This window comes from Paenibacillus phytorum (genome assembly GCF_013141715.1).
In the GTDB taxonomy this organism is placed as follows: Bacteria; Bacillota; Bacilli; order Paenibacillales; family NBRC-103111; genus Paenibacillus_E; species Paenibacillus_E phytorum.
This window is the reverse complement of the sequence record NZ_WHOA01000147.1, coordinates 1-57,671: the sequence shown is the minus strand read 5'-3', so window position 1 is coordinate 57,671 and position 57,671 is coordinate 1. Positions and strand designations below refer to the sequence as shown.

48 protein-coding genes and 1 riboswitch (1 of these 49 running past the window's edge) are annotated in these 57,671 nt (G+C 47.4%); of the genes, 2 read left to right on the top strand and 46 right to left on the bottom strand.

The window, feature by feature from the left end; all coding sequences use genetic code 11:
• The 23 genes from GC098_RS21980 to GC098_RS21870 form a co-directional block, all read right to left on the bottom strand.
• A protein-coding gene (locus GC098_RS21980) for a CehA/McbA family metallohydrolase (protein ID WP_171645362.1) crosses the window boundary here: on the bottom strand, window positions 1-407 show its 5' end (the start). It extends 874 nt beyond the left edge of the window; the window shows 407 of its 1,281 coding nt (coding positions 1-407); its start codon is at window positions 405-407; its stop codon lies off the left edge, out of view.
• A gap of 27 nt (window positions 408-434) precedes the next feature.
• Window positions 435-1,214, bottom strand: coding sequence for an endonuclease/exonuclease/phosphatase family protein (locus GC098_RS21975; RefSeq protein WP_246358806.1), 780 nt, complete (start codon window positions 1,212-1,214; stop codon window positions 435-437).
• A gap of 36 nt (window positions 1,215-1,250) precedes the next feature.
• The gene (locus tag GC098_RS21970; RefSeq protein WP_171645433.1) at window positions 1,251-2,135 is read right to left on the bottom strand and encodes a carbohydrate ABC transporter permease; all 885 of its coding nucleotides are present in this window, start codon (window positions 2,133-2,135) and stop codon (window positions 1,251-1,253) included.
• An 18-nt stretch (window positions 2,136-2,153) separates the two neighbouring features.
• Window positions 2,154-3,044, bottom strand: a complete 891-nt coding sequence (locus GC098_RS21965; protein WP_171645360.1) for an ABC transporter permease — start codon at window positions 3,042-3,044, stop codon at window positions 2,154-2,156.
• A gap of 91 nt (window positions 3,045-3,135) precedes the next feature.
• The gene (locus GC098_RS21960; RefSeq protein ID WP_171645359.1) at window positions 3,136-4,782 is read right to left on the bottom strand and encodes an extracellular solute-binding protein; all 1,647 of its coding nucleotides are present in this window, start codon (window positions 4,780-4,782) and stop codon (window positions 3,136-3,138) included.
• Window positions 4,783-4,968: 186 nt separating this feature from the next.
• On the bottom strand, window positions 4,969-5,754 hold the full coding sequence (locus GC098_RS21955) for a response regulator transcription factor (RefSeq protein ID WP_171645357.1): 786 nt from the start codon (window positions 5,752-5,754) through the stop codon (window positions 4,969-4,971).
• Complete coding sequence (locus GC098_RS21950; protein WP_171645355.1) at window positions 5,751-7,487, bottom strand: sensor histidine kinase; 1,737 nt, start codon at window positions 7,485-7,487, stop codon at window positions 5,751-5,753. The genes GC098_RS21955 and GC098_RS21950 overlap by 4 nt, the downstream gene beginning before the upstream one ends.
• Window positions 7,488-7,648: 161 nt before the next feature.
• Complete coding sequence (gene purD / locus GC098_RS21945) at window positions 7,649-8,908, bottom strand: phosphoribosylamine--glycine ligase (RefSeq protein WP_171645354.1); 1,260 nt, start codon at window positions 8,906-8,908, stop codon at window positions 7,649-7,651.
• Window positions 8,909-8,974: 66 nt separating this feature from the next.
• Complete coding sequence (gene purH / locus GC098_RS21940) at window positions 8,975-10,522, bottom strand: bifunctional phosphoribosylaminoimidazolecarboxamide formyltransferase/IMP cyclohydrolase (RefSeq protein ID WP_029198293.1); 1,548 nt, start codon at window positions 10,520-10,522, stop codon at window positions 8,975-8,977.
• Window positions 10,523-10,938: 416 nt separating this feature from the next.
• Entirely contained in the window at window positions 10,939-11,550 is a 612-nt protein-coding gene (purN, locus tag GC098_RS21935; protein ID WP_171645353.1) for a phosphoribosylglycinamide formyltransferase, read from the bottom strand.
• Window positions 11,550-12,590 carry a phosphoribosylformylglycinamidine cyclo-ligase gene (gene purM / locus GC098_RS21930; protein WP_171645352.1) on the bottom strand — a complete coding sequence of 347 codons (1,041 nt, stop codon included), beginning with the start codon at window positions 12,588-12,590 and terminating at the stop codon, window positions 11,550-11,552. The genes purN and purM overlap by 1 nt, the downstream gene beginning before the upstream one ends.
• A 107-nt stretch (window positions 12,591-12,697) precedes the next feature.
• Window positions 12,698-14,230, bottom strand: coding sequence for an amidophosphoribosyltransferase (gene purF, locus GC098_RS21925; RefSeq protein ID WP_171645351.1), 1,533 nt, complete (start codon window positions 14,228-14,230; stop codon window positions 12,698-12,700).
• Window positions 14,215-16,458: a phosphoribosylformylglycinamidine synthase subunit PurL gene (gene purL / locus GC098_RS21920; protein WP_171645350.1), complete on the bottom strand. Its 2,244-nt coding sequence runs from the start codon at window positions 16,456-16,458 to the stop codon at window positions 14,215-14,217. Before purL ends, purF begins: the two co-directional genes overlap by 16 nt.
• Window positions 16,436-17,131, bottom strand: coding sequence for a phosphoribosylformylglycinamidine synthase subunit PurQ (gene purQ, locus GC098_RS21915; protein ID WP_171645349.1), 696 nt, complete (start codon window positions 17,129-17,131; stop codon window positions 16,436-16,438). The genes purL and purQ overlap by 23 nt, the downstream gene beginning before the upstream one ends.
• A 26-nt stretch (window positions 17,132-17,157) precedes the next feature.
• Complete coding sequence (gene purS / locus GC098_RS21910) at window positions 17,158-17,397, bottom strand: phosphoribosylformylglycinamidine synthase subunit PurS (RefSeq protein ID WP_171645348.1); 240 nt, start codon at window positions 17,395-17,397, stop codon at window positions 17,158-17,160.
• Window positions 17,398-17,704: 307 nt separating this feature from the next.
• Window positions 17,705-18,562 carry a phosphoribosylaminoimidazolesuccinocarboxamide synthase gene (locus GC098_RS21905; protein WP_171645432.1) on the bottom strand — a complete coding sequence of 286 codons (858 nt, stop codon included), beginning with the start codon at window positions 18,560-18,562 and terminating at the stop codon, window positions 17,705-17,707.
• 68 nt (window positions 18,563-18,630) lie between these two features.
• The gene (gene purB / locus GC098_RS21900; protein ID WP_171645347.1) at window positions 18,631-19,926 is read right to left on the bottom strand and encodes an adenylosuccinate lyase; all 1,296 of its coding nucleotides are present in this window, start codon (window positions 19,924-19,926) and stop codon (window positions 18,631-18,633) included.
• Window positions 19,927-19,952: 26 nt separating this feature from the next.
• Entirely contained in the window at window positions 19,953-21,134 is a 1,182-nt protein-coding gene (gene purK / locus GC098_RS21895) for a 5-(carboxyamino)imidazole ribonucleotide synthase (protein ID WP_171645346.1), read from the bottom strand.
• A complete protein-coding gene (purE, locus tag GC098_RS21890; RefSeq protein ID WP_029198283.1) occupies window positions 21,131-21,616 on the bottom strand; it encodes a 5-(carboxyamino)imidazole ribonucleotide mutase in 486 nt (161 codons plus the stop codon). The genes purK and purE overlap by 4 nt, the downstream gene beginning before the upstream one ends.
• Window positions 21,617-21,778: 162 nt before the next feature.
• Window positions 21,779-21,880, bottom strand: a riboswitch (purine riboswitch).
• Between the two features lie 634 nt (window positions 21,881-22,514).
• Window positions 22,515-23,810 carry a dicarboxylate/amino acid:cation symporter gene (locus GC098_RS21885; RefSeq protein WP_376773923.1) on the bottom strand — a complete coding sequence of 432 codons (1,296 nt, stop codon included), beginning with the start codon at window positions 23,808-23,810 and terminating at the stop codon, window positions 22,515-22,517.
• A gap of 28 nt (window positions 23,811-23,838) precedes the next feature.
• A complete protein-coding gene (locus tag GC098_RS21880) occupies window positions 23,839-25,263 on the bottom strand; it encodes an NAD-dependent malic enzyme (protein ID WP_171645430.1) in 1,425 nt (474 codons plus the stop codon).
• 130 nt (window positions 25,264-25,393) lie between these two features.
• Complete coding sequence (locus GC098_RS21875; protein ID WP_171645345.1) at window positions 25,394-26,110, bottom strand: response regulator; 717 nt, start codon at window positions 26,108-26,110, stop codon at window positions 25,394-25,396.
• On the bottom strand, window positions 26,088-27,686 hold the full coding sequence (locus tag GC098_RS21870) for an ATP-binding protein (protein ID WP_281367106.1): 1,599 nt from the start codon (window positions 27,684-27,686) through the stop codon (window positions 26,088-26,090). Before GC098_RS21870 ends, GC098_RS21875 begins: the two co-directional genes overlap by 23 nt.
• 114 nt (window positions 27,687-27,800) lie before the next feature.
• On the opposite strand from GC098_RS21870, the gene GC098_RS21865 reads away from it, so the two are divergent.
• Window positions 27,801-28,877 (top strand): DctP family TRAP transporter solute-binding subunit, encoded by a 1,077-nt coding sequence (locus tag GC098_RS21865; protein WP_171645343.1) that lies wholly within the window; start codon window positions 27,801-27,803, stop codon window positions 28,875-28,877.
• Between the two features lie 68 nt (window positions 28,878-28,945).
• On the opposite strand, the gene GC098_RS21860 is transcribed toward GC098_RS21865, so the two are convergent.
• The 5 genes from GC098_RS21860 to GC098_RS21840 form a co-directional block, all read right to left on the bottom strand.
• Entirely contained in the window at window positions 28,946-29,218 is a 273-nt protein-coding gene (locus GC098_RS21860) for a Fur family transcriptional regulator (RefSeq protein WP_171645342.1), read from the bottom strand.
• Between the two features lie 56 nt (window positions 29,219-29,274).
• A complete protein-coding gene (locus tag GC098_RS21855) occupies window positions 29,275-30,738 on the bottom strand; it encodes a catalase (protein ID WP_171645341.1) in 1,464 nt (487 codons plus the stop codon).
• 258 nt (window positions 30,739-30,996) lie between these two features.
• Window positions 30,997-31,917, bottom strand: a complete 921-nt coding sequence (locus GC098_RS21850) for a polyprenyl synthetase family protein (RefSeq protein ID WP_171645340.1) — start codon at window positions 31,915-31,917, stop codon at window positions 30,997-30,999.
• 11 nt (window positions 31,918-31,928) lie between these two features.
• Window positions 31,929-32,567: a response regulator transcription factor gene (locus GC098_RS21845; protein ID WP_171645339.1), complete on the bottom strand. Its 639-nt coding sequence runs from the start codon at window positions 32,565-32,567 to the stop codon at window positions 31,929-31,931.
• Entirely contained in the window at window positions 32,564-34,882 is a 2,319-nt protein-coding gene (locus GC098_RS21840; protein WP_171645338.1) for an ATP-binding protein, read from the bottom strand. Before GC098_RS21840 ends, GC098_RS21845 begins: the two co-directional genes overlap by 4 nt.
• Before the next feature lie 514 nt (window positions 34,883-35,396).
• On the opposite strand from GC098_RS21840, the gene GC098_RS21835 reads away from it, so the two are divergent.
• Window positions 35,397-35,834, top strand: a complete 438-nt coding sequence (locus tag GC098_RS21835) for a hypothetical protein (protein WP_171645337.1) — start codon at window positions 35,397-35,399, stop codon at window positions 35,832-35,834.
• Between the two features lie 68 nt (window positions 35,835-35,902).
• On the opposite strand, the gene GC098_RS21830 is transcribed toward GC098_RS21835, so the two are convergent.
• The 18 genes from GC098_RS21830 to chrB all read right to left on the bottom strand — a co-directional run bounded on the left by GC098_RS21830 (window position 35,903) and on the right by chrB (window position 57,156).
• Window positions 35,903-36,880, bottom strand: a complete 978-nt coding sequence (locus tag GC098_RS21830; RefSeq protein WP_171645336.1) for a Rieske 2Fe-2S domain-containing protein — start codon at window positions 36,878-36,880, stop codon at window positions 35,903-35,905.
• 21 nt (window positions 36,881-36,901) lie between these two features.
• Window positions 36,902-38,050 carry a BMP family ABC transporter substrate-binding protein gene (locus tag GC098_RS21825; RefSeq protein WP_171645335.1) on the bottom strand — a complete coding sequence of 383 codons (1,149 nt, stop codon included), beginning with the start codon at window positions 38,048-38,050 and terminating at the stop codon, window positions 36,902-36,904.
• Between the two features lie 8 nt (window positions 38,051-38,058).
• Window positions 38,059-38,544, bottom strand: coding sequence for a (2Fe-2S)-binding protein (locus tag GC098_RS21820; RefSeq protein WP_057301944.1), 486 nt, complete (start codon window positions 38,542-38,544; stop codon window positions 38,059-38,061).
• On the bottom strand, window positions 38,537-40,921 hold the full coding sequence (gene pucD / locus GC098_RS21815) for a xanthine dehydrogenase subunit D (RefSeq protein WP_171645334.1): 2,385 nt from the start codon (window positions 40,919-40,921) through the stop codon (window positions 38,537-38,539). Before pucD ends, GC098_RS21820 begins: the two co-directional genes overlap by 8 nt.
• Window positions 40,905-41,819, bottom strand: a complete 915-nt coding sequence (locus GC098_RS21810) for an FAD binding domain-containing protein (protein WP_171645333.1) — start codon at window positions 41,817-41,819, stop codon at window positions 40,905-40,907. Before GC098_RS21810 ends, pucD begins: the two co-directional genes overlap by 17 nt.
• A gap of 588 nt (window positions 41,820-42,407) precedes the next feature.
• Window positions 42,408-43,043: a nucleotidyltransferase family protein gene (locus GC098_RS21805; protein WP_171645332.1), complete on the bottom strand. Its 636-nt coding sequence runs from the start codon at window positions 43,041-43,043 to the stop codon at window positions 42,408-42,410.
• A gap of 5 nt (window positions 43,044-43,048) precedes the next feature.
• Window positions 43,049-44,038: an XdhC family protein gene (locus GC098_RS21800; RefSeq protein ID WP_171645331.1), complete on the bottom strand. Its 990-nt coding sequence runs from the start codon at window positions 44,036-44,038 to the stop codon at window positions 43,049-43,051.
• Between the two features lie 34 nt (window positions 44,039-44,072).
• Entirely contained in the window at window positions 44,073-45,668 is a 1,596-nt protein-coding gene (gene ggt / locus GC098_RS21795; RefSeq protein ID WP_171645330.1) for a gamma-glutamyltransferase, read from the bottom strand.
• Complete coding sequence (locus GC098_RS21790; RefSeq protein ID WP_171645329.1) at window positions 45,662-46,906, bottom strand: (S)-ureidoglycine--glyoxylate transaminase; 1,245 nt, start codon at window positions 46,904-46,906, stop codon at window positions 45,662-45,664. Before GC098_RS21790 ends, ggt begins: the two co-directional genes overlap by 7 nt.
• Window positions 46,893-48,173 (bottom strand): M20 family metallo-hydrolase, encoded by a 1,281-nt coding sequence (locus tag GC098_RS21785; RefSeq protein WP_171645429.1) that lies wholly within the window; start codon window positions 48,171-48,173, stop codon window positions 46,893-46,895. Before GC098_RS21785 ends, GC098_RS21790 begins: the two co-directional genes overlap by 14 nt.
• Window position 48,174: 1 nt before the next feature.
• Window positions 48,175-49,569: an allantoinase gene (locus GC098_RS21780; RefSeq protein WP_171645328.1), complete on the bottom strand. Its 1,395-nt coding sequence runs from the start codon at window positions 49,567-49,569 to the stop codon at window positions 48,175-48,177.
• 48 nt (window positions 49,570-49,617) lie between these two features.
• Entirely contained in the window at window positions 49,618-49,974 is a 357-nt protein-coding gene (gene uraH / locus GC098_RS21775; protein WP_171645327.1) for a hydroxyisourate hydrolase, read from the bottom strand.
• Window positions 49,971-51,440: a factor-independent urate hydroxylase gene (gene pucL / locus GC098_RS21770; protein WP_171645326.1), complete on the bottom strand. Its 1,470-nt coding sequence runs from the start codon at window positions 51,438-51,440 to the stop codon at window positions 49,971-49,973. Before pucL ends, uraH begins: the two co-directional genes overlap by 4 nt.
• 606 nt (window positions 51,441-52,046) lie before the next feature.
• Window positions 52,047-52,976: an ABC transporter permease gene (locus GC098_RS21765; RefSeq protein WP_171645325.1), complete on the bottom strand. Its 930-nt coding sequence runs from the start codon at window positions 52,974-52,976 to the stop codon at window positions 52,047-52,049.
• Between the two features lie 58 nt (window positions 52,977-53,034).
• The gene (locus GC098_RS21760; protein WP_216625380.1) at window positions 53,035-54,111 is read right to left on the bottom strand and encodes an ABC transporter permease; all 1,077 of its coding nucleotides are present in this window, start codon (window positions 54,109-54,111) and stop codon (window positions 53,035-53,037) included.
• A 41-nt stretch (window positions 54,112-54,152) separates the two neighbouring features.
• Window positions 54,153-55,658 carry an ABC transporter ATP-binding protein gene (locus tag GC098_RS21755; RefSeq protein WP_171645428.1) on the bottom strand — a complete coding sequence of 502 codons (1,506 nt, stop codon included), beginning with the start codon at window positions 55,656-55,658 and terminating at the stop codon, window positions 54,153-54,155.
• 374 nt (window positions 55,659-56,032) lie between these two features.
• Window positions 56,033-56,566, bottom strand: a complete 534-nt coding sequence (gene chrA, locus GC098_RS21750; protein WP_171645323.1) for a chromate efflux transporter ChrA — start codon at window positions 56,564-56,566, stop codon at window positions 56,033-56,035.
• Window positions 56,563-57,156, bottom strand: coding sequence for a chromate efflux transporter ChrB (chrB, locus tag GC098_RS21745; protein WP_512699019.1), 594 nt, complete (start codon window positions 57,154-57,156; stop codon window positions 56,563-56,565). Before chrB ends, chrA begins: the two co-directional genes overlap by 4 nt.
• Window positions 57,157-57,671: the final 515 nt, after the last annotated feature.

The window sequence follows — 57,671 nt, the reverse complement described above, 5'->3', positions numbered from 1 at the left end:
ACGCTGTGCGTATGTAGATCGCCTTTCAGCCAGCGAGGTATCTTATAAAGAAATTCGATAGTCACGGTTACGGAACAACCTTCGCTCGGAACTTTGTAGGCGTTATGCAGAACCGCCCAGTTTCCCGGTGTTAAATCACCCGATAAATAGCCGGGAGTTGATTGTTCCTGTCCGAGTCGAAATGCTTTGCGCGCTCCTCCGCTCCAGCCTCTTACTCTGGCGGTGTCCCTCAGGCCCAAGTCGATCACGGCCTTCTGTTCACCGTGTGATTCGATCACGTAATTGACTACAATTTCCTCAGCATGCTTGGGCATTTCAAAAGGTACTTCGATATAAGTGCTTTGCTCCGAATGAGCAATTCTTCTCGTAATTGTTGTAACTGAACGTATTCTTTCCACATGTTTCATCTGTCGCTCTCCTTGATCTGCTCCGTTTTAAGACAAACGCAAAGAAGCAATAATCGGATAATGATCCGATGGGTAGCCCCCTTCAACCTGCCTTCTATCGACAATCGTTTCCAGCAGTTCCACCTCGGGAGATACGAAAATATAATCAATTGGCGCCTCGTCTGCTCCACCTTTGAAGTCGTGTGCAGTTCGGCCCACATTTCCTTCTATAACGGTATAAGCGTCTTTTAGCCACCCTTTCGGACCTTCGTCCCCGTATTCCCCCCTCAAATAACGGATAGGCGGATAGCTCGGATGACTGTTCATGTCCCCCATTAAAATAACGGGTAAAGAAAGCTCGGACTTATGCGAACGAATATAATCCCAAATCACTTTAACGCCAGTTTCTCTAGCTTCTTGACTGTGATGATCCAAATGGGTGTTATACACGATAAATGCTTTCTGAGTGTGTTTGTCCAAGAATCGAACCCACGTGCACATTCTAGGGAACATGCTGTCCCAGCTTTTGGATGCCGTTACTTCAGGTGTTTCCGAAAGCCAGAAATGACCTCCCTCCAGCACCTCAAGCTCAGCCTTCTTATAAAAAATAGCGCAATGCTCATTTTCGTGTTCACCAAATCGGCCCATGCCGATCCAATTGTACGCATCCAGCTCCCCGTGAAGCTCGGTTAGCATATCATAATAGCCTTCCTGCGTGCCAACTAGAATAGGGTCGTGCTCTTGGATTGTACGGGAAACGCGCCTCACACGATGGGGCCATGCGTTGTCCCCATCCTTCGGCTCATTGTAACGTAAATTGAAAGTCATGACCTTCCACTCCATCGGATATGCACCTCTTTTTATCTATTCTTTTACCGAACCAAGCATAATGCCATGTATAAAATACTTTTGCAGAAACGGATAAACGATAAGAATCGGCACCATTGAAACCACGATTTTGGCAGCGTTGAGTGTCTTATCCGATACTTTCATCAGTAACTCAAGCTTAGTCGAATCAAGTTCCAACACGTTCTGGTTGACGACGAGCTGCTGAATATACGTTTGCAGCGGATAATTTTCCGCACTGCGCATAAAGATCATACCGTCAAAGAACGAATTCCAGTGACCGACAATACTGAATAAAGTGACCGTAGCCATCGCTGGCAGCGAAAGCGGCAAATAGACTTTGACCATCATATACCAAGGTCCCGCACCGTCCATGTAACCCGCATCGCTTAGCTCCTTCGGCAGGTTCCGGAAGAAGTTCATTAACAAAATAACGTTAAAAACCGGCACCGCACCCGGCAGTACCAGCGCCCAGATGGAGTTAAACATCCCTAATGATTTGACGGTCAAATATAACGGAATAATCCCGCCACTGAACAGCATCGTAAACAGCATGAACCACATATACACGTTCCGGTATGGGAATTCCTTGCTGCTTCTCGACAACGGGTACGCCATCATAACGGTCAATACGAAATTGATTCCCCCGCCCAGCAAAACCCGTTTGACGGAAACTAAGAACGCATTGAAAAAATGCGGTTCTTCCAAAATTTTACGATACGATTCCAAAGAAAAGCCAACCGGCCAAAACTTAACGAATCCCCCAGCCGCTGCCGCGTTGTCGCTAAACGAGACGGAGAACACGTGCACAACAGGCGCGAGCGACATGGCTGAAATGACTAGCATCACTAGGATTAGAGCTGCTTCGGTTATACGAGCCGAAATCGTCTTATTACGTACCACTGGCATTCACCTGCTTCATTAGAAAATTCTGTAATTCGCGTACGTATAGGCAACTCTGTAAGAAATAAAGATGAGAATGAATCCGATTGCTGACTTCAACAAACCGACGGCTGTAGCTAAGCCATATTGAGCCTGTACAAGTCCTACCCGGTACACATACGTATCGATAATATCTCCTGACTCGTAGACAAGGGGATTATACAAATTGAAAATTTGATCAAAACCTGCATTCAAAATATTGCCTATGCTCAAAGTAGCCAGCAAAACGACAGTAGGAACCAAGCTCGGCAGCGTAATATAATACAACTGTTTCAATCTATTAGCTCCGTCCATTTCGGCCGCTTCATAGAGGGACGGGTTAATGCCAGCTAGTGCAGCTAAATAAATAATGGCAGCAAATCCGAACTCTTTCCAAATGTCTGTACTAACGACAATGCCTGGAAACAAGCTGTTTTTGGCCATAAACATAATCGGCTCGAAACCTAACGCTTTCAACATATGGTTGATAATACCGTCTAACGACAACATATCCATCACAACACCAGCCAAGATAACCCATGAAATAAAATGAGGCAGGTACACAACCGTCTGCACCCATCTTTTGAAGATCCTGAATCTAATTTCATTGAGCAAAATGGCAAATGTAAGCGGAATGATAAGGTGCGCGATAATTTTACACACGGCAATAAATACCGTATTAAAGAAAATCACTTTACTGTCTCTCAGTTGAAACATGTACGTAAAATTTTCGAAGCCGATCCAGGGGGAGTCCCATATTCCCAATCCGATCTTGAAATCTTGGAACGCAATCGCGATTCCAAACATCGGTACGAGATGAAAAATAATGAGAAGCACGATACCCGGCAGGAGCATCAAATGGTAGTGCTTATAAAACGATTTTATGTTCATAAGTGATACACCTCTGTTCAAACTTATCCATTTTTATGGTAGAAAAAGCGCACCACCATTCGGTTAGGTGATGCGCTCTTTTCATTACACGTTACTTTTTGGACTTGCTGATTTCATCCGTTACTTCTTTCGTGATTTCGTCGCCGCCTTGTGCTTTCCAATCGGTAACGAACTTATCAAACGAATCAAGGGGTTTCTCACCCATTACGATGCCGAAGAAAGTTTCATTCTCTAACTTTTGCAGATTAACCCATTTTCTTTCCATCGTTTTCGTATTCGCCGTAAATTCGCTGTACACCTTATTCATATTTTGCTTCAGCAAATCTGCTGGAACGGTGTATCCGAAATACCCTGACCAATCTTTCAGATCTGCTTTCGGATTGGCTTTGTCGCGTGTTGCCTTCGCAAACATTTCTTTCATTTCCGGATTCAGCTCTTCAGGCTTGATCTGTCCGCCCATCGCCTTTTTCAATGTATCGGACTTTCTCTCCACAGCATCCGCATAATCGTAGGTGGAATTTCCGATCGGCCAGTACTCTGCGCTTACCGTGAAGTCTAGGTTCAGAGCGTCTGGATCTACTTTACGCTGAGCATTGATAAACGTGTTCGCGTAAATCATAGCCGCTTCAGGATTTTTCATCCCTTTCTTCACCACAATAAACTGTGTGCTTACCGGCACCATCATCGTGTTCACAGTCCCTTTGGCATCAGGGATCAAATAAGGCACGAAATCAGCCTTCGGATTGAGCTTCATAGCATCAGCAGCCAACCCGCCGGACCACCAGGGTCCAAAGAACATACCCGCTTTGCCGGATACGATGTTCTCGTTCGGATCTTTGCGCAAAGCAAATTCCTTATCAATGGCACCTGCTGCATACATGTCGCGCAGCTTGCCGAGTGCTTGCTTCGTTTCAGGAAGTATCGAAGCGTAAACGACCTTGCCGGAGCTATCCTTGATCCAGTTGGAAGGATAAGCGCCGAACGCTTGGAAAATACCTTTGAAGTCACCACGTTGCGCTTTACCGCTTACCGTTAATGCTTTCTCGAAACCGGCAATTCCAATTGTATCCGCTTTGCCACTACCGTCTGGATCTTTCTCTACGAAAGCTTTGGCGATTGCAGCAACATCGTCAATCGACTTAGGCGGCTGCAGTCCCAATTTATCCATCCAGTCCTTGCGTACCCACGCCATACTTGCAGCATCCGCTTGTACGCTAATATTTGGAATACCCATCAATTTACCTTTATAGGTTGCTTTCTCAATCGCTTTGTTGTTCGTTGATGCATACAATTCCTTTGCTAATGGGGAAGCATATTTCTCATACACTTTGCTTAAATCCTCAATTTGTCCGGCTTCGGCGAGGGAAAGAAAGATTTGCTCGTTTACAAGCATAACGTCAGGTAGATCGTTGCTCGCGATGGCCAGTTTCATCTTTTGCTCATAGTCCTGTGAAGCTGCATACCATAAAATTTTAAAGTTGATATTCGTTTTTTGTGAGATATATTTCATGTATTGGTTGCTTTCAACTGTATCACCAGCAGGTAATTTTGCGCCTGGGCTTAAGCTTTTGAAGGTGGTCACTTCAATCGGATTCGGCATCTTAAACGGGTCCACCTTAACGTTCGGACTAGCTGCTTGCCCGCCGCCATCCTTGCTGGTCCCTACGTTATTGCTTGAACATGCCGTCATCAGAACAACCAATGCAATCATAGAAATTAGCGTTGTTTTCTTTTTCATATTGCCCCTCCTCATTAATAACCCTGCACTTACATTTTAAAGAAAATGAAAGACATTCGGGTCAGTTAATGTCTTACGTTTAGGAGCAAATCGTCTCCTAATTTGGCATTCCGGGAACGTTTTAGGAGACAAAAGTGCACTTCTTTGGAGACGATTTGTGTACTGTCGCTAAGTGAAAGCCCGAATTTAAGTCTGGCTCTTGCGAAACTCACCGGGCAGCATCCCCGTCAACTCACGGAACACTTTGCCAAAATATTTTTCATTCGGATACCCAGCCTGTGTGGCAATCCAACTAATCGTTTTCCCTTTTTGACAAAGCAATACTTTCGCGTGATTCACCCGCACTTCCCGGATATAATCGTTAAACGTTTTCCCGGCAATATCTCGAAAACAGCGGCTGAAATAGCTGCGGCTCATGTTCACCCTTTTTGCGATGTCCGGCAGAAGAAGTTCATTTTGAAACTCTTGATGAATAATGTCTACTGCCTTCCAAATACTCGCTTTCACTTCCGGCGAATACGGTCCTTCATCCTCTTCGGCAAACGTAGGAGTTCCCTGGATCTCTGCTTTCGTTTCCCTTGTTCGTACATTCTGCTCCTGCATTTTACCTACAATTCTTCTTAATATTTCGTCCATCTGCTCATGTTCAAGCTCAACCTTGGTCATATAATCCAGTGCCCCTAGGCGGAGCGCTTCCTGAATCAGTTCAAAATCCTGATGAAACGTCAATACGACCATACTAATATCCCGATAACGTTCTTTCACACACCTCATCAAATCTATACCTGACATGACAGGCATCGCTAAATCGGTAATGAGCAAGTCCACCTGATTATTCTCCAGAAACTCCAAAGCTTTTTTACCGTTACCGGCTTCTCCTACGACCTCTAGGTTATGCTCACGCCAAGGCATCATCGCGATGAAGCCTTTACGCACCAAGTGATCATCATCCACAACCATAACTTTTATCATTCGAGTACACCTCCTATTGGAAGACGAAGTATGATCGTCGTCCCTGAGCCGATTGTGCTTTTAATATGAAAACTCGCGGCCGCTCCGAATTGGAACTTCACCATACGGTTTACATATTGCAGCCCGATTCCCATACCTACCTTCTTTTTCTCTAATGTATTCTCGCTCATTAATTGATCAATCTCTTCCTCTGTCATCCCGTCTCCATTGTCTCTAACTTCAATAATGACATGCGATTCACCGTCTTCTATGACACTGACTTCGATAATGCCTTTATCCTCCAAGCCGTGATATAACGCATTTTCAACAAGCGGCTGTAGAATGAACCGTGGAACCGGCAGCTCAAGCGCCTCGGAATCGGCGTGGATTTTCACATCAAATTGAAAGTTATAACGGATCCCCTGCAGCTCGACATAATTTTTTAAAGCCTCAATCTCATCTTTAATTCTGGCGGGTCCGCCTTTACCGAGATTATAATAGAGCACTTTGTTTAGCGTCGAAACCAAGCGGTCTATATCCTTCTGCCCATTGGCACGAGCCAGCCAGCGGATGGTATCGAGCGTATTGTGAATGAAATGAGGATTGATTTGCGTCATTAATTTCTCGACTTCGAGAAATGCTTTGCCTTGTTCCTTCTGCTCTACCTCACCAATTAATTCGAAGATACGGCTTCTCATTTCGGCAAACTCTTTATAAATAACAGCAAACTCCAAGATCTGAGATTGTCTTCTCGGGAAAACCTCGTTGTTGCTTTTTACATTGCGAATATCCGTACTCAGCAGCTTGAGCGGACGGTATACCGTTCGCCAAATCAGCCAAGCAATGAAGAAACTTGCTATAAGCGTTAAGATGGCAAAAAAGGCGAACTGCTTTATCCACCTATTTACTTCGAGGTTGTATACCGATTTGGGGACAGCGGCCAATACCTTCCAAGATTGATTGCTGGTCTCCTCAAACATCATATATTTGCCCGAAGTGTCTTTATTCGATTGGTTATTGGCATTATGCAGCATGCCGACAGGAAAATCAGTTGAATTCTCGCTATAAACAATTTGGCCATGATTATCGACGATAAGATGTACCAAGTTGCCGCCGAATTGATCGTTGTCTTTGAGTATGCTTTCGGCCAATTTAAAATTAGTTTCAATATAGACATATACATCGTCACGATCCGGCAGCTCGACTTTGCGCAGGATGGACAGCACTTCATTGCCGTCGATGGGGTTTAAAGAAAGATGCGGTCCCATATAAGTAAGTTTATCGAATTTGATAAGGACAGGTAACTGCTTAAGGTCATAATCGTCACGAACGTTAAAATTCTCAAATAATACCTGCTTGTCTTTCTCAAAGTAATAAAACATTAATCCAAGGGTCGGGTTCGTAAAATGAATCAAGCCTAACTCGCTTCTGATCTCGTCATTCAATCTTTTCTTTTCATATAAATCAGCTGATAAATAGTTCTCTAGGCTTTTGCCAACCCTCCCGTCAAAGGCGAGCTGTTGAGAAGTGTGATTTAACTGACCGAGCGTATCTTCAAGCAAAAGCCTTACCTGGTGCAAATTGCTTTGGACTCCGCCCTCTGCTTTATTTTGTAAAATCGCATACATGGAGAAATAGGAAATGCTCCCAATGATAATTAAGGGTGCGAGTGAGCTGATAAACAGGATCAGGATTAGACGATATTTCAACGAATGCGGCTTCGGATGTAACCCCGCAATTTTAAGTATTGTCATGATTCAGCCTCGCTTTGCTACTTACCTAATACTGCCTAGTATACAAAACATAAAAAACGCTTACAACGGTCAATTAATTACATATTTTTTACAAACGGACTGAGAAAAATGAAAAAGCACAACCCTTTGATGAACAAAAGGCTGTGCTTTATAGGCTTACGCTATTTCAATGCTTTCATCGCAATATCCGTACGGTAATGCTTTCCGTCAAAATGGATCCGATCCGCATCCGCATAAGCTTTCTGACGAGCTTCAATGATATCCTTGCCTAGGCCTGTGATTCCGAGAACGCGTCCGCCATTGGTGACGATTTGGCCGTCTTCGATGGCTGTCCCCGCGTGGAACACTAGCGAGTCTTGCACTTGATCCAGTCCAGTAATAGGCAGCCCCTTCGGGTAAGGACCTGGGTAGCCCGGTGAAGCTACAATGACACAAACTGCCGCTTCCTCGCTCCACTCGATCGGCTGGTCAGCCAACGTTCCGTTGTTGATGGCAAGGAAAATATCGAGCAGATCAGTTTTGAGGCGAGGCAAAATGACCTGCGTCTCTGGATCGCCGAAACGAGCGTTAAACTCAATAGTTTTCACGCCATTCGGGGTCAAAATCAAACCGGCGTAAAGCACGCCTTTGAATGGACGGCCCTCTTTTACCATCGCATCAGCTGTAGGCTGAACGATGTTCACAAGCGCTTCCTGTACAATCGACTCAGGGATATGCGGCAGCGGTGAATATGTACCCATTCCGCCCGTATTTGGCCCTTTATCGTTATCAAAAACAGGCTTATGATCCTGTGATGGCACCATGAGGCGAACCGTGGACCCATCCACAAAGGCTAGCAGGGACATCTCTTGTCCCGTTAGGAATTCCTCAATAACTACGCTCGCGCCGGATTTGCCAAACACCTGATCCACCATAATATCGCGAAGCGCTGCTTCCGCTTCCTCCATTGTTTGGGCAACTGTAACCCCTTTGCCTGCAGCCAAGCCATCTGCTTTAATCACGATTGGAGCCGATTGACTGCGTAAGTAAGCAAGCGCTGGCTCATAAGCGTCGAAAGACTCGTAAGCAGCCGTAGGGATGCTATATTTCTTCAAAAGCTCCTTCATAAACACCTTGCTGCCCTCAATGATCGCCGCGTTAGCGCGAGGTCCGAAAGCCTCGATACCTTTGGACTCCAAATGGTCAACCAAACCTGCTGCTAATGGATCATCAGGTGCTACCATCACGAGGTCAATCGCCTGCTCCTTCGCAAATGTACTGATCTCCTCGAATTGCAGTTCCGTAATCGGCACACATTCCGCCAATCCAGCAATCCCGCCGTTCCCCGGTGCACAGAACAATTTGCTGATCTTCGGGCTTTTGCTGAGTGCCCATACTATCGCGTGCTCACGCCCGCCTCGTCCAATAACTAATACACGCATCTAGGAAACCCCTCTCATGGGGAATGCCCACGGTCCTGTTAATGATCGTGAGCATTCTCAATTGTTTTAGTGTTTAAAGTGACGAACGCCTGTCATGACCATGGCAATGCCATTTTCGTTCGCTACGCGGATGGATTCTTCGTCTTTAATGGAGCCGCCTGGTTGAATCACCGCTGTGATTCCCGCTTTTGCTGCCATTTCGAGCGTGTCGCCCATTGGGAAGAAAGCATCGGAAGAAAGGACGGAGCCTTTTGCCTTGTCGCCAGCTTGCTCAATGGCAATTTTGGCTGCGCCAACGCGGTTCATTTGACCTGCGCCAACGCCAACCGTCATGTCGTCTGCAACGAGTACGATTGCGTTAGATTTAACGTGCTTAACAACTTTCCATGCGAAAAGCAATTGTTTCATCTCTTCAGCCGTCGGTTGACGCTCCGAAACGACTTTCAAGTCAGCTTCGGTCAGCTGGTAAGCATCGCTAGCTTGTACGAGCATGCCACCTTCAACCGTTGTAATCACTGGCTCCGCTTTACGGCCAGCTACTGTATCTAAGCCGCTTACTTTGAGTAGGCGAATGTTTTTCTTTTTAGAAAGGATATCGAGCGCTTCCGGTGTAAAATCAGGCGCAATGACGATTTCTAGGAAAATCTCATGCAGCAATTGAGCTGTCGCTTCGTCAACCGCACGGTTCGCAGCTACGATACCACCAAAGATGGACGTTGGGTCTGCATTGTACGCTTTCGTGTAAGCTTCAAGCACATTTGTACCGATACCTACGCCGCAAGGATTCATGTGCTTAACGGCTACAACCGCAGGCTCGCTGAATTCTTTAACAATCTGAAGAGCAGTATTAGCGTCGTTAATATTATTGTACGATAATTCTTTACCGTGCAACTGTTCAGCTGTTGTAATGTTGCCAGCAGCCGCATTCGGCTTACGATAGAAAGCCGCGCTTTGATGCGGGTTCTCTCCGTAACGAAGCTCCTGCATTTTCTCATAAGTCACTGTATAGCGCTCTGGGTAAGGCTCGCCTTGCAGGCCAGTCAAGTAGTCACCAATCAAAGCATCGTAAGCTCCAGTATGACGGAACACTTTGGCTGCTAGACGTTTGCGCGTTTCCAGCGTTGTGTCGCCAGTCTCTTGCACTTCTTCCAGCACCTTCGCATAGTCGGTTGTATCCACGATAACGGAAACAAACGCATGGTTCTTAGCTGCGGAACGAAGCATCGTCGGCCCACCGATATCGATGTTCTCAATCGCATCTTCGTAAGTCACATCAGGCTTCGCAATCGTTTCAGCAAAAGGATACAAATTCACGACAACCAGATCAATATACTCCAAACCGAGCTTCTTCATGCTCTCTTGGTGCTCCACGTTGTCACGAACAGCCAGTAGTCCGCCGTGAACATTCGGATGAAGCGTTTTAACGCGGCCATCCATGATCTCCGGAAACCCTGTAACCTCGGAAATACCGATAACCGGCACCCCTTTATCCTTCAACAAACTAAGCGTACCGCCCGTAGAAATGATCTCAACGCCCAGCTTCGACAGCTCGCTCGCGAATTCAACAATTCCCGTCTTATCGAAAACGCTGATCAGTGCTCTTTTGATTGCCACTATGCTTCCTCCCAGAAAATTATATTTGTAACTTCTCCCGCTCATCCCAACATAGCGATGAAAAACATCCTTAACTTCGATCAAGCTCACTCATATAGGGTAATACCGTCGCGGTAACGATGTAAAACATCCTTAAAGTAGCTATTTCCTCCGCTCAGCCCAACTTAGCGATGAAAAACATCCTTAACATCGACCAAACTCACTCATATAGGGTAAATCCACCGCGGTAACGCTGAAAAACATCCTTACAGTAGCTATTTCTACCGCTCAGCCCAGCTTAGCGATGAAAAACATCTTTAACTTCGGCCAAACTCACGCAATTGGCGTAAAACAGCTACTTTAAGTGATATAAAACAGCATCGCGCACAGCCGAGTTATCCACAGGGGACCTTAATCTCAGGAGTTACGGCACCAACCTACGACCGCACGCTAACCCTGCGGCCATCCAAGCTCACGCGGTCCTCGCGCAGCCAGCGAATCACCTGCGGCAGCAGCACGTGCTCAGCCGCATGGATGCGCTCGGCCAGCGAGTCCGCAGTCTCGTGCTCGTGGATCTCCACGGCCCGCTGCGCGATGATCGGCCCGGAGTCCAGCCCGCCGTCCACGAAGTGAACGGTCACGCCGGTTTGCTTTACGCCGTACTCGACGGCCTGCTCGATCGCACGCACGCCGGGAAATGACGGCAGCAGCGATGGATGAATGTTGATCATGCGCCCGAAATACGGCTCAACCAGCACATTCGTAATAATCCGCATGTAGCCGGCCATAACGATGAGGTCAACCTGACGATCGTTCAGCTCCTTAAGGATAAGAGCCTCGTAAGCCTCACGACTCTCGTATTCCTTCGGAACAAACGTGAATACAGGTACCTTCGCCTCTATAGCACGCTCCACCACATACGCTTGCGGGCGGTCACAGACAAGAAGCTCGATGCTGACATCAAGCTTCCCCTTCTGTACCTGATCTACGATGGCCTGGAAATTCGAGCCGCTGCCCGAAGCAAAAATCGCAATTCGGTAAGGCTGCATTAAACCTCAGCTCCTTGGAACGTCACTACACGCTCGCCTTCAGTAACAACGCCTAAACGGTAGGCTTTTTCGCCTTGTGCTTCAGCTGCGGCAATAGCTTTCTCCGCATCGTCTGCGCCAACGATAACAACCATCCCGATGCCCATGTTGAACGTGCGGAACATATCGTTGTTCGAAATGCCGCCCTCACGCTGCATCAACTCAAAAATCGGAAGAATCGGCCACGATCCATATTGGATTTCGACGTTCACGCCTTCAGGCAGAACGCGCGGAATATTTTCGATAAAGCCACCGCCTGTAATGTGTGCCATCCCTTTGATCGCAACATCTTCAAGCATCGCAAGAACTGGCTTCACATAAAGCTTCGTTGGCTCAAGCAGCACGTTACCAAGCTTATCACCTAGTTCTTCAACATGACCTTGAAGCGTATAACCGCCATCTTCCAGCAAAAGCTTGCGCACAAGAGAGAACCCGTTACTGTGCACACCGCTCGATGCCAGACCTAGAACCACGTCTCCAGGACGGATCGTTGTACCATCGATGATCTTTTTCTTGTCGACGATTCCAACCGTAAACCCGGCAATGTCATACTCCCCTGACGCATACATGCCCGGCATTTCCGCCGTTTCGCCACCGATGAGTGAGCAGCCAGACTGCGCACAACCGTCAGCGATCCCTTTAACGATAGCTTCAATTTTCTCTGGAATTACTTTGTCACAAGCGAGATAGTCGAGGAAAAAAAGCGGCTCCGCGCCTTGAACGATAATATCATTCACGCACATCGCAACAGCGTCGATCCCAATCGTATCATGTTTATCCATTGCAAAAGCGATCTTCAGCTTCGTGCCCACGCCGTCCGTACCAGATACGAGAACAGGCTCCTCGTACTTGTCTTTGTTCAAGCTGAACAGCCCGCCGAAGCCACCGAGGTCAGTTAACACTTCAGGACGGAAAGTCCGTTTGACGTGCTTTTTCATCCGTTCTACTGCTTCGTTCCCTGCCGCGATATCGACTCCAGCCTTTTTGTAAGCATCCGACACTTCGCTTCCACTCCTTAGTTTGTCTATGTATCGGGTGGTCCTCCGCCTAAGCGAGACCCGCCCGTTGTGTCTATTCCATTTTTTTGCATTCCCAATCTATTAACCAATTAATCGCAAGCACAACCAACCTTAGTAACATCCACAATTTCTGTTGGATAAGTATTATCGAAGCAAGCCGTACAGTAGCCGCTTTCCGCCCCTGCCGAACCTTGACCGATCGAATCCAGCAAACCTTCTTTTGTCAAAAAATGCAGGGAATCCGCGTTGATCGCTTTACGAATCTCTTCAATAGAATTCATCGCAGCGATCAGCTCTTTCCGATCCGGTGTATCAATCCCGTAGTAGCATGGGTTCATAAAAGGTGGCGAAGAGATACGCACGTGCACTTCTGTTGCTCCAGCTTCTCTAAGTAAATTGACGATTCGGAGTGACGTTGTCCCGCGAACGATGGAGTCATCAATCATGACAACACGCTTGCCTTCGACGACTTTGCGAACGGCACTCAGCTTCATTTTAACACCTTGCTCACGAAGTTCTTGGCTTGGAATGATGAATGTCCGGCCTGTGTAGCGGTTCTTGATCAGACCCAGCTCATAAGGGATACCCGTTTGTTCCGCATAACCAATTGCAGCCGAAATACTCGAATCCGGCACCCCTGTTACAATATCAGCGTCAACGAAAGCTTCCATCGCCAGTTTCTTACCCATCCGCTTACGTGCGGAGTGAATATTCACCGTATCAATGTCACTATCTGGACGAGCAAAGTAGATATACTCCATCGCACAAATCGCGCGTCGGCCGCTTTCCGTGAAACGCTCCGACCGGAAGCCGTCGCGGTCAATCACGATGATTTCCCCCGGCTGCACATCACGGAAATACGTAGCTCCCACCGCATCGAAGGCGCAGGACTCGGAAGCGAACAAGTACGCATCTCCCAGACGGCCGATCATGAAGGGACGAAGTCCGTTCGGATCGAGCGCAGCGATCAATTTGTCCTTGGTGACGATCAGGAAGGCAAAGCCGCCGATAACTTGATTCATCGCATCTTTAACCGCATCCACAATATCGTCGTGCTCCGAACGGGCAATCAAATGCGCCATAACCTCGGTGTCGCTTGTTGTTTGGAAAATCGAACCCTTCCGCTCAAGCTCCCGTTTAATAATGTTTGCATTATCGAGGTTACCATTCGTCGCAATCGCAAGATCGCCCTCACGGTATTTGAAAACAAGCGGTTGTGCATTCGCTAGCTTGCTCTCGCCTGCTGTGGAATAACGCACATGCGCAATCGCTGTGGAACCTGTCAGAGGCGACAAATTCTCGTTAGTGAACACCTCTTTGGCCAGTCCCATGCCGCGATAATAGTTAAACTTACCGTCTTCCACTGTGCATATGCCGGCACTTTCCTGTCCACGATGCTGCAATGCATGCAGCCCGTAATAGCACAGAGAGGAAGCGTCGGGATGACCATACACCCCGAACACCCCACACTCCTCATTCAGCTTATCAAACAATCCGCCTTGGCCGCCTACACCTTCGTTGAAATACTCTCCTGTCCAAAGCTCATGCTGCCCGTCGCCCACTTGGACAACAGGAGCAGCAGGAAGCTTTAGGGCCTCGGATTGTTTTATGCCATTAGACATGGAATCGCATCCTTCCAGACTTTCGCCAGCTCGCTTACCGGAGACTGGAGACGCTGTTCGTTGTTGATTTTAACGGTCAGATCTGCACCTGTAACTGTTCCAATTTCTTGATAGGGTACGCCTTGTGAAGCAATCCAGTGTTTCAAAGCGTCCGCTTTATCAGGGGAAGCACTCAGCAAAATACGGGATTGTGTTTCACTGAATAGCGTGAAGTCAGGACGAAGGTCAGACGCCACATTAACAGCTGCGCCCAATTTACCGCCGATACAGCTTTCAGCCAAAGCAACAGCCAAGCCACCTTCGGATAAGTCATGCGCAGAAGCAACAAGACCTTCTTGAATTGCTTTTAGTACAGCATTTTGCAGGCGTTTCTCTGTAGCCAAGTCCAATTCAGGAGGACGGCCTTCGGTTACACCGTGAATCACATATTGGAATTCGCTGCCGCCGAGCTCATCTTTCGTCTCGCCGAGCAGGATGATGATGTCGCCTTCTTTTTTGAAGCTTTGCGTCGTGATGTGGTCTATGTCATGAACAAGACCAACCATCCCGATAACCGGAGTTGGGTAGATTGCACCTTTAGCGTTCTCGTTGTAAAGCGAGACGTTACCGCCGATAACCGGTGTATCCAAGAAGCGGCAAGCTTCTGCCATACCATCTGTGGATTTCTCCAGCTGCCAGAAAATTTCTGGCTTGTCTGGGCTACCGAAGTTCAGGTTATCCGTAACCGCGAGCGGCTCAGCGCCTGAGCAGACAACGTTACGCGCTGCTTCAGAAACCGCGATCCGTCCGCCTACTTCCGGATCCAGGTACACGTAGCGTCCGTTGCAGTCGGTTGTCATCGCGAGGCCCTTACGGGTTCCGCGAATCGTCACAACCGCTGCGTCCGAACCCGGACGCACTGCCGTATCTGTACGAACCATGTGGTCATACTGGTTGTACACCCACTCTTTGCTCGCTACCGTCGGAGACGCGAGCACTGATTTCAGCGCATCCGTCAATTTCGTTACCTCGGGGTAACGAGTCGTGTCGATCGATGCGCTAGCTTCGTAATAAGCCGGCACTTTGCTCGGCTTATTGTAAACCGGGCACTCGTCGACGAGTGCGCCGACAGGCATGTTCCCCACGACTTCACCGTGGTGGATCAACTTCAGGTAACCGTCATCGGTTACCTTGCCGACTTTCGCGCAGTGCAAGCCCCAGCGCTCAAAAATGCCCTTAGCTTGCGCCTCATGCTTCGGCTCAACAACGAAAAGCATACGCTCCTGAGACTCAGACAGCATCATTTCATATGCTGTCATGCCTTCTTCGCGTTGCGGAACTTCATCGAGGTAAAGCTCCATGCCGTTGCCCGCTTTACTAGCCATCTCTGCGCTGGAGCAAGTAAGCCCCGCAGCGCCCATATCTTGAATTCCGAGCACGATGCCGGAATTAATTAACTCTAAGCACGCTTCCAGCACGAGCTTCTCCATGAACGGATCGCCCACTTGTACCGCTGGGCGCTTCGCTTCGGACTCAGCCGTAAGCTCCTCGGATGCGAATGTCGCACCGTGGATACCGTCGCGGCCCGTAGCCGGTCCAACGTAGAACACTGGGTTGCCAACACCTTTGGCAACACCGCGTTGAATCATGTTGTGGTCGATAAGACCCACACACATTGCATTAACGAGCGGGTTCCCCTCGTAGCTCTCGTCGAACATCACTTCGCCGCCGACTGTCGGAATCCCGATACAGTTCCCGTATCCAGCGATTCCTGATACAACGTGCTCGAACAAGTACTTCACGCGGTCGTTTTCCAGCTTGCCGAAACGCAAGGAATTCAGAAGCGCTACCGGACGCGCGCCCATGGAGAAAATATCACGAATAATACCGCCCACACCTGTCGCCGCGCCTTGATAAGGCTCAATAGCGGAAGGGTGGTTGTGACTTTCTATTTTGAAAACAACCGCTTGGTTGTCTCCGATATCTACAATCCCTGCGCCTTCGCCAGGTCCCATCAGAACGCGAGGTCCTGTAACTGGGAATTTACGAAGAACAGGTTTGGAATTTTTGTATGAACAGTGCTCGGACCACATAACGCTGAATACACCGATCTCAACATAGTTCGGATTGCGTCCAAGAAAGCCGCAAATTTTGGCAAACTCTTCGTCCGTTACGCCCATTTGCTTGTAAATTTTCTGCTCCGCGATTTGCTCGGCTGTTGGTTCATTAACGGATAGCTGCTGCGTCATGTTTTTCCCTCCAAGCGCTTAGAATTGATGTAAAGATTTTCTTACCATCTGCGGAGCCAAGAATCTCATGAACGGCACGCTCCGGATGAGGCATCATACCAACGACATTACCTGCTTTATTGCTGATTCCTGCGATATCATCTAGTGATCCGTTCGGGTTGTTGCCCGCTTCATAACGGAAAACGATTTGATTGTTTTCTTGTAATTCTTTTAGCGTAGCTTCGTCACAATAATAGTTACCTTCGCCGTGAGCGATTGGAATTTCAATCAGCTCGCCCTCCGCGTAATCACGCGTGAAAGCCGTCGTGTTGTTCTCCACTTTAAGGATCGTTTGGTGGCAGCGGAATTTCATTCCGTTGTTGCGCAGCAAAGCGCCTGGCAGTAATCTTGCTTCCGTTAACACTTGGAATCCGTTACAAATACCTAGAATGTACTTGCCTTCTTCCGCAGCCTTAACTACAGCTTTCATTACGTTCGTAAATTGTGCAATCGCTCCGCAACGCAGGTAATCCCCATAAGAGAATCCACCCGGCACGAGGATGCAGTCGTATTTGGACAAGTCGCCATCTGTATGCCAAACATAATCAACCGGCTGACCAATGGTATCTTCGATTGCCTTGTACATATCGATGTCGCAGTTCGATCCCGGAAATACAAGAACCGCAAAATTCATGACGTTTTCCTCCTTCTTCTGGTTTATTACGCCAACTCGTAGCGGTAGTCTTCGATAACCGTGTTCGCAAGCAGCTTCTCGCACATTGCTTTTACGCGCGCTTCTGCTTCTGCTTTATCCGCCACATCCAGTTCTAACTCCAAGTATTTCCCGATGCGCACCTTGCCAACTTCGTCAAAACCCATGGAATGAAGCGCTCCTTGCACCGCAGTTCCTTGAACATCCAATACGTTCTGCTTGATCGTTACGTAGACCGTTGCTTTCATCTCAAATCTCTCCTTAGCGTTATTCGCCAGAGCAGCTGGCATGGACTGGAGCCCATTTAGAAGTCCCTAAAGGCTCTTATTTCTCATTTTTCTTACTATATCCGGGAAATAGCAGCTTCTAGAGACTCTTATTTCCCCAAAATGCAACTTTTTTATTGATAATCATGGAAATAAGAGGCTTTAAAGACTCTTATCCGCAATTTTTTGCTCTTTTCTTAGAAATAGGAGCCTCTAGAGACTCTTATTCTCAACCTGGGCAGGAATTGGAGGAAGGTAATCGCCGCCAACCCCGCCCTTTATCTCTGCACTAATCCACCAAACGGTGTAAAATTTCTTTATAACGGTTCGAAGTTTCTTCCACAACGGAAGCTGGAAGCTCATCCGGCTCACTATTTTTATCCCAGCCCGATCCCGCTAGATAGGTACGTACGGGCTCTTTGTCCATCGAATCAATCTCGATATCCAGGGCGTATTTATCTTCTGACCAGTAACGCGAGGAATCCGGCGTGAAAATTTCATCAATAATAATAAGTTCACCCGCATAAAAGCCGAATTCAAACTTCGTATCTGCTAAAATAATGCCCTTTTGCTCACAAATCGCATGAGCCAACGTGTAAAGCATGATGCTTCGCTCTTGCAGCTCATAAGTCAGCTTCTCGCCGACTAATTCAATCATTTGTTCCACGGAAATGTCTTCGTCATGACCGACATCATTTTTAGCCGCAGGTGTGAAAATAGGATCTTGCAAGCGCTCGTTTTTACGCAGGCCTTCAGGCAGTTTGCGGCCATTAATCTCGCCGGTTTTCTCGTACTGTCTCCAGCCGTTGCCTGTGATGTACCCGCGAACCACGCATTCAATGGAGATGCGCTCCGCTTTTTTCGCTACAATAATACGTTCCCTTAGAAGCTCTCTATCTTCCGCACTCGGAATAATCGCGTGGAGCTTTTCCACGTCTGTGTGCACAATGTGATTACTCATGTAGCCGCTCGTCACACCGAACCAGTATTTACTTAGCGCGTTCAGAACGTACCCCTTATCAGGAATACCAGGCTTCAACATGTAATCAAAAGCCGAAATCCGATCCGTCACCACGATAAGGAAATGTTCGCCCAGATTATACAGTTCACGTACTTTACCCTTATGAACCAGGGGAGCGTTAATCATTTCAACGGCTGAATCCACGATATTGCTTGCCACGAAGCACACATCCTTCCTGCTAAAAATGTTGTTTTCTATTTCAAACCTAAGCGGTTAAAGATCGTGTCTACGTGTTTCAAATGCCAGCTTGGATCGAAGCAATCTGCGATCTCTTCTGGGCTTAACACTTCTGTAATCACGGAAGCATTCTCCACGATTTCGCGGAACGAACGCTGCTCTTCCCATGCTTGCATCGCTCTAGGCTGAACCGTATCGTACGCTTGCTCACGAGCAAAGCCTTTGTCGATCAGCTTCGTCATCACGCGGCCAGAGAAAGGAACGTCATAGGTGCTGCGCATGTTGCGCTTCATATTTTCAGGGAATACAGTCAAGTTCTTGATGATGTTGCCTAGACGGTTCAGCATGTAGTTAAGCAGCTGCGTCGCATCCGGCAGGATAATACGCTCAACGGAGGAGTGCGAAATGTCGCGCTCATGCCAAAGCGTCACGTTCTCATAAGCTGAAACCATGTGCCCACGAATCACACGGGACAGACCGGAAATGCTTTCGCAACCAATCGGGTTACGCTTATGCGGCATTGCGGAGGAACCTTTTTGACCTTTTGCAAAAGGCTCTTCAACCTCACGGAACTCACTCTTCTGAAGTGCGCGAATTTCTGTAGCGAATTTATCAAGGGAAGTAGCAACTAGCGCTATCGTCGCCATGTATTCCGCGTGACGGTCACGCTGCAAAGTTTGTGTAGAGATCGGAGCTGCTTTCGTGCCCAGCTTGCCGCACACATACTCTTCAACGAACGGATCAATGTTCGCGTAGGTGCCTACTGCACCTGAGATTTTACCGAATTGTACGCCATCAGCTGCAAAACGGAAACGCTCCAGGTTACGCTTCATTTCCTCGTACCAAAGCGCCATTTTCAAACCAAAAGTCGTCGGCTCTGCATGCACACCATGCGTTCTGCCCATCATGGCTGTATCTTTATGTTCGATCGCTTTATTGCGAAGGATTTCGATGAAATTCTGAATGTCTTTGTCCAAAATCTCGTTTGCTTGTCTTAGCAAGTAGCCCAGTGCCGTATCGACAACGTCTGTCGAAGTCAAACCGTAGTGAACCCATTTGCGCTCAGGTCCCAGCGTTTCGGAAACTGCTCTAGTGAAGGCGATTACGTCATGACGCGTCTCTTGCTCGATTTCATAAATGCGGTCAATGTTGAAACTTGCGTTCTCGCGCAGTACTTTCACATCTTCCTTAGGAATAACTCCGAGCTCTGACCATGCTTCGCAAGAAAGAATCTCGACTTCAAGCCAAGCTTGGAATTTATTTTCCTCTGTCCAAATGCGTGCCATTTCTGGGCGTGTATAACGTTCAATCATGTTAGATGTTCCTCCAATGAGTTCTTTTACTTACTTTCCCAAATGCTAGTCTGTTCTATCCAAGTCAGTGCTTTCGCTACGTCGCTTGTAAGTAGATTGATGTGTCCCATCTTGCGCTTTTCTTTCGCTTCTTTCTTGCCATATAGATGAACCTTCGCGGAAACGCCTAATTCACTGTGTTCCAGGAAATCAGGTCGGTCGATCAGTCCTAGCAGCGGTTCGATATGCTCACCAAGCAAATTGACCATCACAACTGGTGACAGCAGCTCGGTAGAACCAAGCGGCAGGTTGCAAATCGCGCGAACATGCTGCTCGAACTGTGAAGTCCGGCACGCTTCCATCGTGTAATGACCTGAATTGTGCGGGCGTGGCGCAAGCTCATTGACGTAAAGCTGTCCATCCTTCGTCAGGAATAACTCCACTGCGATCAAACCAATCACACCAAGCGATTCTGCGATGCGTACTGCAAGCTCTTCAGCTTCCTTTTGCACCTGAGCAGGGATTCGCGCCGGAACGATCGATTGATGCAGGATGTTATGTACATGTATATTTTCAGCAGCGGGAAAAGCCTTCACCTCGCCGCGTAGACTTCTTGCCGCAATCACGGATAATTCTTTGTCAAAATGAATGAATTGTTCGAGAACCAGCTCTGTTTTGGCGCGGCTGAGCGTTTCGTAAGCTTCCTCCACCTCGTCCAGCGAGCGAAGAACCCATTGCCCTTTGCCATCGTAGCCGCCAGTTGCTGTTTTGAGCACGCACGGAGTCCCGAAGCGTTCAGCCGCTTCACGCAAATCAGCTGCGCTAGTGATTTCAGCATATGGAGCCACAGGTACGCCTGCTGCTTCAATCGCTCTCTTTTCACGCAGACGATGCTGGGTCGTGTATAAAAGCTCACTTCCTTGAGGAACATATGACTCTTTCATTAAGATGTTGGTCACATGCGCATCAACGTTCTCAAATTCGTAGGTGATGACGTCCGACAGGGCTGCGAGCTTTCTCGCCGCTTCAACATCGTCAAAATCCGCCTGAATTTGCTCATCCGCTACTTGACCGCAAGGTGCGTCATCCGTAGGGTCGAGCGTCACGAAGCGATACCCCATGTTGCGTCCGGCCAAGGCCAGCATTCGGCCTAGCTGCCCACCGCCCAAGATGCCGATCGTGCCGCCTGGCTTGATGACCTTATCGCTTAAGTTTGAAGCTTCACTCATAACAGGTCACTGCTTTCAATCACGGTCTGTGCGATGCGTTCCCGACGCGCTCTGACCTTCGCTTGCAGCTCTGGCTCGAATGCGCCAAGAATTTGCGCTGCCAAGAGGCCTGCATTCGTTGCGCCCGCATGACCGATTGCTACCGTCGCAACTGGAATCCCGCCTGGCATTTGCACGATCGAGAGCAAGGAATCAAGTCCGTTCAGCGTGGACGTTTTGACTGGAACACCAATAACCGGAAGCTCCGTTTTGGCTGCTACCATCCCTGGTAGATGCGCCGCCCCTCCTGCTCCGGCAATAATTACTTGAATGCCGCGGCCTGCCGCCGAAGCTGCATATTCGAACATAAGGTCCGGCGTTCTATGCGCAGAAACCACCTTTTTCTCATAAGGCACTCCCAGCTCTTCCAACATGTCGCATGCGTGCTTCATCGTTTCCCAATCCGATTGGCTTCCCATTATGACACCTACACGTACCGTCATCACTTCAAACCTACTCTCATCTTATATGGTAGTGTTAAAACCATGTTTACAATACATCATCTATAACCTTAAACCCAAAAAACGCCCAGAGCTAGAATACATGATTCTATCCGCTGGACAGCAAAAGAACCGAATGCAAAAAGACCATCGTCTTCCTATGGTTTCCCTCATTCGCTTCCTCGTAGTCCAAAAATTCATGGTTTTTGGGTAGAAACTTTCAGGCCTTATCCCTGATTTTATACGAGTTGATTCGACATTTTCAATTAGTGCGGCTTCATTTCCCGCTTCCCTAGTTTACTACCAACTAACGTGCGATGTCAATTTCAAAAAACGAACAATTTTCGTCTAATTCTTTTGGATAGTTCGCTTTTTGGTGCATTTTCTATCTTTTAAACGGTTTGCGACCTCAGATGAGATTCTCATCATCTCCTGAGACACGATTTGCCAACAATAAATACTTTCGATTAGTAGATGTTCATTATGCTAATATTTTTCGACAAGACCTTTATATATGACTTATCCGCATAAAAAAATATAAAAAGGCTAAATTGTTGTACAGCAGAGACCGTCGATCCATTTATCCAATCTTGCTTTACATGGAGGTGTCTTAAATTGGGATCAATCGTCAAATATGCTCAATTGCAACAAATGGGCTCAAAATGTTGTACAAACTGCAACTTCAAGTTGCAAAATAGCCTTTTGGCATGTAAATTGTTGTAGAAAATACAACATTGGCAACATACTTAGCTTGCCCAGAAGAAATCAAGGAAATTGTTGTATCACAAAATCATTATACATACATCCACAATAATAAAAGAGGGCATTCCATTAAATGGAATAACCCTCTTTTACCCATTGTTTTTCAGGCAAATTTATCAGCCATCCTCAAAGAGTCACTTTACAAAGCTGGCGCTTCTTGTGCAGATGAAGTTTGAAGAGAAGTATCTTGATCTTTGACTTCTGGATTTGGATTAAACTGATTTTCACTCTTCGCAATGACAATTGTCGCTACGCTATTACCAATGATGTTCGTAATTGCTCTCGCTTCCGACATGAATCTGTCTACCCCAATCAGAAGCGCCATGCCTTCAATGGGAATGACATTGTTCGGAATTGCGGCTAGTGTTGCCGCCAGTGTGACGAAGCCAGATCCGGTAATACCCGCAGCACCTTTCGAAGTTAGCATCAGTACGCCCATGAAGGTCAGTACCTGAATCCAATTTAGCTCTACACCATAGGCTTGTGCAATGAATAACCCTGCCATAGATAAGTAGATTGATGTACCGTCAAGGTTGAACGAATAACCAGTGGGAACAACAAGACCTACGACCGGCTTCGATGCGCCGAACTTCTCCAGCTTTTCCATTACGCGCGGCAATGCAGATTCGGAAGAAGATGTCCCTAATACAAGCAGCAGCTCTTCTTTAATGAATCTCAAGAGCTTAATTAAGCTAAACCCATACATTCTACAAATGGATCCGAGCACAATAAAGATGAACAATGCCATGGTTATATAGACGGACCCCATCATTTTACCGAGAGAAAACAAGGAATGAACGCCGAATTTACCGATCGTATAAGACATTGCACCAAAAGCTGCAATTGGAGAGAACTTCATGATGATTCCTACAATGCGGAAGAATATTTCATTCATTTTCTCTAGGAAATTCGTAACGGGTTTCACTCTGTCCCCAAGACCAGCCATCGCCAAGCCAAACAAGATAGAGAAGAATAGAACCGGCAGCATATCACCTTTGGAGAATGCAGCCATCACGTTATCCGGAACGATACTTGTAAGGAAATCGATAAAGCCGTGACTGGTTGCTGCCGCGTCTTTCGTATACTTCGCAACATCTGCGGCCTTCACTCCAGCCGTGCTCATTCCTGCGCCAGGGCGAATGATGTACATGACAGTTACTCCGATAACCATTGCAAACGTAGTAATAATTTCAAAGTACAGTAGCGCCTTGCCGCCGATTCGACCTACTTTTTTCATATCCCCCATACCAGAGATCCCGATTACAATGGTAAAGAAAACAATTGGAGCAATAACCATCTTGATCATTTTCACAAACACATCGGAAAGAACTTTTAAGCTTTCCCCTTGATGAGGGAAAAACTGGCCAACCGCAATCCCGAGCACAATGGCTAACAGTACCTGCAGTGTTAGGTTTTTTCTAAGTTTCATTATCATCGTATATCCTCCTTCATCTCTATCTAAGCTAGGCTTTGACTTTCTCTTTGCGTCTTCTTGCGACCCCATCTTCATAAGCCGCTTCTATAACTGCATCTCTCACTCGTTCCGCGACAGATTGATTAAACACACTTGGAATAATGTAATACTCATTCAACTCATCCTCTTGAACAACCGATGCAATCGCCTTGGCTGCTGCAAGCTTCATATTCTCAGTCACTCTGGATGCCCTGCAATCCAGCACGCCCCTAAACAAGCCTGGGAAGCACAACACATTGTTGATTTGGTTCGGGTAGTCCGAACGGCCAGTAGCCATAACCCGTACATAAGGCTCTGCCTCTTCGGGGAGAATTTCCGGCGTCGGATTTGCCATCGCAAAGACGATCGGATTTTCCGCCATCTTGGCGACGTCTTCTCTTTTAAGTACACCGGGACCCGATACGCCGATAAAAATATCTGCTCCTTCAATAACATCAGACAGCGATCCTTGAATCTGCTTCGGATTCGTATGTTCCGCGTACCATTGCCAAAACGGATTATCGTAAACGCCATCACGGGTGATAGCACCCTGTCGGTCGACACCGATAATATTTCGAACACCTGCAGCCATCAGCATTTTGGTGCAAGCCGTTCCTGCCGCGCCAACGCCGCAAAGCACGACTTTGCAATCCTCAAGCTGCTTGCCCACGATCTTAACGGCATTAAACAACCCCGCCAAAAGCACCACAGCTGTACCATGCTGATCATCATGAAATACGGGAATATCCAGTTCCTCGATAAGCCGCTGTTCAATCTCAAAGCATCTAGGTGCAGATATATCCTCTAGATTGATTCCGCCGAACGTCGGCGATAGCGCTTTCACAATATTTACAATTTCATCAGTATCCTGTGTAGCCAGACATATCGGAAAAGCATCAACACCAGCTAACTGCTTAAACAACATTGCCTTTCCTTCCATAACAGGCATAGCTGCTTCAGGTCCAATATTACCCAGACCAAGTACGGCAGTACCATCCGATATGACCGCAACCGTATTCCGTTTGATAGTGAGCGTATGGGCAAGCGACGGCTTTTCGTGAATCGCCATGCACACCTTGGCAACACCCGGTGTATACACCCTGGAAAGGTCATCTCGATTTTTTATGGGATACTTGGGACTCATTTCAATTTTCCCGCCCAAATGAAGCAGAAAAGTTTGATCCGAAACATGAACGATTTTTACTCCCGCTAATTTGCGGATGGCCGCGGCAATCAGTTCCGTATGCTTGTTATCGTATACATTGATCGTGATATCCCGAACCGTGATGTTTTTATCCGTTCTAACGACGTCAATGGCTATAATATCTCCACCTGCATCACTAATGGCCGTAGCCACACTGCCGAACGACGCGGTATCCTTATCCAATTCTAATCTCAAAATAATACTTGTATTAACTCCCGATGGGATTGACACGTTCTTCACCTCAAGCGATATTAGACTTTGTTGTATCATCTATTTCTGTTTTCATGATATCGCTTTCAAAAGAAGGCGTGAAGAATTTGACCATATTGGTACTTATGGTCTTTTTGGTCTTCACTTTGACTTATGATCTTTTATCCTCTGCCATCCATACATACCTATTAATCGGGCGCCCAATCCCGCCATATTCAAGGTCTAATTTCACCTGCTTATTCTTCTCGAGAAAGTCCAGATACCTACGTGCCGTTACCCTTGCCAATCCCACGCCCTCAGCCACTTCTTCAGCGGATAACGATTTATGCTGCTGCATTAGAAACAGCATGACTTGTTTCATCGTCAGTGCTTGCAGACCTTTAGGCAAATCCATTTGCACACTGAACGTAGATGATTCAGGAATCGGTTCTCCCCCGTTGTTACCATGTAATAATTGATCCAATTCAACTTGTGATAGTGTAGATTCTTTACCTAATCTACTCTTCATCATTCGGTAATTTTCCAGCGCCTCTCGGACCCGTTCAAACTTAAAAGGCTTCATGATATAGTCCACTGCCCCCTGATGAAGCATCCGCTGGATCGTTGGAATGTCATTAGCGGCCGTAATTACAATCGCATCTGTATTCAACTGTTCAGTTCGAATCTGCTGCAGCAATTCGGTTCCATTTTGCCCCGGCATATAAATATCAAGAATAACGAGGTCTGGCTTCAAATCACGAACTTTCTCGATACCATCTATGCCATTGGACGCTGTCCCTATAATTTCAAAGCCGGAAACCCTCTCAACAAATTGCCTATTCACTTCAAGAACCATCGGATCATCCTCAATCAGTACGACTCTGTACATGAGTTTCTTCCTCTCTTGTATGCATAGGGAAAGTGAGAATAAAGCTCGTCCCCACGCCAACCGTAGACTCCACTTCCAGATGAGCCCCGCATTTATTCACAATATTATAGATTAAATACAAACCAATGCCCCTGCTTTCGCCTACATTTGTGGAGAAGCCTCGCTCAAACATCCGTTGTTTAGTTTCCTCACTCATGCCTTTCCCATTATCCTCGACCAAAATCGATAATACGTCATCATCCTGCTCGATGCTGATAAAGATCTCTTTCTTCCCATCCTTCTCCTTAAGGGCATCAAACGCATTCTCAATCAAATTCCCCAAGATGACCACAATGTCGTGCTGATCCAAATTATCTGGAAATCGTATCAACCTGCTTGCTCGGTCCAAACGAACGTCAACGCCCAACTCTCTGCCGCGGCTGATTTTCCCCAAAAGTAAGCCAGCAGCGCTCTCATTGGCGATCTTGCTCGAGACAAAGCTGCTAAGCTCGGATTGCGCCTCCATCGTTTCGAATAAATAGTCCAGCGCTTTCTGCTTATGATCAAGTTGGATCAAACCACCGATGGTGTGCAGCTTGTTCATATATTCATGATTCTGCACACGAAGTGCATCAACAAATGCCCTTACTCCGGTCAACTCTTCAGCGATTTTCGTCACCTCAGAGCGATCCCGAAAAATAGCTACTGCGCCAACCGTTTGTTGGCCTACTTTAATAGGAACCCGATTACTCAAAATATGAGCTGGACCAACATGCAGCTCTTGATTGTAAATAGCATGATTGAGCTGTAATATTTCTGGAAGTCTCGTATCTGGCAGCACTTCCCGAATATGGCGTCCGAGTACTTCCCCTTCGACTTGAAGCATTTTTTTGGCGTTATCGTTAAAAACTGTGATGTATTCATGGCTGTCTATGGCAATAACGCCTTCATGCATCGCATTGAAAGTGGCGGTTCGCTCTACGAGCAGCTGGGCGATTTCCTCGGGTTCCAAGCGAAACATCTGCTCCTTAATATGCCTCGAAAGCATCCACGAACCCAAAATACCAAAGAGCAAAGACAAAAATACCGTCACATAAATTTGCCCCCGCATGTCGAGAATGATCCCGGTTAGTCCCGGCACCAGCTTCCCCACTAATACGACACCTACCTGTTCGTGCTGCTCATTCATGACAGGTACGAAGGCTCTAAGCGCTGTCCCTTGTTCTCCTTTTGCCCTGGAAAGATACGTATGCTCGGCAAATGCAGCATGCTCGTCCTCCCCCTGCGAAAGCTCCCCGATCCGGGAGGATGACGGGTGAGACCAACGAATGCCATTCATATCCAAAACAACAATATAGTCAACGTCATTAATAATGCGTAGACGTTCGGTGATCGGATTAATTTCCTGCCTTCTGTTTTGTTCCGTTAGCCCGCTGATAATTGAAGGCAATTGGGTAACCGTGCGCGCAGTAACAAGCAGTCTCTGACCTAGCTCTTGTTCCTGAAGGTGAATCACACGGCCTATTAAAATGATACCGCCGATACATATCGCAAATAATACGATACCGAATGACAGGATCGTAATTTTCCAATTCATGCGAAGACCCTTAATCTTCAAAGCCGATCACTCACTTTCCAGCACCGTTTATTTCTAAGATCCTTCTACATTATGTTACACTGAATTTACGATATAAAACAGCTGGGGGTCCGTATGAAAACGTTTGTCGGTATCACTATGTTTCTTTTAATCGGCCTCCTGACAGCGGTGGGATTCGGTTTCTCCTGGCAATTGGGTAACGGGCCGCTCGTGGGTGATGATGAGCAGATCGGACTCGGCCGACAAACGGTCATTCGATTCAGCTTTAGTGTAGCGGAGAATACACCTAAAGGATTAGCGGCTCAAAAGTTCGCCCAACTAGTCAAAGAAAAGACTAACGACACCATCAAAGTAGAACTATTTCCGAACAGTACTCTGTACAATGAATCCGATGAAGTCGCCGCTTTGCAGAAGGGCAGCATTCAAATGATTGCGCCGAGTTTCTCTAATATATCCGAGGTCGTTCCTGAATGGATGGCTATGGATCTCCCCTTCGTTTTTCAAAACGATGAGGATGTAGCAAAAGCTTTTCAAGGCAAGATCGGGAACATTTTGATGCGTAAATTAGAACTAAAGGGCATCGTTGGTCTCGGTTTTTGGGCCAATGGCTTTAAGCAAATGACGTCAAATCGCGGTACTCTTGCTCATCCGGAAGATTTTCAGGATTTGAAGTTTCGGATTCTTCCAAGCAAAGTCATTGAATCCCAATTTCGTAAGCTGAATGTGAAGACATTCCCTATTCCTTTTAACCAAGTTTATCGCAGTATGGAGTCCGGTCAGGTAGACGGTGGGGAGAATACGATTTCGAACATCTACTCTAAAAAGATGTATCAAGTCCAAAAATATCTAACCATAAGCAATCATGCTTATCTAGGTTATGGCGTGCTAATGAATAAAGTATTTTGGGAGAATCTATCCGCCAATCAGCAAAAAACGATTGATGAAGCCATGCAGGAAACAACGATTTGGGCTAATCAAAATGCCATAGCCATCAACCTCAAACAATGGAACGAGCTGCAGAAGATTGGGCAGATGAACATTCACATCCTAACCAATGAGGAACGGGATGAATGGCAGCAGGTGCTTGAACCTGTCTATGAAGAAGCTCCATCCTATCTTAGTAAAGAGCTTATGGATGCCGTGAACGAACTCAGACGCGAAAGCACTAAACAGCAATTCGGGCTATACTAAAAAAAGGCGCTGTAGTGTGAGAAGAGACAATCTTATCTCTTCTCACACTGCAGCGCCTTACCTATTATTTATGAACAAATTGCCGCTTCATATCGTAAGGAGGCACCGATAACAGGCAATTCATTAACTAAACCAAGCTGTTTAAATACATGCAAGCTGCTGTTAACCGTCATCGCATTCATATGAGGATATTTATCGATCAATGCTTCACATATGTCTTTGACCGTTGTGTAACTGCCCTGCTCATATAGAAACGTAAGTATTGCACACCGCTGAGGTGTTAAAGGTATGTTTTTGGCGCGCATTCGCTGCAGCGCTTGATTCAGATCATGTTGTACCATGATGGGAACCTCCTCTTCGTTTTATTGGCATTTAATTTATTTATTTATGATGACCATTAGCGATTCAAATGTTGTAAGTAACCCGAAATATCCACGTTCAAGCCTGCTGCCAAGCTTTCTCCAAGCCCACTATCGGCTCTGTAGAAATTACATATCGCCAGCATTTTCGATTTCTCGTGAACAGACGAAAGGTCGCCTACCAGATTCGAAATAAAGTTCGCTTGCTCCTGCTCGCTGAAGCTGCGGAATGTGTCTCCGGCTTGTGCGAAATCATTCGTTTTCGCGATTTTTTGTCTCACAACTGATCCGCCCAGTGGAGCGCTGCTGTCGCGGAATTCAGGCGCTTCTTTCGGTGCATCGGCATGACGAGTCGGCTCATAATTCACACTGCCAGGCTGCTGCTTCATTTGCATAGCGCCATCGCGCTGGTTATTTTGCACGGTTGCATAAGGGCAGTTCACCGGAATTTGCAGGTAGTTAGCACCGAGACGGTGTCTTTGTGTATCTGGGTAGGAGAAAAGCCGTCCTTGCAGCAGCTTATCTTCTGAAGGCTCGATCCCTGATACCAATACACTTGGCGCAAAAGCTGCTTGCTCCACATCAGCAAAAAAGTTCTGTGCGTTGCGGTTTAACGTCATCGTCCCTACTTTTTTCAAAGGTATCAGATCTTCTGGCCACACTTTTGTTGGATCCAGCGGATCGAAATCGTAAGCATCCAAATCCTCAGGCTGCAGCAGCTGCACATGCAGATCCCATTTCGGGAATTCGCCGCGATCGATGTGGTCGTACAAATCTCTTGTCGCATGGCTGAAATCCTCGCCCTGAATGGCTGATGCTTCGGCTTTACTCAAATTGCGAACGCCTTGATGCGGTTTCCAATGATATTTCACATACACATAATTCCCTACGGAATTAATCCATTTAAACGCATGTACACCGAATCCATTCATTTCACGGTAATTCGCTGGTGTGCCATAGTCCGAGAATACCCAAGTCAGCATATGCGTCGATTCCGGTGTCAGTGACATGAAATCCCAATAGCGGTCGGGTGTCTGAACATTCGTGTCAGGCGCTGGCTTCAAGGAGTGAACCATATCAGGGAATTTCATCGCGTCGCGGATAAAGAAAACAGGCAGATTATTGCCGACTAGATCGTAATTGCCTTCTTCTGTATAAAATTTAACCGCGAAACCACGTGGATCCCGTGCTGTTTCAGGTGACCCTTGACCATGAATAACGGTGGAAAAGCGTACGAATACCGCCGTTTCTTTACCCGCTTCAGCTAGAAAGCCCGCTTTCGTATAGCGCTTCATCGAATTCTCAACTGTAAAGGTTCCAAAAGCTCCCGCTCCACGCGCATGAACCACACGCTCCGGAATACGTTCCCTATCGAAATGAGCGATCTTCTCTAATAAGTGGTAATCCTCCAAAAGCGTCGGGCCATTCTGGCCTGCTGTCCGTGAGTTCTGGTTATCGCCTACAGGCGCACCCTGGTTCGTTGTTAAGTGGTTATGGGACATCTGCATTCTCCTTCGTAAGTAAAATTGTAATAAAATAGGCAAGTCACTTATTTAGAATTATTATTATGTAATACCTATTTTATTTTAATTGAGAAGAGTTGTCAATAAGACTTTCTTTTCTAAGAAGTTGAAAAAAGGCCATTAAGTACACCGCACATGCAGGGAACTTAACAGCCTTCAAAACTATATAAGCCAAAGAACCAATTGTCCACACTACTCCCCCATCAGTAAATGCATGAAAAGTGTGCGTTTGACCACCTAGTCCGCATCCAGAAAATCCTCGTACGTCATTTGCTTAAACCTTTCTTTCCAAGGAGAGATAGCTTGCAAATTCTCATAAATCTCTTCCGCCTTTTGCATGCAAACAGATTGGACAATTCGCGCATATTCCATACATCCGGAATCATGAATCATCTGCAAAAAATCCTCTTTCTCTTCCAAAAGGAAATTTACGGTAATTTCACCCTCATAATAGGCCTTCAATTGGCTGAATGCCGTATCTTCAATGGAAAGTAAATACAACACAGGAAGCGTTCGTTTCCTTCCAATCAAATCGTTTTTCACATCAAACCGAATAAGATCTCTCATATCATTTTGAATTTGATGAATAAGGCCAATACAGTCAGCTAATTGATGAATCTGTTCAATCGTTTCTTCCGAGCACTCTAAAGAGGAATAGCCCATGTAACAGGCAAGTCGGTATAAGGAACCTGATTTCTCTTGCGTCATCATCAGATATTCATCTATGGTTGATATTGTATTGGTTACATCTTTTTGTTGGCCATTAATCGATCTCGAAATGATCTTACTTACTTCGACTAGCAGCTTATCTTTGACCTGCAAGTGCCCCAATTCACCTAACACTCCCATGAACAGCGCCATAACAGCATTCAACGTAACGGCTTGTGGACATTGCATCCATGGCTTACTCCCTTGATCTTGATCCTGCAAATCATCCATAATATCCAAAGTGAGAATGACCAGTTCCGTCACCGCAGCAAGTCGATGAATGTGAGGCGAGTCTCCTCCTAACATCTTGTGCATACAAATCGTGATCTTAGACCATGTACAGTTTTCTTTTTCTTTGTCATCTATAAAAGATTTAAGCAGAGTATTTAAATCTTCTACATAAATATAGTCATCAATAACACGATGCATATGCTGCTGGATGTCCTGCATCATTTCCTCCCCTAAGCTTGCGTGTAATACTTGCTTTTAATAAACTTTTCTAGTGCTTCTGTTCTTGATTTGGCGCCCCATTTGTCGTAAATCTTGCGTAAATAATTATCGACAGTTCGCTTGCTCATAAAGATGCGTTCCGCAATTTGATCGTGCGTCGCTCCCTTGACCAGCATGTTCATCATGAGTACTTCTTCCTCTTGTAACACACAGTCATCCTTCGTATATTCTCCACTGATTTGCATCTGGTGAAAGAATGATAACGGCAGCATCGTATGGCCATCCAACATACAATTCACCATATTTTTAATTGTTCGTTCGCTCGACTCCTTCGATAGAACGCCGCTTACTTTGATTTCGATTAATTTATTTAAGATGCCCGTCACATCGATTCCCGTAAAAATAACAATATGCATATTCGGATAAATGTCCTTTAACTGAGCAGCGACTTCTGTGCCAGATAGATCAGGAAGTTGATAATCTAGAAATACGAGACCAGGCTGATGCAGCTCCACTTGTTCCAAGCATTGTTTGGCATTAGAGACAACGCCGATAACTTCAATCCCATCGATCTCTTCTAACAAAGATTTGGTCGCACGTGCAAATAAAGGATGATCGTCGACAACCAATGTCTTAACGACTTCAATCATGCAGAAATCACCTCCTCGATGGGTATCGTAATGATAAACTTCGTTCCGTTTCCTTTTTGTGTGTTGAGCTCAAAGTGTCCACCCACGTGCAAGACTCTGCTTCTCATTTGTTCGATCCCCATGCCTGATGCGCCAATCTCCAGGTGAACTTCGTCTCTGTCATGAAATCCCACTCCGTTATCCTCATAAATTAACCAGAAACGAAAATCTCTTTCCATGATATGGAACTTCACTTTGGAAGCCTGCGAATGTTTTTTTGCATTATTAAGCAGCTCTTGGACGATTCGGAAGATATGCCGTTTCGTAAGCAAATCTTTGGTTTCGATGACAGCAGCATGACCTGCTAGAAATTCAAGCTCAAATGGCGTTGTATATGACTCCTTTTCCAAGTACATCTTCAGCGTTTGAATCAGACCTACCTCTTTTAGCAAATGGGGATTTAACTCAAAGCAGCTTTGGCGAAGGCTGGCATTAATCATTTCCACAAAATTATTCATGTTTTTCAACTGTACCTGATCTTCTTGATGCATCGTTGATTTATCTGCGAGCGTGGATATTCTTCTTTTGAGAAAGAAAAGGTCCTGCATCGTCGTATCATGAAGATCGCTAGCAATCCGAATTCGTTCCTCTTCCTGAAGTTCAAACATCACCTTACGAAACCATTGAATATCCTGCGCTGCGTTTTCACTTGGAAGCTCGGAAGCAAATTGGTGCAACCTGGCTGTTAACTTGCGGATCAAGTGGACATTCTCCAAGCTAACTTCCAAATAGGTTGTAATTAGCTGCAGCCACTGCCGCTCTTCCTTCGCAAGCAATGTGTTCGTCTTTTTGCGTGTCATAATCAAATAACTCGTATACTCTTCATGGCTATTCATCTCCATGCATGTATAAAGTGGATGATCGAGCAAGGATGACGAGTTGATAAGCTGCTGAACTTCTGAAGTATCTATTTCCCCTTCGTAAATGATCTCGGTATCGTTCTTATACTGGAACACAATGGCTCCACCCATCACCTGAAGTGTACCAACAATATCCACGAGGATAATCTCTTTCAACTCACGGAAACTGGAAATGGTCCCAAGGTTTTTGGAAATTTTCTTCAAAGCAAATTGCAGGGCGTATTTTCTTGGGAACAAAAATGGTTCAAGCCGCGTTGTCCAATACTCGGCTGCATACAGAACCGACGAAACAAGAATAATGGAACCAATGAATATGAATAAAATTTGTTTATCATCTACTTCTTGGCCAAATAAGAAAACATAGGCCCCTGTAAACAGGCTGACGGGAATGATCGCCATTAAACTAGCGAACATAAAACGCCTGATAACAAGCCCAATATCATACAACTGATTGGAAGCAATCAAATAGGCAAATGAAATGGGGAAAACCAAAATAAGCCCGCTTGTATACCTTCCATTTAAAATTTGTTGTCCCGTAATTAATTGAGGAAGTAAGGAGAAGCAGATGACCGGTAAAAAAGAGATCAACAATGACAACCATACACTCTTAATAATGCTCGATACGTAGGATTGTTGTTTTCGAACTTTAGCATGCAGAAATGTCAAAACACTCATATTGAAAACAAAGCCAATAATGAAAAAGACTAAGGTTACGGAGCCATCATAACGAAACACCTTGGCCATCGGAGGATAAAAGTATAGGCTTCTTATAGCAAATGCTATGATTACGATGGCATACAAATATTTTAAGATTCGAGTTGGTAATTCCATATTGCCTTTTTCCTTGAAAAAGATAACCAAAAAATGCAAAAAGATAATCGGCAGAGCCATCATAAAGCTGGCGATCAACAGCTTTCCAATAACATCTCCCCTTACAGAGGCACCCAGACTCATATAAATAATAGCCATGGTTAGAAAAACAGCAGCGAGCAGCTTGGCTGATGGAGAACGGCGCATTTTCATAAAAAGCAAAACAGCCATGAACAGACATACGCCTTCCTCTACTAACGGAACCATATCGTAGAAAGTAGTGCTATTCCTGTTTACCACTATTTCGTACTCAAGCCCGTCTCTTGAAATCAGTAACGACCGAGCTTTCTCTATCGCTTTCCATTTTTGAATGGTCGGAGATTCATCAGGAAGCTTGCCATCCACTTGCTTGACGATATCCCCAAGCTTGAGGTTTAGCTTTGCACTCGCGCTTTCCGGAGTCATCTCCTGGATCACCCATTGTTGTTGTGGAGTCAATTCGACATAAACCCCGATATAAGGGAAATGAAAGGTAATGAACGAGCACCAAATCTGCAATACAATGAAAATTGACACACACAACCCTATTGCATATTTATTTCTCATCCACCATCATCCTCCATTTATTTGCTATAATACATGTGTAGTCCAATCGTATAAGAAAGAAGTGATCCTATGCCGGTTATCCAGTTAACCCCGAAATTGCAGCATGCCGTTCACATGTTAAAACGTAACGAATTGCGCGAAGATGCAAGCCCTTTCTTAACTGAGCTATCATTATCTAAAGTAGAATCTGCCGCAGCGGTTAGAACCTTTAATCGTCCAGCAGAGGCTAGGCAGAAAGATCTAGTAAAACTCGCAGGTGATTGGTGGTAAACTCTAGTATTATTTTACCAAATTAAAAAAGGATTGTATAATTAGCCTCCCGCTAATCATGCAATCCTTTTTTTCGTCTTCATGCATTTCTTTTTGCATGTTTTACACAAGAATGAAAAATAGGTAGAAATCAGTGAAATGATTTATGTGATGCCCTCGAAACAAGTTAACTTTATGATAATAAGTATATATATGGAAAACACACTTGGTTCTTGTATGGATGAGAAGAAAGGAGTTCAAAGGTATGAAAGATAAAATAATGAGCCGATGGAGTACCTATGAGCCCTTCTATATCGAACTAGCTGATAAAAAGATCGTCGATATTGTCATCACAAATCATGCCCATAGTCGATGGATCACTCGTGTGGAAGGTGAACAAACAAAGCTTGAGGATATATGTAAGTATTTGTGGGATAAGCTTAAGAGTGGCAAAATAGCACCGTACTACCGCAAGGAAGAAGAAGTATACGTTATCGACGATGATTTACTAATGGTCGTGCAATTTACTGAAGTAGAGAAAGAAACCGATCTGACTGGCAAACCCTTATATAGAATGATTGTCATCACCTTCCTCGGATTTATGTCTAAAACCATGGAGTTGCGCGACTTACGAACCTATTATTCTTGGCTGCGCCATTCCAGAAGAATGACGCTAATGAAGAATAATAGAAAAAAAAGATAATCAAAAAAAACGCTGCGGCGCAGGGAAGAAGAACTACTCCCATGCGCCGCAGCGCTTTAATTTAACCCCTAAGCCGTCCCGAAGGTGACGCCCAGCTCCCGAAGCCGCTTGCGGTACGCGATGCTCAAGCGATCTGTATTCAGATGCAGCTCCGCTTGAAGATCGAGCGGAAGCAGCTCTGGCTTCTGGTTTTCGACCATTTCACGATCCTGCTCAATGAGCAGATCCTGGAACTGAACGAAAACCTCGTCAGGTTCCTCATAAGCATAGTTCCTCTGCTTCAACATGAACGCTTTGCTCATCTGCTCCGTTTCCGGCAGCACCATCAAGAACAACCGGAAGATATGATCCGTATCGCGATCTCTTTTGGTAAAAGCGACACTGAGCGGACCGAACACTTCGTATACGTATCGACTATGTACGCCGCGCCCCGTTCCATCCGGATCGGGTTGATAGACGACGATTTCCTCTGAAGTAAGGACACCGCCCTCCTCGTAAACCTGATAATCCCCAATTTCAGCGAATTCACTATCACCTAGCAGACCCTCATGTACAAACATCAAGTGGGATACGTCGAGGAAGTTCTCTATGATACGAGGTCCTGCAGCTTGCAGGCTATAAGGTCCCATGATGACTTCTTTGAAGCCGTCAGGGATAAACGCACTTACTTTGGGCAGTGACAGAATCGGTGTGCCTAGGCTCACCCAGATGAAACCGTGCGCTTCTACACATGCGTAGACGAACGCTTTCGCCTTAGAAGGAATCGCTCGATCAGCGGGCAGAGACGGAATTCGCGTACAAGTACCGCAGCCGTTGTAGGACCAACCGTGGTAAGCACAGACGAGTTCATCCCCCTTCACTTTGCCCAGTGATAACGGTACTCCCCGATGAATGCATAAGTCCTTGAAGGCGTGGACGCCTTGCGAAGTACGGAATACAGCCACTTTTTCACCTAACACGATGACAGGTATAGGCTTTTCTAACAGATCTGACGACAACAACACCGGATGCCACTCGTCAATCAAAGCAATATCTTGTATCGTCATCGTCCTAACGTCCTCTCCTACTTATTTCGGAATGACACCTTTAATTCCCTTAACAAACCAGGTTGTGCCCAAAATCTCTTCGTCTGTCATCTTTTTACCCTGTTCAAAACGCGTCTTGCCATCTTGATCCACGATAGGTCCTTGGAATACTTCGAAGGTACCGCTCAAGATATCTTGTTTCTTCTTCTCAACAAGGGCTTTAACGTCGGCTGGCACATTTTTACCTAGAGGAGCTATATCCGTTATGCCTTCTTTCATGCTTCCGAAATACGCGCTGGATTTCCAAGTCCCATCCATGACACTTTTAACAGTCTGCACATAGTAAGGTCCCCAGTTCCATTTCGGGTTAGAAATGTATGTCTCAGGCGCAAATCGGCCCATATCCGAATCGTTTCCAATCCCCCACACTTTACGTTCCGCTGCCGCTTGAATACTTGCAGGTGAATCTTGGTACGCAGCCAAAACGTCAACGCCTTTATCCAGCAAAGAAATCGCAGCTTGCTTCTCTGTCGCCGGATCGAACCAAGTATTGCTCCAGACCACAGACACATCAATGTCCGGATTAACGCTTTGTGCGCCAAGGGTAAAAGCATTAATGGTATAAATAACTTCTGGGATTGGGAATGCACCAACATAACCCATGTGATTGTTCTTAGTCATTTTACCGGCTGCCATACCTACGAGATAAGCACTTTGGTATTCGCGCCCCATGTATGTCCCTAGGTTAGGCAGTGTTTTATAACCTGTTGCGTGTAGGAATGTGACCTTCGGATGCTTTTGAGCTACATTGTACATCGGGTCCATATAACCAAAGGACGTTCCGAAAATAATATCGTTCTTCTGTGCTAACTCTTCAAAAACTCGCTCCGCATCAGGGCCTTCAGGAATATTTTCAACCGTTGTCGCTTTGATGCCGAGCTCTTTTTCCAACATTAAACGGCCTTGATCATGTTCGTAGGTCCAGCCCCCATCACCGGGAACACCGATATAGACAAAGGCGACTCTAGGCATCTTTTTCTCCACTGATGACGGCGTTACGTTGCCAGCTTGGGTTGAAGCTGGGGTTGCATTAGGTGCGGTCGTGGTGCTAGTCGGAGTTGATTGTCCAGAGCAAGCGGTTAGGATCATAAGTAAGATAGCTGTTAAGGAGAACATCAGTTTTTTGGTCATAATGGTTTCTACCCCTCTCTTTTTATCGACAAACCACATCTTTCTACAGCTCTGAAAATGCCTTCATAGCCCGTGCATCGGCATATATTGCCGCACAGTGCCTCTTCGGCCTCCGCCCTAGTCGGGGTAGGATTCTTTTCCCATAAAGCCGTAAGCGTAACGACCATACCAGCGGTACAATAACCGCACTGCAGCCCTCCTTCCTCTAACATCGCTTGCTGAACAGGATGCAGCTCTTCCCCTGCCGATATCCCCTCAATGGTCGTTACTTCCTTACCCGCCGCTTGATAAGCCATAAGCAGACAAGAATTAACGGGTTTACCATCAAGCAGTACCATGCAGGCGCCACAGCGTCCAATCTCACATGAAACTTTAGTTCCTGTTAAAAGCAAGTCATCGCGCAGGATATCCGACATCCGTTTGGAAGCAGGAACCGGTACCGCGACAGCCTTACCGTTAATGGAACATTCAAGCACATAAGTTGTATTAATCAATGGCCTCCACCCCTTCTAACCAGTCGATGGACTGCACGATGTTTTCCGGTGAAATCGGAAGTCGATTTACCCAAATGCCCGTTGCTTGCCGGACCGCTGCGGTAATGGCAGGGGCCAAACCGACCGAACCGATCTCGCCAACCCCTCGCGGGCCAAATGTATCGCCCTCGGGCAAATCTTCAATCGCTTCTACCCGAATGGTATGAGGGCTATCCTTGAAGGTTGGAACTAGGTACGTGTCCAAATTATGCCGGACGTAATTGCTGTCCTTCATGACGGCATCCTCGGTCAACGTATATCCCAGCGCCATCACGCTGCCGCCCTCGATCTGTCCGAGGAACCCCATCGGATTAATGACAGGACCTGCTGCAATGACGTGATCGGTTTGCAGCACCTTCACTCGCCCCGTCAGCATGTTCACTTCTACTTCCACGATGACGGATGCGTAAGAGTATAAATAATGAGCGCCGATCAGCCCTTCCGGCGTCGTCGGGTAGTCAAACTCCGTATGCGCGATGATCGGCTTGGCTGCTGCCTCAGCAGCCTCCGCCAACTCCGCATACGTCACAACCGGCTTACCCGATCCATCGCCCTTGCGATGAATCCCGCCTGCGCCGGTTGCCAGCTCTTCGGCTGCGAGGCCGGCGAGTGCAGACGCCTGCTGAAGCAGCGCCTGCACGAACGGCGGCTTCAGCCGCTGCAGTGCGCGCCACATCATCGTGGTGGCGCGTGAAGCCGTGCTGGATCCGCTGCTCGGCACGCGATCCGTATCGCCGATGACGATGCGGATGTCCTCGGCGGCGCAGCCGAAAAAGTCTTGCAGCATCAAGGTGAGCGCTGCGTAGAGCCCTTGCCCGAACTCCTCGAAGCCGAAGGAGGCTTGGATCTTGCCCTCCGGCGTAAGCTCGATGCGTCCACCGGAGTGATCCGGGATGCCTAGGCCGAGCCCGGCGCCGTGCATCACCATCGCTGCGCCGACGCCTCGGCGGATCCACGGGGCTTGATCTTCGCCCTTGTCATCCTGCTCTACACCCTGCAGCTTCTCCGCCGGATCTCGCTGCTTCTCTCCCTCGCCCTGCTGTACCGCTCCTTCGCCTCCCCGCTCCAACTTCCCGCGCTTCGCCCAGAGCGGCGATTCCTTCACCTTGCTCCACACTTGGCTCGCGCCCTCGGTTTGCACAATCTTCTGGCCCATCGGCCCCGGATCGCCCGGAGCACGCAAGTTCAGCTTGCGCAGCTCCCAGGAGTCCATACCGAGTTTCTCTGCTAAACGCTCGATTTGGCTCTCAACGGCAAAAATCACCTGATTGCCGCCGAAGCCCCGAAACTCACCGGATACACCATTATTCGTATATACACTCGTCCCCTGAACATCTACATTCGCGATGTTATAGGGTCCTATCGCATGTTCCGTTGCAAAATTCAAGACCTCACAACCCAAGGTTGCATAGGCGCCTGTATCAGCAAGAATGCTGACTTGATGCGCGACGAGACGTCCCTCTTGATCCGCGCCAGTCTTCATCCTAATCCGCATCGGATGACGTTTGATACCAGATATGACCGATTCACGACGCGAATTGTGCATTTTGATCGGAGATCCCGTCTTCAATGCCATCAGGGCACCGAATGGCTGCACATTGAGCTCATCCTTACCGCCGAACGAGCCTCCAATCGGACTGGATACTACCCGAATCTGCTCCTCAGCCATCCCTAGAATCCTTGATAGCTGCATCCGATCCTTGTAACCATGCTGCGTCGGCGAGTAAACCGTCAATCGGCCGTCATCCTCTGGGATAAACAAGCCGCCTTCCGTTTCCATATAGGTGTGCATTTGACGAGGTGTAAAATACGTCTCCTCAACAATATGTGCACATCCCTCGAACGCCGTTTCTGCCTCCCCATGCTTCAAGCTGGTTCGATGAAGCAGATTCCCTTCGGGATGCAGCCTAATCGCACCCGCGTCTAGCGCCATTTCTGGATCATCTACAACAGGCAATGGCTCATAAACAACCTCAATCAGGCTAAGCGCATATTCAGCGATCTCTTCCGTATCCGCAGCTACCGCCGCCAAAGCGTCCCCAATGTAACGAACGCGATCATGACAGAACACAGGCTGATGCGGGAAGGCAATGCCAAATAAGTTCAGTCCAGGCACATCCTCTGCCGTTACCACGACGCGCACACCCGGTGTCATTATCGCCTTGCTAATATCGATGGAAAGAATCCATGCATGGGGGTAACGACTGCGAAGCACTTTCCCATGCAGCATGCCGGGTGCTGTTAAATCCGTGAGATATCGGAGCTTTCCGGTTACCTTCTCTTCACCGTCAGGTCGGATAATCCACTTTTTTGCATACGTATCACGACCTAGGAGCATCCGCTCCGCCTCCTTTTTGCCACGCTTTATAGCATTCAGAAACGATGAGATTAGCCGCTGTCTGCTTCCGATAAGTAACCCCAGCATAATCATCAGCCACAGCATCAAATTCCGCAAACACTCCCTTATGCAGATACTTCAGAAGCTCCTTGGATAAAGACTGGCCAATGGCAGCGGCTTCCTGATCCTTAAACCTTGCTGGAACAGCGCTTCCTCCACCCGCAGCTATCGCAATGCTAGTAAGGGTTCCATCCTTTCCTAGAGACAGCCTTCCAGCTACCGTTACAACCGATGGGGTGAACGCTTCTCTTCGTCCCACCTTCAGATAAAACTCATACTTACTCTCCTCTTTCAACGGAGCCGCCGTTGGCACCACGATCCCTGTCATTACCTCGTTCTGAGACGAAATAGGACTTTCCAGCCACTCGGCCAGCGCCAGTGAACGTTCATTCTGTCCATCCGAGCAAATGATTTGGGCATCCATGACAAGTAATACAGGAATGAGGTCCCCCGTTCGTGACATTACGTTACCTCCGATAGAGGCTAAATTTCGTACAGAAGGCGCTGCGATCTCAGAGCAGGCTTGCACTAGGAGCCCGCATCTTTGCCTAACCAGTTCATTTTTCATCAAATCTGCTAAACAAAGAGCTGGCCCTATATGAATGTGTCCAAGAGAATCAACCGTTAATCCCGATAGAGATGGGATATTACCAAGGCTAATCAGATGCTGTGGGAGCGGTGAGAGACCGTTTTCCCAGCGAGTGCGGAGCCAGGTGCCCCCAGCAATGAGTACTGAGTCATCTCCCCATTTATGCTTCATGCGCATGGCTTCCGCTACACTCGTAGGCTGCCATACTGAAGGCTGCTGCTCTGGCAGCTGGTACAAAGGAACTGACATGAACAACCCTCCTAAGAGTTTTTCTTTAGAAAAACTTACTTCGTAACCGTTACTGCATTTTACGTTGGAAAACTTACTTCGTACGCGATACTGCCTTTTCCAAAAATATTTACTTCGTAACCGTTACTGAGCACTTTTCATTGGAACTACCTACTTTTGAGGAACGACAAGCCTCTATTTCGGGGACAACACCCTTCTAAATTGAATTAGCGGAACGTGAGTGCCTTATTGGTGCAATTTGAGCTCTCCTGAGGTAAAAACAACGAAATAGCGCCTCCTAGTTCCTCTTAATCACCATATCAGCATTTTCAGAGCAAATAACGCATCGTAGTTCCCCTCGGGCTTATCCTTACAGCTATCCAATCTTTATTCCCTCAAACTAGCCCCCGAATCACCAAATCCAGAATAACCAGCATCAACTTTTACACTCCAACCGTTTTTCAAAAGCCATCCGCATATAAATTAGATATACTATAAACAATTTCTAAAAACTGCGTCAACTAACATAACATCATTTTGTTTTTTTGTATAAAAAAATAGCACATTATTAGTAATAATGCACTCATTCCGTCTTTTATGTTATTTAAGTTAACATATATTGGTGCGAAAATATTTTTTAGCCTGTTCATAACGATCCAAGGTGTCAATATCCATAAACTTCAACTGGTTTTCCTCTTCCACAATTTGACCGCGGTACGCTGGCAAGTGAAACAAGGATCGCGCTCCGGCATCCCCTTCCAATGCAGCCGCCGCCGGCCACATCCCTCGCCCCAAAATAACAGGAGGCTTCGGTATCCCCTTATCCCCGCTAGCGATATAATCGTAGTCCGCTTCCTTATTAAACATATTCGTAAGGCGAATTAACATCTGATCATCTACGAAAGGCTGATCCGCCAACAGGACTAAGATGCCATCTGCACTCACCTCTTCCGCCACCTGGATCCCCGTGCGCAGCGAGTGCGCCATCCCGCTTTCGACGTCCGCACATATTTCAATACGGCATCTGCCTAATAATATATGCATGTGAGCTTCTTCTGGTAACCAATCCAAGGGATCACCAACACGCACGACAACAACCACACTATGCAGTTCGGAATGAAGAGCTTTCAGCAAAGCAACCCCGCCAAGCCGTATGCCTTCAGCCATTTCTAACGACTGCTTCGCTGTCCCCATCCGTCTGCTGCTGCCTGCCGCCAAGTAAACACCAACGACCTTCTTCTTCACAGCGCTCACCAAGGGCGGCAGCTTTGGATATCTCGCCCCATGGCTGCAGAGGAGCCCCACTCTCCAGTCGTGCGAACACCACGCTTAATACGTATCAATTCAGCTACTATACTGACTGCATTTTCAACAGGGCCTTCCGAGCCAATGTCTAAACCAACGGGATAGTGCAGCCAATCCGGCCGCTCTAATCCTTCAAGCATCTTCTCCGTTCGATCCCTCGAACCCATGATACCTAGGTAACGCAGGCTTGATTCCATAGCTCCTCGTACGAATGCTGCATCCTTCTCAAACTGGTGACTCATGACAATGACATAATCCTGCGCATTCAGCTTCAATTGTTCCACCAATTGCTCTGGAAAAGCCACGACCGTCTCCGTCTCCGGAAAACGCTCCACATTGCAGTAAGCTTCTCGCCAGTCCGCTACGACCACGCGAAACCCAACACTTACAGCCATTTGGGCAAGCGGAATTGCATCTGGATTCGCCCCAAACACAATAACCCTCGGCTTCGGCGTAAACAATGAGGCATACACGGAGTGTCGGTCTGTAGACACATCATCATTGGTATCACACAACGTATACGTTATGTTCGAATACCCATCCGTGAATGTGCGCAGCAGTTGCACAGCCTCCCCACGGTCCAAGCTAGCTTTTACCACCAGTAGATTAACAAGCAGCTCCCCGGAAACAGGCTCCAGCAAGATACGAATCAACCCGCCGCATCCAATCGTTTCACCCCAGCCGAAATCGTCTGCCGGTCTCATGTCGTACTCCACCATTTGCGGTTTTTGCGACTCCCATACAGCAGGTAAGTATGCGGATAGATCCGCTTCCAAACATCCAGGAGAAATACTACCTAGCGAGCTTTCATCCGCCATCAGCAGCATGACTGCCCCTTGTTTGCGATAAGCATGGCCTTCCACATGAATGACCGTCGCTAATACACGCACCTGCGCATTACTCTCCACCGCTTGCAAAATGTCATAAGCTTCCATCACTCATCGCACCTCGCTTTATGGATTTATCGTCCTACCAACCGATCGCTAAACCGTCACCGCGAGGATCCGCAGCACCGCTCATGAAACCTTTCTCATCAATCACAATGCCCTGCGCTTGCCCCATAATCCCATCCCAAGGGTGCACAGGTTCAACACGATGTCCCCACCTTTTCAAACGTGCATATACCTCGCCATCCAGACGGTGCTCGAGCTTCAGCGCATCGCCATCTTCCCCCCACGTACGGCCGTATACCCAACGCGGTAGCGATATGGCTTCTTGAATGGACAAACCATAATCCAGCACGCCTGTCAGTATGGAAAGCTGTGTTTGCGGCTGGCCTTCTCCACCTTGTGTACCAAAAAGCATGTAAGGCTTCCCCTCTTTGCTCACCATGGCAGGCATTAAGGTATGAAATGACCTTTTATTCGGTTCTAGAACGTTCGCGCATGCGGGATCCAGTGAAAAAAAAGAGCCCCGATTTTGCATAATAATGCCCGTATCGCCTGGTACATAAGCAGCACCGAAGTCGAAATATAAGCTCTGTATAAACGAAACCGAATTCCCTTCATCATCAACAACAGCCGCATAGGCCGTATCCTGCCCGATCGCTGGTGACAGGTGCTCACTCGCCTTGAGCGGTTCCGCTTGAATTTCATTCCAGAGCTCCGCCGCATAGGCTTTAGAAATCAGTCGCTCCAGCGGAATTTCCCGGAAACGAGGATCCGTCAAGTAAAGATCACGGTCTCTGAACGCCTTTTTGATCACTTCTGACATCATATGATAAAAATTTGCGGAGGCCCGCGGAACCGCACTAACCTCTATATTTTCCAGCATATTCATCATCATTAGCGCTGTGAATCCTTGTGAATTCGGCGGCATTTGATAAATTTCATAACCACGGTATGTTGTCGAAAGCAATTCCACCCATTCTCCGGAATAATTCCGGAAATCATCTTCCTGCAGCAATCCACCATCTCGCTGAATGTTGTCAACAACCGTTTGCATCAAAGAACCCTTATAAAAGGCATCTCTACCTTCACGTTGTACTATACGCAGCGTATGGGCCATGTCTTTCTGAACAAGACGATCCCCTTCCTTCAAAAGCTCTCCGTCAGCCATATATAAGGCACTCAGCTGCTCAGAAGCACGAATGAAAGCCTCATCCTTACGCATCCAAAAAAGCAAATTACGCGAGATAGGAAAACCCTTTTCCGCATAAACAATCGCTGGATCGAGCAGCTTCTCCCACGGCAGCTTTCCGTACTTCTCCCACACTTGCCACCAGGCATCGACCATTCCCGGAACGGTTATGGCACTAAGAATTCCTCTTTGGGGAATCGCATGTAACCCTTTATCCTTGTAAAAATCAGGCGTCGCCTGCGCAGCAGACTTCCCGCTTCCATTAAAGCCTGTAAATGTGCCCGTCGCAGCATCGTGCATGAGAAAAAAGGCATCGCCGCCAAGCCCAGTCATATGTGGATAGACGACTCCAAGTGTCGCACTGATCGCAATCGCGCTATCAAACGCATTGCCTCCCTGCTGCAAAATGGCACTCCCCACACTGCTAGCCAAGTAATGAGGCGTAGCAATCATGGCACGCTCGGCTCGCGGCATGATGTTTAACATGGCAGCTCCTCCTCTTTACGAGCATACAAAGTTAACGCTGCTTGCAAAGCCTTACCGACTGTAATATCGGCGCCGTGCCATAGGAGAACTGCTTCCAGTGCACCCAGCACGTGGAGCACGTTTTTCTGATTGCAGCTAAAACCCATCGTGCCGATTCGCCAAATTTGCCCTTTTAGAGGTCCGAAAGAACTGGCGATTTCAATGCCGAAACTATTTAACAGCATCGAACGCACGGATTCACCAGCGATTCCATCTGGAATATGGATGCAGGTCACAACCGTCAGCTTACAGTCCGGATTCCCGTATAGCGATAAGCCCATTGCCTTCAAGCCTGCAACTAACGCAGCTTCATGACGCTGATGACGACGGTATCGCTCTTCTAGACCTTCCTGCAGGACAAGACGCAGACCCTCGCGCAAAGCGTACAGCATCGAGGTCGCCTCCGTATGATGATTGAGCCGTTTCGGACTCCAGTAGTCCTGGAGCTGGCCTAGGTCGAAATAGTTGCTTGCCACTGGCTTCCTAGCTGATACAGCCGAACCTTTCTCACGCAGTCCCCGTTCAATGGTTTTGCGTCGCATAACCTTGGCTTCGACTCGCTCGTTATACGTAATTGGCGACATGCCGGATGGGACGGATAAACACTTTTGCGTTCCACCGATAACAGCATCCAGCTGCCATTCGTCTGTCTTTACCGGGACTCCGCCAATCGTAGCGACGGCATCAACAACAAGCAGTGCATCCACTTCACGGCAGGCTGCTCCGATACCATCAAACGGTTGGATACAACCTGTGGATGTTTCGCCATGAACGATCGCTACGATGCTCGGTTTTTCCCGGTGTATGGCAGCGATGATTTCCTCTGGATCGAACACCGTGCCCCATTCTCTCTCCAGCAGGACAACCTCTGCACCGCAGCGCTCCGAGATTTCGACAAGCAGATTGCCAAAACGGCCATAGATCGGAACAAGCACTTTGTCCCCCGGTTCAATCACACTAACTAGAACAGCCTCAATACCCGAACGCGAGGTGCCATCTATCGGAAATGCCCATTGATTTTTTGTTTGAAAGACATCGCGAAGCATCTCCATCGTCTCATTCATCAGTTCAGTGAACTCAGGATCGAACTGTCCCAGAATCGGATAAGACATCGCCCGCAGTACCCGCGGGTCGACCTCCACAGGTCCTGGGGTCATTATCGTTCGCAGCGAGGGCGACAAGTCTTTATAAGATTTCATCTACTTTCCCCCCATAGCCATATTGGTATAACACATGAATCAATGTTTGGAACCCAGCAACCAGATCGGCCGGTTCCGTAAACTCATCAGGACTGTGGCTAATGCCAGCGCGACTTGGAACGAAGATCATCGCTGTCGGACATATCGGCCCGAACAACTGAGCATCATGCCCTGCCCCGCTTGGCAGCCGCATACTCTCGAACCCATGTGCATCACAGGCAGCTTCAATTTCTGCCGAAATCCCTTCATGCATAGCCACAGGCGAAGCATGTAAATTTAAGGTCGTATCTATATGAAGATCTCTTCGCATCGCGATTACTTCAAACTCAGCTAGCAATCTCGCACGAAAAGCATCCATCTTCCACTCGTCAGTATGCCGAATATCCAGCGTAAATTCAACTTCCCCAGGTACCACGTTCGATGTTCCCCGCTTCACTTCCAAACGACCAACGGTAGCTACAAGCGGTTCCCCCTCTTCCAGCGCCATCCGCTCTGTCAGAGCCAACATTTCCGCAGCTCCTGCAAGAGCATCCTTTCGCATCGTCATCGGGGTCGTCCCGGCATGATTTGAAGTACCCGTTACGTTAACCGTTAATCTTATTTGGCCAACAATCGCTGTTACTATGCCAATCTGTTTCTGCTTATACTCCAGTACAGAGCCTTGTTCGATATGAATCTCAATATACGCTCCAATATCTTCGCGCTTCGCAGGGTGTTCACTTACACTTGCAGTGTCGAATCCAGCTTGCTGCATTGCCTCAAGCATAGTCACACCTTCAAGATCAGCAATCTCCGAAGCTCCAGCCAGCGATCTCACACCGGTCACATGTCCAGAGCCCCAATAAGCTAACGGGAAGCGACTTCCCTCTTCTTCACAGAATGAAACCACTTCAAGAGTTCGTTTCGGCGTCCCATAAGCAGCCTTCAAATAACCAAGTGCCATCATCGAGGCTACTATGCCGTATGCCCCATCGTATTTACCGCCGTTTTTCACCGTGTCTACATGAGAACCTGTGAGAACCGACTTCAAAGCGAGGTTATTCCCTTGCAGTTTTCCGAAAACATTACCAACGGCATCGAAGCCAGCTTCCAGCCCCATCTCGCGCATTTTTTGGGTAAGAGCCTGCTGCGCCTGCAGCCATGGCTCTGTATATAGCAAACGGGTGACTCCCCCTTCTGGGTCAGCGCCATACGAGGAAAGCCACTCCAGTACTTCGAGCATCTGCTCGGCGTATAGTGACAGCAAATCTAGCGAGTTCGGTGTCATCTTAGCCACCATCCTCACCTCCGATCACTGCAGCGTAGCGCATCCAAATCCCGTCTGCTTTCTCCGCTCCCCCTACACCAAGCTCATACACCTTAGCACCTCGTAAGAAGGTCGCTTTCACCCGACATCCGAACGCTTTTCCTACATAAGGGCTATGTTTATGTCGGTAAAGTAGATCACTCTCCTGAAGAGAGTAGCTCAGCTTCATATCCACTAAAGCAAAATCAGCGTCCGCACCTAAAGCGATTTCACCTTTGCGCGGATGCAGCCCAAAACGCTTGGCTGGCTCAAGAGATAGCATGCGCGACAACATAGGCAGCGGCACCTCTCTGCGTAGATAGCCTTCGTCCAGCATAAGCTCCAGCGAGCTTTGCGCGCCGGATATCCCGCCCCACGCCTCGAAGAAATTCCCTTGCTTCATAGGAGTTGGGCAAGGCGAGTGGTCCGAGGCGAGGATGTCCAACTGCCCATCTGCCAGCGCCGCCCACAGCTGAGCTTGATCCTCCGATGTGCGCAGTGGAGGCGCACATTTGGCAACTGGACCTAGCCGCTCCAAATCGGCGCTAGTTAACACTAAGTAATGCGGACACGTTTCTACCGTGACGTCCAGCCCTTTGGCCTTCGCCTCCGTGATGGCCTGCACAGCTTCCGCGCTGCTAATATGCACGAAGTGCAGCTTGCAGCCCGTCTCCTCGGCGTAGAACAGTGCGCGGTTCACCGCTTCCAGCTCCGCTGCAATCGGTCTCGTCGCGACGAAGTCCAACGCCCCGCGCTTGCCTTCTTTCACAGCCTGCGCAGCCAACTCGGATACGATTTCCTCGCTTTCGGCATGAAGCGCGAGCACTAGCCCCAAGCGGGCAATTTCTTTCATCCCTTCATAGAGGGTCAGGTCGTCCACCTCAGCGAAAATATCTTCCCCTTCTCCGCCAGGACAAGACATGAACGCCTTAAATCCAATGACGCCAGCTTCCGCCAGCTCTTGAAGATTGCCTACATTGCCTGGAACAAGTCCGCCCCACAGGGCATAATCGACCAAGGAATGTCCTTCAGCCGCTTCTAGCTTCCGCTCAAGCGCACTTAGCCGAACCGTTGGAGGCACGCCATTCAGCGGCATGTCGATATAGGTCGTGCAGCCACCAGCCGCTAGCGCTGCTGATCCGGTAGCAAACCCTTCCCAGTGACCGAGTGCTGGTTCATTGAAATGAACATGAGCATCAACCATCCCAGGCATAATGTGCAAATGCTCCGCATCATAGACAGGTGTATCCTCCGAGTATGCGAGGTTTTCGCCTAGCGCAGCAATTTTGCCACCTTGAATACCGATGTCTAACTGGCGTACTTCCTCTCTAAGGACTACGGTGCCCTTCCGAATTACGAGGTCAAATTGTTTAGTCATACGAATCCCTCCCTCGGAGTCTTTCATGCTGCAGCCATCTTGCCAGTGTTAACTTCCTCGATATGTGTTATAACCCCATGGCGCGATTAGAAGCGGCACATGATAATGAGCATCTTTGGCCGATATGCCAAACCGAACCGGTACTTGATCCAGGAAAGCAGGCTCTGCAAGGTTAGTAGAGATCCCTCTGAAATAATCTCCTATATGAAAGACTAGCTCGTAAACTCCCGGTATAAAATCATCCCCGCTAAGCATCGGTCCCTGAAGGCGACCATCCGCATTCGTAACCTCCGAGCGAAGCAGTTCTGAGCGCCCGTCTTGGAGACGAAACACTTCAATCCTCACACCACTCGCCGGACGTCCACTGCTAATATCCAGTACGTGCGATGTTAAACCAGCGCTCATAGCCCCTCCAGGTCACTCTTTGTCATGGAAAAGCCTTGGAAACCATACGGCGGTCTAGGCTCTGTAAACACCTTACCTTCACCAACGGAAGCTTGCTCCAAAATCGTTTCCCACGTGCGATTGTTAGATTCAAAGCGAATTTCTTTTAATTGAGGAAAACGAGTGAGCGAGCGCTGCCCAATTCGATAAATGAGATTTTGGATCGACGGTGAATGTTGTTCATGGAATACGGTATGCGCAATATCACGAATTTGCTCAGCAGCCACATAGCGTCCAAGGTCAGAGTCTAGTGCATCCGCTACTTCTTCATAACTCCAAGCAATATCTAAGAAAATAAATAAAGGACGGTCAAAAGATTCCGGAAGAGTCGTATACTCATCACGAACGAATCCCGCAAAGGAACTTCCTTTTACTTTTATCAGCTTCAAATCAGCGATACCGCCTGCATGGTCCACGACAGCAATCCCCTCATCCGTGCGCACGACTTCAACTAGCGCGGTCGGATGTTCATTTTGTGAATAACGGTATACCAGATCACTACCGTCAAATCCTTTTGCACCAGGAACTGGCAGCACTTCAAAAGAGACTTGATCTGCCGTCATCTTCACACCTGTCATCTGTGGGTACGTCTCTAGAAAGTGGCGGCCGGCGAACTCCAGAAACCCTTCAGCAGTAGCGCCTTCATACTCTCCAGCTTTGCGCAGGATGAAATTCTTCATCGAATCCGTGGCAACAACCACCCGGTTGTCCCCCTCCGTGAATGAAGTGAAAAACTTCTCCCCGCTAACCGCCACCTTAATGTTCATCCCAAACAGTACATTATCTCGTCCAGTAAATCCCGATTCCGGTATTAACGTCAGATTCGTCAGCGGCTTCGCATAAGAGCGATACACCCATACATCACCTTTGCCGTAGTACATGATTCTCTCTGATCCGTTCGCTTGCTTCATCGCTTTCGCCTCCACTTCATTGATTAACACAGCCTCTAGGCGAAACCGCCCTATTTTACAAACCTCCTGCAAAGCCTTACCAAGCTCTTCTTCTTTATCTCGCTGTATCCTAGTGCGAATCGCTTCTCGAATTGTCTCTTTGGTCTGGCCCTTGACCGCCATTATAAAAGGAAACTCAAAGGTATCGGTATACTGCTTGTTGTAGGCTAGAAATTGTTCATATTCTTCAGCTGTTAGTTGGTTTAAACCAGCCCCCGACTGCTCCTGCACAGAATGATCTGTCATCCGTACTCGCGTCCCTAAGTCTGGATGCGCTCGAAGCAGCGCTAGCTGCTCCAGCCGATCAGCACGCCAAACCTCTCGTTCCAAAGCACTAATCAAATCCTGCTCCGTTGCAAAAGGCCGCGAACTCCATGCCCGCTCTGCCACCCAAGGTGAATGCTCAAATAGAGGGCCGAACATATCGATGAAATCTTCCTGATTCAATTCATTCACTTTATGCAGCGTCAGCTTCACTACCCATCACCTCTATTTATCTGAAAATTCCAACCATTCTTTATCAAGATTTGTTTCATTGTAAATGCGCCATCCCTATGGGTCAATTTATATGAAAGAAGTTTGTAAACTTTCATAACATCGGCAACTTTTTTTGTATGATTTCAAAAAATCAGCACCTCATGGGTTCTCAAAGGATGTTTTTGCCTCGGGGTCAACTAACGGATAGGTCACTTTATTAATATTCAACTGCTGCCTATACCGCCTCTCTCCTCTAACACCCCCTTGTTCTCACCTCTCTCCCCTCGTTGTTGCACAAAGTGCAACAATTCAGCCCTTAATCCCACCTTTCTCCTCTCAACGCTGCACAACGTACAACAATCGGGCCCTAAAACAGCCATTTCGCAACAAATGGGCTTAAAATGTTGTACAAAATGCAACTCCATCATGCTAAACAGCCTTTGAGCGTGTAAATTGTTGCAGAAATTACAACATTGGTTAAGCAGCGCACCGAAAGGCGTATTACCTGATTCTCTGGCTAGCACAGATAGCTCTACACATCTTTTTAAATATGGAATGTGGTCCGCATATTCGCTCATCTTGCTTCCTCCAATGACATCATTAGTTTTAAAATCTTTGCTCCCGAATGTAAGGGACGCCTAGTGCTTCCGGTGCACCTGAAGGCTTATTACGATTACGCCAACCGAGGAACATCAGAACCAGAATGGTCACGATGTACGGAATCATTTTCAGAAAATAAGAAGGGATATGACTGCCAATAAGCTGCACGCGGAACCCCAGCGTATCCAACACACCGAAGAAATAAGCGCACACCAAAGCACGAACTGGATTCCATCTCGCGAAAATAATGAGCGCCACCGCAATCCAACCGCGTCCAGAGGTCATGCCTTCGTTCCAAGTTGGCGTGTACACGAGCAGCAAATCAGCTCCGCCAATGCCGATCAACATGGAACCAATAATGATACAGCCGTAGCGAATGGCAATCACAGGAATACCCATAACGTCAGCTGTTGCCGGGTTATCCCCCACCGCTCTGAGATGCAGCCCCCACGAAGTACGATGGATGAACAGATGCATGACAATAACCAGTACAAAGCTAAACCAAGTAAAAAGATCCAAGTGCGCAAAAATCTCCCCCATAAACGGGACAGTCTCCAGCCATGGCAAATCTAGCTTTGGTACCGCTCCGGGTAATGGGATGCCGCTAACACGCTTTCCCAGATATGCACTAAGACCTGCGCCGAATATCGTCATGGCCAAACCACTTACAACCTGATTAGCGTGCAGGGTTACACAAAGAAATCCATGAAGCATACCCAGAACACCGCCCACTGCAAGTACACAGAGTAGTGTCAGCGCCAAGCTCCCGGTTTGAATGAAGACAAGACCAGAAGTCACTGCCCCCATCAACATAAGTCCTTCCGCACCCAATTGTGTGATGCCTGATCTTTCGATAAGAATTCCACCCAATACAGCTAACAGCAGCGGCGTACCGGAAGAGATAGCGGAAACAATTAATTGTGTGACGATATCCATGACATTCCCTCCCCTTTCAGCATGATTTCAATCCAGGCTCACCCATTCAGTTCACCAATCACCGATTGCGGCGAATGCGGATTTTCCCAGCCATTCCGCCTGCAATGAGGAAAAATAGGATAGCACCTTGAATCATAGAAGAGGTCGATGAAGGAAGACCGATCGTCTGCACACTGTATCCTCCCACAATGAGTCCTCCGAACAGCACCGATGATATCACTAGCCCTACCGGATTCAGCTTCGCAAGCCACGCCACAATAATCGCTGTGTACCCGTACCCCGGCGAAATACCATACATTAGTCGGTGCGCCACACCGGAAACTTCGCTCATTCCCGCTAATCCAGCCACCCCGCCGCTAATGATCATAACAACGAGAACATGTCTGGAAATGCGAATTCCTGCATTCCGCGCAGCTTCCGCATTCGCACCAATGATGCGCAGCTCATAACCCCAACGTGTATATCGAATCATAAAGGCGTAGAGAAGCACGGCAACAATAGCAAAAACGATCCCAAAATGAAGTCGGCTAGCTCCAAAAGTAGGCAAAGACTGCGCCGCGGTGAACATCGGAGATCCTGGGAAGTTAAAGCCTTTCGGATCTTTCCAAGGGCCGAATACCGCATAATTCAAGGCAAGAAGAGCTACATAATTCAACATTAAAGATGTAATTAATTCATTAACTTGAAAATAGGTCCTAGGAATCGCCGTCAGCAATCCCCAGACCCCACCGGCTACGATGCTCGCCACCACCATAGATGGAATCGAGATATACATTGGCAGCTGCGGAAAATAAACCGTAACTGCGGTAGCCGCCATCGCTCCAGCCAAAAACTGCCCCTCGGCACCGATATTCCATACCGAAATCCGGTACGCGATCGACACGCCAAGACCGCAAAGCAGCAGCGGAATCGCCTTCACAAGGGTCTCCGTAATGCCAAAGGAGGAACCAAAAGCACCTTTCAGCATTTTGGCATAGACCATAATCGGATTCATGCCATTCAAAGCTATAAAAATACCGCAGGCCACAAGAGCCAAGCCGATAGATACAATCGTCACCCACCACGGACTAGCTGGCCCAGCAGGATCAATTTCAAAACGGTAAGGCATACGAAAACTAGCTTCTCGCTTAGGCATCTTTTTTTCTATCGGAATGGTTCCCGCCGTTTGTTGTTCGCTCACCCTGCATCCTCCTCAGACCCCGCCATCAACATACCGATATATTCACGACTCGCTTCCTTTCGGGGAATATTGCCCACGATGCGTCCATCGTACATGACCAGTATTCGGTCAGCTAGCTGCAGCACCTCATCCAAATCCTCTGATATAAGGAGAACTGAACTCCCCTTGCTGCGCAATTCCTCTAACAATTGATGCACACCCTCAGTGGCGCCTACATCTAGCCCCTGCGTTGGATGCACGGCTACCATCAGCTTCGGAGCTTGATCAATTTCCCTGGCAAAAAGCAGCTTCTGCTGATTGCCCCCCGACATGTACTGAACAGGTGCATCAATCCCCGATGTCCTCACATCGAACAGTTCAACAAGCTTCTGCGACCAGCTTCGATTGCTTCCTGTGCGCAGTAAACCGAATCGAGATCGTTCCGGAGAACGATACGTCTTGAAGAGCAGGTTATCTATAGCGCCCAAACTGCCGGCTAGACCGCTCTTCATGCGATTTTCGGGCACATGGGCAATCCCCAGCTCAATGGCCGCGCGCACCGAACCGTTACGCAACGCCTTGCCGTCAAATTGAACATCGCCTTGTTTCCATACGCGAAGCCCTGTTAACACCTCCGCAAGCTCCTTCTGCCCGTTTCCAGACACCCCGGCAACACCAACAATCTCACCTTCACTCATTTGAAAATGAAGCCCATCCAGCACCTTGCGTCCATGATCCGCATACACATCCAAACCACCCACTACAAGCAACGGCTTTCCTCGCGGTTTCCCTCTAACAACCGCGCGGCTTTCTAGGCTCTCCTTGCCGACCATTAGCTGCGCCAGATCCCTCTCACTCGTCTCTGACTTCGCCATCGTAGCGATCATCTCGCCTTTGCGCAGGACCGATATGCGATCCGAAACAAACATAACCTCCTTGAGTTTATGTGTCGTCATAATGACCGTCTTGCCTTCTTTTTTCATGCGATTCAGTGTCTCAAACAACTGATCTACCTCACCTGGCGTCAACACCGAGGTAGGTTCATCCAAAATAATTAAATCCGCTCCCCGATAGAGCGTCTTCACAATTTCAACTCGCTGCTGTTCCCCGACCGACAGCTGCCAAATGGGCCGGTCCACCGGAAACGGTAGCCCAAAATGCTTCGATATTGCCTCGATCTCCTCGGACTTTTTAGCGAGCCATCGTGGACCGCGCCAGAACGAAGATGACTCCCCAAGAACAATATTCTCAGCGGCAGTTAACGTTTGAACAAGTCGGAAATTTTGAAAGACCATACCAACCCCTAGATTCATCGCATCCTTCGGCGATCGAATTCTCACCTTTTCACCGTGGATGAGAATTTCTCCGCTTGTTGGGCGATATACACCTGAGAGCATGCACATCATTGTGCTTTTACCAGCGCCGTTCTCACCTAACAACGCATGAATCTCTCCAGCTTTTGCCCAGAAATCAACATGATTATTAGCTACAACAGAACCAAACTGCTTGACGATCTGGTTCATCTCAACAGAATAACTCTCCGTTTTTAGCAATGAGCCCCCTCCTCTCGTCCTTGACACACCCCTATATATTCAAAACAGCATCTCCCATTTCGGGATCTGCTGTTTCTGGAAACAATAACTTGGGTATCGTTTAGGCCTTACCTTACGAGAACCTAGTCTATATCTATCTTCCCCCACTATACTGTTCAGGTGAATTATACGTCAATTAACATTACATCATTTTAGGGTATCTAACGAAAAATGATGATTCATTTGTGCTTGATACCAAAGTCTATAAACTCCTCCTCCCAATAATGTTATATTAAGTTACACGGAAAGCAAAAAGGAGCACTCCTCTATGGAAGAATGCTCCTTTTACTATCCAATTCTTTTCATCAGGAAAGAAATATACCACCATAAACGAAACCAGCCACAATCACAAACGCAGGATGAATCTTCCTCTTTTGAATGAGATAGAAAGCAACTGCGGCAATACCAATAAACTGCAAGTATCCTATCGTTTTCGTTGATTCCACCATACTGCTCCACGTGACCAACACCATCATGATCGCGATAACAGGCTGGACAAGCAGCGTCATTCCTTTGATTACCGGAGATTGCTTATACTTCTGCAGGATATTCAGCAAAATGATGAGTGCAATGATGGAAGGAACAACCGTTGCAGCCACGGCAATTAGAACACCGACCCAACCACCGATTTGAAAGCCAACATATGCGGCGATTTTCGTAGCAATCGGTCCAGGCAGCGCATTCCCAAGCGCCAACATGTTTGAAAATCCACTGCTGGTCATCCAAGCATGATTCGGAACAATCTCTTGATACATCAGCGGGATCGACGAGGGTCCTCCTCCATATCCGAACACGTTTGCTAAAAAGAAGCTAACAAGTAAATGCCACCACTCACTCATACGCCCTCACCTTTGCCAAGCTGCTTCTTGTTCTTGTTCCACTTGTCCTTTAGCTTATGATGAAAAGCGCCATATAGTAAAAACATAAAAATAACGATAGCCGGATGCACAGAGAAAGTCTGCAGCAGCAAGAATGAAATAACAAAAAATGTGAGGCCTGCCGCCCAACCCAAGCCTTTAACCGCCTTCTCCCCGAACTCATACGCCATCACGCCTAACATCACCGCGACAATAGGCACTACCGCCGCTATCATGCCTTTAATTACTTGAGAAGTACTAAAGAAATTAATGAACGAATACAACCCCACCATGGCTACACAAGTAGGAACGATGTGAGCTAAAACACCAACCGCCGCTCCCCATCCCCCTTTGAGCCGATACCCAAGATACCCTGCTAGCTTCGTTGCTATCGGTCCGGGAAGTGTATTAGCTATCGCTAGCACCTCCATGAATTCCTCATCCTTCATCCACTGAAATCGTGTAACCGCCTCGTACCGTATCAACGGCACAATGGACGGCCCACCGCCATATCCCAATATCCCCGTCCGGAACATCGCCATACCTATCTGAACATAGGCATTCCCCACTATGTATCACTCCTGTCTCTGTAAGTACCATTATCGGGATCTTTGGTCACAGACCTAAGTATCTCTGCACAAAGTAAACTAAGCTTTATTGTAATATAAGTTGAAAGGATTCATTCGATTCTTTTCTCATCTTTGTAAAAATGACAAAGATTCTTCAGATTCTTGGGCCTTGATTTGAAATTGTTTAAAAGCCGTATATGGGGGGCGCTTAGTGTGGGTAAGCGTTGAGCAGAATAAGAGCTTCTAGAGACTGCTATTTTTGAATTTCTGGTGCTTTTCGTGGAAATAGAAGCCTTTGGAGACTCTTATTTGTGGGATGGGGCTTAGACTTGGTTGCTTTGAGCAGAATAAGAGCTTCTAGAGACTGCTATTTTTGAAATTCTGGTGCTTTTCGTGGAAATAGAAGCCTTTGGAGACTCTTATTCCTAGTATATGGCTTGATCCGGATAAATTTTCTGATCAATCCGAACAAGTGTAAACAAAAAGACCTTACGAGGATTTCTCCTCATAAGGTCTTC

Coding starts and splice junctions, on each gene's coding strand:
- GC098_RS21975 (WP_246358806.1), bottom strand. CDS start 1,214: ATGACTTTCAATTTACGTTACAATGAGCCGAAGGATGGGGACAACGCA.
- GC098_RS21965 (WP_171645360.1), bottom strand. CDS start 3,044: ATGAACATAAAATCGTTTTATAAGCACTACCATTTGATGCTCCTGCCG.
- GC098_RS21960 (WP_171645359.1), bottom strand. CDS start 4,782: ATGAAAAAGAAAACAACGCTAATTTCTATGATTGCATTGGTTGTTCTG.
- GC098_RS21955 (WP_171645357.1), bottom strand. CDS start 5,754: ATGATAAAAGTTATGGTTGTGGATGATGATCACTTGGTGCGTAAAGGC.
- GC098_RS21950 (WP_171645355.1), bottom strand. CDS start 7,487: ATGACAATACTTAAAATTGCGGGGTTACATCCGAAGCCGCATTCGTTG.
- purD (WP_171645354.1), bottom strand. CDS start 8,908: ATGCGTGTATTAGTTATTGGACGAGGCGGGCGTGAGCACGCGATAGTA.
- purN (WP_171645353.1), bottom strand. CDS start 11,550: ATGCAGCCTTACCGAATTGCGATTTTTGCTTCGGGCAGCGGCTCGAAT.
- purF (WP_171645351.1), bottom strand. CDS start 14,230: ATGTCTAATGGCATAAAACAATCCGAGGCCCTAAAGCTTCCTGCTGCT.
- purL (WP_171645350.1), bottom strand. CDS start 16,458: ATGACGCAGCAGCTATCCGTTAATGAACCAACAGCCGAGCAAATCGCG.
- purQ (WP_171645349.1), bottom strand. CDS start 17,131: ATGAATTTTGCGGTTCTTGTATTTCCGGGATCGAACTGCGACATCGAT.
- purS (WP_171645348.1), bottom strand. CDS start 17,397: ATGAAAGCAACGGTCTACGTAACGATCAAGCAGAACGTATTGGATGTT.
- GC098_RS21905 (WP_171645432.1), bottom strand. CDS start 18,562: ATGATTAACGCTCCCCTGGTTCATAAGGGTAAAGTACGTGAACTGTAT.
- purB (WP_171645347.1), bottom strand. CDS start 19,926: ATGATTGAACGTTATACACGCCCAGAAATGGCACGCATTTGGACAGAG.
- purK (WP_171645346.1), bottom strand. CDS start 21,134: ATGAGTGAAGCTTCAAACTTAAGCGATAAGGTCATCAAGCCAGGCGGC.
- purE (WP_029198283.1), bottom strand. CDS start 21,616: ATGACGGTACGTGTAGGTGTCATAATGGGAAGCCAATCGGATTGGGAA.
- GC098_RS21885 (WP_376773923.1), bottom strand. CDS start 23,810: ATGATAATGAAACTTAGAAAAAACCTAACACTGCAGGTACTGTTAGCC.
- GC098_RS21875 (WP_171645345.1), bottom strand. CDS start 26,110: ATGTACAGAGTCGTACTGATTGAGGATGATCCGATGGTTCTTGAAGTG.
- GC098_RS21870 (WP_281367106.1), bottom strand. CDS start 27,686: ATGAATTGGAAAATTACGATCCTGTCATTCGGTATCGTATTATTTGCG.
- GC098_RS21865 (WP_171645343.1), top strand. CDS start 27,801: ATGAAAACGTTTGTCGGTATCACTATGTTTCTTTTAATCGGCCTCCTG.
- GC098_RS21860 (WP_171645342.1), bottom strand. CDS start 29,218: ATGGTACAACATGATCTGAATCAAGCGCTGCAGCGAATGCGCGCCAAA.
- GC098_RS21855 (WP_171645341.1), bottom strand. CDS start 30,738: ATGTCCCATAACCACTTAACAACGAACCAGGGTGCGCCTGTAGGCGAT.
- GC098_RS21850 (WP_171645340.1), bottom strand. CDS start 31,917: ATGCAGGACATCCAGCAGCATATGCATCGTGTTATTGATGACTATATT.
- GC098_RS21845 (WP_171645339.1), bottom strand. CDS start 32,567: ATGATTGAAGTCGTTAAGACATTGGTTGTCGACGATCATCCTTTATTT.
- GC098_RS21840 (WP_171645338.1), bottom strand. CDS start 34,882: ATGAGAAATAAATATGCAATAGGGTTGTGTGTGTCAATTTTCATTGTA.
- GC098_RS21835 (WP_171645337.1), top strand. CDS start 35,397: ATGAAAGATAAAATAATGAGCCGATGGAGTACCTATGAGCCCTTCTAT.
- GC098_RS21830 (WP_171645336.1), bottom strand. CDS start 36,880: ATGACGATACAAGATATTGCTTTGATTGACGAGTGGCATCCGGTGTTG.
- GC098_RS21825 (WP_171645335.1), bottom strand. CDS start 38,050: ATGACCAAAAAACTGATGTTCTCCTTAACAGCTATCTTACTTATGATC.
- pucD (WP_171645334.1), bottom strand. CDS start 40,921: ATGCTCCTAGGTCGTGATACGTATGCAAAAAAGTGGATTATCCGACCT.
- GC098_RS21810 (WP_171645333.1), bottom strand. CDS start 41,819: ATGTCAGTTCCTTTGTACCAGCTGCCAGAGCAGCAGCCTTCAGTATGG.
- GC098_RS21800 (WP_171645331.1), bottom strand. CDS start 44,038: ATGGAAGCTTATGACATTTTGCAAGCGGTGGAGAGTAATGCGCAGGTG.
- ggt (WP_171645330.1), bottom strand. CDS start 45,668: ATGTTAAACATCATGCCGCGAGCCGAGCGTGCCATGATTGCTACGCCT.
- GC098_RS21790 (WP_171645329.1), bottom strand. CDS start 46,906: ATGAAATCTTATAAAGACTTGTCGCCCTCGCTGCGAACGATAATGACC.
- GC098_RS21785 (WP_171645429.1), bottom strand. CDS start 48,173: ATGACACCGAACTCGCTAGATTTGCTGTCACTATACGCCGAGCAGATG.
- GC098_RS21780 (WP_171645328.1), bottom strand. CDS start 49,569: ATGACTAAACAATTTGACCTCGTAATTCGGAAGGGCACCGTAGTCCTT.
- uraH (WP_171645327.1), bottom strand. CDS start 49,974: ATGAGCGCTGGTTTAACATCGCACGTACTGGATATTAGCAGTGGACGT.
- GC098_RS21765 (WP_171645325.1), bottom strand. CDS start 52,976: ATGGATATCGTCACACAATTAATTGTTTCCGCTATCTCTTCCGGTACG.
- GC098_RS21760 (WP_216625380.1), bottom strand. CDS start 54,111: ATGCCTAAGCGAGAAGCTAGTTTTCGTATGCCTTACCGTTTTGAAATT.
- GC098_RS21755 (WP_171645428.1), bottom strand. CDS start 55,658: ATGAACCAGATCGTCAAGCAGTTTGGTTCTGTTGTAGCTAATAATCAT.
- chrA (WP_171645323.1), bottom strand. CDS start 56,566: ATGAGTGAGTGGTGGCATTTACTTGTTAGCTTCTTTTTAGCAAACGTG.